General features: G+C 69.0%; 57 protein-coding genes (1 of these 57 only partly in view). 28 read left to right on the top strand and 29 right to left on the bottom strand.

All coding sequences use genetic code 11. The features are described from left to right. The 3 genes from IEZ09_RS31570 to IEZ09_RS31560 form a co-directional block, all read left to right on the top strand. Positions 1-794, top strand: partial view of a multifunctional oxoglutarate decarboxylase/oxoglutarate dehydrogenase thiamine pyrophosphate-binding subunit/dihydrolipoyllysine-residue succinyltransferase subunit gene (locus tag IEZ09_RS31570; protein WP_189257456.1) — the end only. 2893 nt of this gene lie to the left of the window's left edge; the window shows 794 of its 3687 coding nt (coding positions 2894-3687); its start codon lies beyond the left edge, outside the window; the stop codon is at positions 792-794. 197 nt (positions 795-991) lie between these two features. Beyond that, the gene (locus IEZ09_RS31565) at positions 992-1174 is read left to right on the top strand and encodes a DUF6104 family protein (protein WP_189257455.1); all 183 of its coding nucleotides are present in this window, start codon (positions 992-994) and stop codon (positions 1172-1174) included. 47 nt (positions 1175-1221) lie between these two features. Next, on the top strand, positions 1222-3882 hold the full coding sequence (locus IEZ09_RS31560; RefSeq protein WP_189257454.1) for an NACHT domain-containing protein: 2661 nt from the start codon (positions 1222-1224) through the stop codon (positions 3880-3882). Between the two features lie 4 nt (positions 3883-3886). Here the strand turns inward: IEZ09_RS31560 and IEZ09_RS31555 are convergent, their stop codons facing one another. Continuing rightward, entirely contained in the window at positions 3887-4879 is a 993-nt protein-coding gene (locus IEZ09_RS31555; protein WP_189257453.1) for an aldo/keto reductase, read from the bottom strand. Positions 4880-5069: 190 nt separating this feature from the next. On the opposite strand from IEZ09_RS31555, the gene IEZ09_RS31550 reads away from it, so the two are divergent. After that, positions 5070-6242 carry a S8 family peptidase gene (locus IEZ09_RS31550; RefSeq protein ID WP_189257452.1) on the top strand — a complete coding sequence of 391 codons (1173 nt, stop codon included), beginning with the start codon at positions 5070-5072 and terminating at the stop codon, positions 6240-6242. A gap of 122 nt (positions 6243-6364) precedes the next feature. Here the strand turns inward: IEZ09_RS31550 and IEZ09_RS31545 are convergent, their stop codons facing one another. The 8 genes from IEZ09_RS31545 to IEZ09_RS31510 form a co-directional block, all read right to left on the bottom strand. Beyond that, a complete protein-coding gene (locus tag IEZ09_RS31545; RefSeq protein ID WP_189257451.1) occupies positions 6365-7243 on the bottom strand; it encodes a hypothetical protein in 879 nt (292 codons plus the stop codon). Positions 7244-7310: 67 nt separating this feature from the next. After that, positions 7311-8444, bottom strand: a complete 1134-nt coding sequence (gene hutI, locus IEZ09_RS31540) for an imidazolonepropionase (RefSeq protein ID WP_189257450.1) — start codon at positions 8442-8444, stop codon at positions 7311-7313. Continuing rightward, the gene (locus tag IEZ09_RS31535) at positions 8441-9715 is read right to left on the bottom strand and encodes a formimidoylglutamate deiminase (protein WP_189257449.1); all 1275 of its coding nucleotides are present in this window, start codon (positions 9713-9715) and stop codon (positions 8441-8443) included. The genes hutI and IEZ09_RS31535 overlap by 4 nt, the downstream gene beginning before the upstream one ends. Beyond that, positions 9712-10881 carry an allantoate amidohydrolase gene (locus tag IEZ09_RS31530; RefSeq protein ID WP_189257448.1) on the bottom strand — a complete coding sequence of 390 codons (1170 nt, stop codon included), beginning with the start codon at positions 10879-10881 and terminating at the stop codon, positions 9712-9714. Before IEZ09_RS31530 ends, IEZ09_RS31535 begins: the two co-directional genes overlap by 4 nt. Positions 10882-10964: 83 nt before the next feature. Then, positions 10965-12611 carry a urocanate hydratase gene (hutU, locus tag IEZ09_RS31525; RefSeq protein WP_189257447.1) on the bottom strand — a complete coding sequence of 549 codons (1647 nt, stop codon included), beginning with the start codon at positions 12609-12611 and terminating at the stop codon, positions 10965-10967. Next, complete coding sequence (gene hutH / locus IEZ09_RS31520; protein WP_189257446.1) at positions 12608-14113, bottom strand: histidine ammonia-lyase; 1506 nt, start codon at positions 14111-14113, stop codon at positions 12608-12610. The genes hutU and hutH overlap by 4 nt, the downstream gene beginning before the upstream one ends. A 75-nt stretch (positions 14114-14188) precedes the next feature. Then, entirely contained in the window at positions 14189-15112 is a 924-nt protein-coding gene (locus tag IEZ09_RS31515) for a hypothetical protein (RefSeq protein WP_189257445.1), read from the bottom strand. Further along, positions 15109-15636: a SigE family RNA polymerase sigma factor gene (locus IEZ09_RS31510; RefSeq protein WP_189257444.1), complete on the bottom strand. Its 528-nt coding sequence runs from the start codon at positions 15634-15636 to the stop codon at positions 15109-15111. The genes IEZ09_RS31515 and IEZ09_RS31510 overlap by 4 nt, the downstream gene beginning before the upstream one ends. A 113-nt stretch (positions 15637-15749) precedes the next feature. Between IEZ09_RS31510 and IEZ09_RS31505 the strand changes: the two genes are divergently transcribed. The 4 genes from IEZ09_RS31505 to IEZ09_RS31490 all read left to right on the top strand — a co-directional run bounded on the left by IEZ09_RS31505 (position 15750) and on the right by IEZ09_RS31490 (position 18446). Further along, positions 15750-16532, top strand: coding sequence for an IclR family transcriptional regulator (locus IEZ09_RS31505; RefSeq protein ID WP_189257443.1), 783 nt, complete (start codon positions 15750-15752; stop codon positions 16530-16532). 36 nt (positions 16533-16568) lie between these two features. Further along, entirely contained in the window at positions 16569-16991 is a 423-nt protein-coding gene (locus IEZ09_RS31500) for a MarR family winged helix-turn-helix transcriptional regulator (RefSeq protein WP_189257442.1), read from the top strand. Between the two features lie 12 nt (positions 16992-17003). Then, positions 17004-17834: a haloalkane dehalogenase gene (locus tag IEZ09_RS31495; RefSeq protein ID WP_189257441.1), complete on the top strand. Its 831-nt coding sequence runs from the start codon at positions 17004-17006 to the stop codon at positions 17832-17834. A gap of 63 nt (positions 17835-17897) precedes the next feature. Continuing rightward, entirely contained in the window at positions 17898-18446 is a 549-nt protein-coding gene (locus IEZ09_RS31490; RefSeq protein ID WP_189257440.1) for a GNAT family N-acetyltransferase, read from the top strand. Between the two features lie 51 nt (positions 18447-18497). Here the strand turns inward: IEZ09_RS31490 and IEZ09_RS31485 are convergent, their stop codons facing one another. The 4 genes from IEZ09_RS31485 to IEZ09_RS31470 are packed head-to-tail and all read right to left on the bottom strand — an operon-like array spanning position 18498 to position 21778. Beyond that, positions 18498-19394 carry an ABC transporter substrate-binding protein gene (locus IEZ09_RS31485; protein ID WP_189257439.1) on the bottom strand — a complete coding sequence of 299 codons (897 nt, stop codon included), beginning with the start codon at positions 19392-19394 and terminating at the stop codon, positions 18498-18500. Next, positions 19391-20056: an ABC transporter permease gene (locus IEZ09_RS31480; RefSeq protein WP_189257438.1), complete on the bottom strand. Its 666-nt coding sequence runs from the start codon at positions 20054-20056 to the stop codon at positions 19391-19393. Before IEZ09_RS31480 ends, IEZ09_RS31485 begins: the two co-directional genes overlap by 4 nt. Positions 20057-20060: 4 nt before the next feature. Further along, positions 20061-20699: an ABC transporter permease gene (locus tag IEZ09_RS31475; RefSeq protein ID WP_189257437.1), complete on the bottom strand. Its 639-nt coding sequence runs from the start codon at positions 20697-20699 to the stop codon at positions 20061-20063. Then, a complete protein-coding gene (locus tag IEZ09_RS31470) occupies positions 20696-21778 on the bottom strand; it encodes an ABC transporter ATP-binding protein (RefSeq protein ID WP_189257436.1) in 1083 nt (360 codons plus the stop codon). The genes IEZ09_RS31475 and IEZ09_RS31470 overlap by 4 nt, the downstream gene beginning before the upstream one ends. A 133-nt stretch (positions 21779-21911) precedes the next feature. On the opposite strand from IEZ09_RS31470, the gene IEZ09_RS31465 reads away from it, so the two are divergent. Further along, positions 21912-23462 carry a bis-aminopropyl spermidine synthase family protein gene (locus IEZ09_RS31465; protein WP_229813123.1) on the top strand — a complete coding sequence of 517 codons (1551 nt, stop codon included), beginning with the start codon at positions 21912-21914 and terminating at the stop codon, positions 23460-23462. On the opposite strand, the gene IEZ09_RS31460 is transcribed toward IEZ09_RS31465, so the two are convergent. Together IEZ09_RS31460 and IEZ09_RS31455 are read right to left on the bottom strand one after the other, a co-directional pair. Continuing rightward, positions 23424-26588, bottom strand: coding sequence for a sensor domain-containing protein (locus tag IEZ09_RS31460; protein ID WP_229813122.1), 3165 nt, complete (start codon positions 26586-26588; stop codon positions 23424-23426). The genes IEZ09_RS31465 and IEZ09_RS31460 overlap by 39 nt on opposite strands. Positions 26589-26813: 225 nt before the next feature. Then, entirely contained in the window at positions 26814-27962 is a 1149-nt protein-coding gene (locus IEZ09_RS31455) for an NAD(P)-dependent malic enzyme (protein WP_229813127.1), read from the bottom strand. 380 nt (positions 27963-28342) lie between these two features. Here IEZ09_RS31455 and IEZ09_RS31450 point away from each other — a divergent pair, with 380 nt between their 5' ends. Beyond that, on the top strand, positions 28343-28942 hold the full coding sequence (locus IEZ09_RS31450) for a dTDP-4-dehydrorhamnose 3,5-epimerase family protein (protein WP_189257433.1): 600 nt from the start codon (positions 28343-28345) through the stop codon (positions 28940-28942). Here the strand turns inward: IEZ09_RS31450 and IEZ09_RS31445 are convergent. Next, the gene (locus IEZ09_RS31445) at positions 28932-29234 is read right to left on the bottom strand and encodes a S24 family peptidase (RefSeq protein ID WP_268247659.1); all 303 of its coding nucleotides are present in this window, start codon (positions 29232-29234) and stop codon (positions 28932-28934) included. The two genes, IEZ09_RS31450 and IEZ09_RS31445, sit on opposite strands and share 11 nt — an antisense overlap. A gap of 73 nt (positions 29235-29307) precedes the next feature. On the opposite strand from IEZ09_RS31445, the gene sodN reads away from it, so the two are divergent. Together sodN and fxsT are read left to right on the top strand one after the other, a co-directional pair. Beyond that, positions 29308-29715, top strand: a complete 408-nt coding sequence (sodN, locus tag IEZ09_RS31440; RefSeq protein ID WP_189257432.1) for a superoxide dismutase, Ni — start codon at positions 29308-29310, stop codon at positions 29713-29715. 122 nt (positions 29716-29837) lie between these two features. Further along, entirely contained in the window at positions 29838-32204 is a 2367-nt protein-coding gene (gene fxsT / locus IEZ09_RS31435; protein ID WP_189257431.1) for an FxSxx-COOH system tetratricopeptide repeat protein, read from the top strand. A gap of 24 nt (positions 32205-32228) precedes the next feature. On the opposite strand, the gene IEZ09_RS31430 is transcribed toward fxsT, so the two are convergent. Both IEZ09_RS31430 and IEZ09_RS31425 read right to left on the bottom strand, forming a co-directional pair. Then, the gene (locus tag IEZ09_RS31430; RefSeq protein ID WP_189257430.1) at positions 32229-34892 is read right to left on the bottom strand and encodes an alpha/beta hydrolase family protein; all 2664 of its coding nucleotides are present in this window, start codon (positions 34890-34892) and stop codon (positions 32229-32231) included. Between the two features lie 169 nt (positions 34893-35061). Continuing rightward, entirely contained in the window at positions 35062-35250 is a 189-nt protein-coding gene (locus IEZ09_RS31425; RefSeq protein ID WP_189257429.1) for a hypothetical protein, read from the bottom strand. Positions 35251-35291: 41 nt separating this feature from the next. Here IEZ09_RS31425 and IEZ09_RS31420 point away from each other — a divergent pair, with 41 nt between their 5' ends. The 5 genes from IEZ09_RS31420 (at position 35292) to IEZ09_RS31400 (ending at position 39060) form a co-directional block, all read left to right on the top strand. Next, positions 35292-35888: a histidine phosphatase family protein gene (locus tag IEZ09_RS31420; RefSeq protein ID WP_189257428.1), complete on the top strand. Its 597-nt coding sequence runs from the start codon at positions 35292-35294 to the stop codon at positions 35886-35888. Further along, positions 35888-36361, top strand: coding sequence for a GNAT family N-acetyltransferase (locus IEZ09_RS31415; RefSeq protein WP_189257427.1), 474 nt, complete (start codon positions 35888-35890; stop codon positions 36359-36361). Before IEZ09_RS31420 ends, IEZ09_RS31415 begins: the two co-directional genes overlap by 1 nt. A gap of 124 nt (positions 36362-36485) precedes the next feature. Then, on the top strand, positions 36486-36854 hold the full coding sequence (locus IEZ09_RS31410; protein ID WP_189257426.1) for a DUF5684 domain-containing protein: 369 nt from the start codon (positions 36486-36488) through the stop codon (positions 36852-36854). A gap of 147 nt (positions 36855-37001) precedes the next feature. Further along, on the top strand, positions 37002-38474 hold the full coding sequence (locus tag IEZ09_RS31405; protein WP_189257425.1) for a glycoside hydrolase family 28 protein: 1473 nt from the start codon (positions 37002-37004) through the stop codon (positions 38472-38474). A 163-nt stretch (positions 38475-38637) separates the two neighbouring features. Further along, positions 38638-39060 carry a class I SAM-dependent methyltransferase gene (locus tag IEZ09_RS31400; RefSeq protein ID WP_368856203.1) on the top strand — a complete coding sequence of 141 codons (423 nt, stop codon included), beginning with the start codon at positions 38638-38640 and terminating at the stop codon, positions 39058-39060. Positions 39061-39289: 229 nt separating this feature from the next. Here IEZ09_RS31400 and IEZ09_RS31395 read toward each other — a convergent pair whose 3' ends face one another. The 3 genes from IEZ09_RS31395 to IEZ09_RS31385 all read right to left on the bottom strand — a co-directional run bounded on the left by IEZ09_RS31395 (position 39290) and on the right by IEZ09_RS31385 (position 41477). Beyond that, complete coding sequence (locus IEZ09_RS31395) at positions 39290-40102, bottom strand: SAM-dependent methyltransferase (protein ID WP_189257423.1); 813 nt, start codon at positions 40100-40102, stop codon at positions 39290-39292. 168 nt (positions 40103-40270) lie between these two features. Then, a complete protein-coding gene (locus IEZ09_RS31390; protein ID WP_189257422.1) occupies positions 40271-40975 on the bottom strand; it encodes a S1 family peptidase in 705 nt (234 codons plus the stop codon). Positions 40976-41057: 82 nt separating this feature from the next. Next, complete coding sequence (locus IEZ09_RS31385; RefSeq protein WP_229813121.1) at positions 41058-41477, bottom strand: hypothetical protein; 420 nt, start codon at positions 41475-41477, stop codon at positions 41058-41060. 251 nt (positions 41478-41728) lie between these two features. On the opposite strand from IEZ09_RS31385, the gene IEZ09_RS31380 reads away from it, so the two are divergent. Both IEZ09_RS31380 and IEZ09_RS31375 read left to right on the top strand, forming a co-directional pair. Next, positions 41729-42670, top strand: coding sequence for a diacylglycerol/lipid kinase family protein (locus IEZ09_RS31380; RefSeq protein WP_229813120.1), 942 nt, complete (start codon positions 41729-41731; stop codon positions 42668-42670). Positions 42671-42914: 244 nt separating this feature from the next. Then, positions 42915-43169: a WhiB family transcriptional regulator gene (locus IEZ09_RS31375; protein ID WP_015104912.1), complete on the top strand. Its 255-nt coding sequence runs from the start codon at positions 42915-42917 to the stop codon at positions 43167-43169. Positions 43170-43311: 142 nt separating this feature from the next. Here the strand turns inward: IEZ09_RS31375 and IEZ09_RS31370 are convergent, their stop codons facing one another. Then, on the bottom strand, positions 43312-44823 hold the full coding sequence (locus IEZ09_RS31370; RefSeq protein WP_502255049.1) for a sensor histidine kinase: 1512 nt from the start codon (positions 44821-44823) through the stop codon (positions 43312-43314). Positions 44824-44844: 21 nt separating this feature from the next. Here IEZ09_RS31370 and IEZ09_RS48155 point away from each other — a divergent pair, with 21 nt between their 5' ends. Continuing rightward, positions 44845-44919, top strand: a complete 75-nt coding sequence (locus tag IEZ09_RS48155) for a 50S ribosomal protein bL37 (protein ID WP_096498094.1) — start codon at positions 44845-44847, stop codon at positions 44917-44919. 69 nt (positions 44920-44988) lie between these two features. Here IEZ09_RS48155 and rsrA read toward each other — a convergent pair whose 3' ends face one another. Then, entirely contained in the window at positions 44989-45246 is a 258-nt protein-coding gene (rsrA, locus tag IEZ09_RS31365) for a mycothiol system anti-sigma-R factor (RefSeq protein WP_189257419.1), read from the bottom strand. After that, entirely contained in the window at positions 45243-45908 is a 666-nt protein-coding gene (locus IEZ09_RS31360; RefSeq protein WP_229813119.1) for a sigma-70 family RNA polymerase sigma factor, read from the bottom strand. Before IEZ09_RS31360 ends, rsrA begins: the two co-directional genes overlap by 4 nt. A 50-nt stretch (positions 45909-45958) precedes the next feature. Here IEZ09_RS31360 and ybaK point away from each other — a divergent pair, with 50 nt between their 5' ends. Then, entirely contained in the window at positions 45959-46435 is a 477-nt protein-coding gene (ybaK, locus tag IEZ09_RS31355; RefSeq protein ID WP_189257418.1) for a Cys-tRNA(Pro) deacylase, read from the top strand. Here the strand turns inward: ybaK and IEZ09_RS31350 are convergent. After that, complete coding sequence (locus IEZ09_RS31350) at positions 46432-46944, bottom strand: hypothetical protein (RefSeq protein ID WP_189257417.1); 513 nt, start codon at positions 46942-46944, stop codon at positions 46432-46434. The genes ybaK and IEZ09_RS31350 overlap by 4 nt on opposite strands. A 126-nt stretch (positions 46945-47070) precedes the next feature. Next, on the bottom strand, positions 47071-47613 hold the full coding sequence (locus IEZ09_RS31345; protein WP_189257416.1) for a DinB family protein: 543 nt from the start codon (positions 47611-47613) through the stop codon (positions 47071-47073). 64 nt (positions 47614-47677) lie between these two features. Between IEZ09_RS31345 and IEZ09_RS31340 the strand changes: the two genes are divergently transcribed. Further along, a complete protein-coding gene (locus IEZ09_RS31340) occupies positions 47678-48535 on the top strand; it encodes a DUF7916 family protein (protein ID WP_189257415.1) in 858 nt (285 codons plus the stop codon). Here IEZ09_RS31340 and IEZ09_RS31335 read toward each other — a convergent pair. Together IEZ09_RS31335 and IEZ09_RS31330 are read right to left on the bottom strand one after the other, a co-directional pair. Further along, positions 48532-49143, bottom strand: coding sequence for an alpha/beta hydrolase family protein (locus tag IEZ09_RS31335; RefSeq protein ID WP_189257414.1), 612 nt, complete (start codon positions 49141-49143; stop codon positions 48532-48534). The two genes, IEZ09_RS31340 and IEZ09_RS31335, sit on opposite strands and share 4 nt — an antisense overlap. After that, positions 49140-49868 (bottom strand): SOS response-associated peptidase, encoded by a 729-nt coding sequence (locus IEZ09_RS31330; RefSeq protein ID WP_189257413.1) that lies wholly within the window; start codon positions 49866-49868, stop codon positions 49140-49142. Before IEZ09_RS31330 ends, IEZ09_RS31335 begins: the two co-directional genes overlap by 4 nt. 85 nt (positions 49869-49953) lie before the next feature. Between IEZ09_RS31330 and aroA the strand changes: the two genes are divergently transcribed. Genes aroA through IEZ09_RS31310 form a run of 4 tightly spaced genes read left to right on the top strand, consistent with a single transcriptional unit; the run spans position 49954 to position 53447 of the window. Next, on the top strand, positions 49954-51219 hold the full coding sequence (aroA, locus tag IEZ09_RS31325; protein ID WP_189257412.1) for a 3-phosphoshikimate 1-carboxyvinyltransferase: 1266 nt from the start codon (positions 49954-49956) through the stop codon (positions 51217-51219). Between the two features lies 1 nt (position 51220). Next, positions 51221-52219: a ribosome small subunit-dependent GTPase A gene (gene rsgA / locus IEZ09_RS31320; protein ID WP_189257411.1), complete on the top strand. Its 999-nt coding sequence runs from the start codon at positions 51221-51223 to the stop codon at positions 52217-52219. 18 nt (positions 52220-52237) lie between these two features. After that, on the top strand, positions 52238-52693 hold the full coding sequence (locus tag IEZ09_RS31315) for a hypothetical protein (RefSeq protein WP_189257410.1): 456 nt from the start codon (positions 52238-52240) through the stop codon (positions 52691-52693). 22 nt (positions 52694-52715) lie between these two features. Beyond that, positions 52716-53447, top strand: a complete 732-nt coding sequence (locus tag IEZ09_RS31310) for an NAD-dependent epimerase/dehydratase family protein (protein ID WP_189257409.1) — start codon at positions 52716-52718, stop codon at positions 53445-53447. On the opposite strand, the gene pruA is transcribed toward IEZ09_RS31310, so the two are convergent. Further along, positions 53444-55072, bottom strand: coding sequence for an L-glutamate gamma-semialdehyde dehydrogenase (gene pruA / locus IEZ09_RS31305; protein ID WP_189257408.1), 1629 nt, complete (start codon positions 55070-55072; stop codon positions 53444-53446). The genes IEZ09_RS31310 and pruA overlap by 4 nt on opposite strands. A 36-nt stretch (positions 55073-55108) precedes the next feature. On the opposite strand from pruA, the gene IEZ09_RS31300 reads away from it, so the two are divergent. After that, the gene (locus IEZ09_RS31300) at positions 55109-55495 is read left to right on the top strand and encodes a VOC family protein (RefSeq protein WP_189257407.1); all 387 of its coding nucleotides are present in this window, start codon (positions 55109-55111) and stop codon (positions 55493-55495) included. After that, positions 55492-56301, top strand: a complete 810-nt coding sequence (locus tag IEZ09_RS31295) for a GNAT family N-acetyltransferase (protein WP_229813118.1) — start codon at positions 55492-55494, stop codon at positions 56299-56301. The genes IEZ09_RS31300 and IEZ09_RS31295 overlap by 4 nt, the downstream gene beginning before the upstream one ends. Positions 56302-56418 lie beyond the last annotated feature (117 nt).

Genomic DNA, 56418 nt, shown 5'->3' with positions numbered 1-56418 from the left:
ACGGCTACTCGGTCGCGAACCCGCAGGCGCTGGTCCTGTGGGAGGCGCAGTTCGGTGACTTCGTCAACGGGGCGCAGCCGATCATCGACGAGTTCATCTCGTCCGGTGAGGCCAAGTGGGGTCAGCGTTCCGACGTCGTGATCCTGCTGCCGCACGGCCACGAGGGCCAGGGCCCCGACCACACGTCGGGCCGCATCGAGCGCTGGCTGCAGCTGTGCGCCGAGAGCTCCATGACCGTCGCGGTGCCGTCGACCCCGGCGAACTACTTCCACCTGCTGCGCCGCCACGCCCTCGACGGCGTCGACCGCCCGCTCGTGGTGTTCACGCCGAAGTCGATGCTGCGCCTCAAGGCCGCGGTCAGCGGGGTCGACGAGTTCATCAACGACCGCTTCCAGTCGGTCATCGACGACCCGACGGTCAAGGACGCGAACGCGGTCACCAAGGTCCTGCTGTGCAGCGGCAAGATCTCCTACGAGCTCCACGCGGAGCGGGAGAAGCGCGGTGCCGGCGACGTGGCGATCGTGCGCGTCGAGCAGCTCTACCCGGTCCCGGCGCGCAAGCTGACCGAGACCCTGGAGCGCTACCCGAACGCGAGGGACATCCGCTGGGTGCAGGAGGAGCCGGCGAACCAGGGCGCCTGGCCGTTCTACGGCCTGGCCCTGCCGGAGCTGCTGCCCGAGCACCTCGGCACCGTCCGCCGCGTGTCGCGCCGCCCGATGGCCGCCCCGTCGGCCGGTTCGAGCAAGGTGCACGAGGTCGAGCAGCGCGAGATCATCACCCGCGCGTTCGAGTGATCACCGTGTGACGCAGACGAGCCGCCGGGCCCTCGTGGTCCGGCGGCTCGTTTTCCAGTGGTGTGGCTCGGAACGTTGCCGAGCGAATTCGCGGTCAGACGGGCGCATCGTGGTGCCGCCGCGAGGCACGCTGGTGAGCGTGAATTCACCGCCAACGTTCTGAGTCGCGCCACCAGCCCTACACAGGAGTTTCTGCCATGTACTTCACCGATCGCGGCATCGAGGAGCTGGAGCAGCGGCGCGGCGACGAGGAGGTCACGCTCGCGTGGCTCGCCGACAAGCTCCGCGCGTTCGTCGACGCCAACCCCGACTTCGAGACGGCCGTCGAGCGCCTCGCCACCTACCTGGCGCGCGACGACGAGGACGACTTCGAAGACTGATCTGACCCCAACGTCACATTCCGTGCACTCTGGGCGAATACAGGTGCATGGGCAAAATCCTGGGGCTGCTCGGCGCCGCCATCGCACCGCCGGTGGCGGCGTTCGCGTTCCTGCAGACCTGGGCGAAAGCACATCCCGTCCAGGCAGGCCTGTTGCTGCTGGCCTACGAGGTCGTCGTGTGGGGCGCCGGTCTTGTCGGCAGGCTCGTCGGCGGCACCGCTGACGAGCTGCGCAACCGCTGGAAGAACCCCCTTGCCAGCCGGATCGACGAGGGCACCAGGAGAAGGCTGTCCCGATACGACCGCCGTTACCGTGCCGCAGTCCTCGGCAACCTGCGGTTCATAGACCTCAAGGGCCTCGCGACCGTGGGCTTCTACACGCCGCAGCTCGACGAGGTCTTCGTGGACGTCAGTCTCGTCTACAGCGAACCAACCGCTGTTCCGACCGGCGTGTTGGGGCAACGGCACGTGGACCCGGCACGGCGGTTCATCGGGGACCTGATCGACAAGCCGACACCAGTGGTCCTCGCCGTGATCGGCGCTCCGGGCTGCGGCAAGACGACCCTCCTACGGCACACCGCCCTGCTGCTCTGCCGCAAAGGACGTCGGCGCCGACGTGTTCCCGTGCTGCTCTACCTCCGCGATCACGTCCAGACGATCACCGAAGGCATCGCACTGCCTGACCTGATCCATCTCGTGCACAAGAACGCTCCTGCTGGTTGGTTCGCGCAGAAGCTGCACGCGGGGTCGTGCGTCGTTCTCCTCGACGGTTTGGACGAGGTCGCTGACCAGGCAAACCGCCGTGAGATCGCGGACTGGGTGGAACGGCAGGTCGCGAGCTTTCCGCTGAACGACTTCGTCATCTCGTCGCGTCCACACGGCTACCAGTCGGCACCGGTGTCGGGCGCGAACGTCGTGCAGGTTCGCGGTTTCACCGACGAGCAGGTCAGCCGGTTCGTCCGAGGCTGGTACCTCGCATTCGAACAGCGGAGCACGGGCGCCAAGTCCTCGGACGTGACCCGGCGCGCCGACGAGGAGGCGGACGACCTGCTGGAGCGGCTCCAGCACAACCCGGCGTTGTACGAGCTGACGGTGAACCCGCTGCTGCTGACCATGATCGCGAACGTGCACAAGTTCCGCGGCGCCCTGCCCGGCAGCCGTGTCGACCTCTACAGCGAGATCTGCCAGGTCCTGCTGTGGCGACGTCAGGAGGCCAAGAAGCTCGAGTCGGAACTGACCGGCGACCAGAAGATGGCCCTGTTGAGCGGACTGGCGTTCACGATGATGCGCCGGCAGGTCCGCGACATCACCAGGGACGACATGACGACGGAGTTCCGCCCCTTCCTCCGGCGCATGGCTCGTGACATGGAGGAGCAGGACTTCGTGTCGGACATGACATCGAGCGGTCTGTTGCTGGAAAGAGAGCGTGATGTCTACTCCTTCGCCCACCTGACGTTCCAGGAGTACCTCGCGGCTCACCACGTTCAGGAGAAGCAGCTCGCCCAGGTGCTGATCGACAACGTCGACGATGACTGGTGGCGGGAGACCACGTTGCTGCACGTGGCCGGAGCGAACGCCGATCCCGTCGTCAACGCGTGCCTCAAGTCGCGGACGGTCGGGGCGTTGTCCCTCGCATTCGACTGCGCAGAGCAGAGCCGCGAGCTCGCACCGGAACTGCGCAGGGATCTGGACCGCTTGCTGGAGGCCGCGTTCGAGTCCGGAGCCGATGCGGCACTCCGGCACCTGATCATGCGCGTTGTGGTCTCGCGCGAGATCCGCAGGCTCGTGCGGACGGCCGCTGGTACACGCCTGTGCGCCGCACCCGTCTCCGCAGGCGTGTACCAGCTCTTCGTGCAGAACACGCTGCACCGGAAGCCGGACGCGCCGCAGACCGAACGCGGCCAGCCGATCGTGGGAGTGCGAGCGGAGGACGTCGCGGCCTTCGCCACCTGGGTCAATGACATCACTGGCAACGAGCCCGGCTTCCGCCTGCCGCGCGTCGCCGAGCTGGAGACCTCCCAACTGTCCCGCAAGCTCGGTGACCTCAGCGCGTGGACGTCCGACGGCGACAGGCCGTGGCCGCACACGCCTGACCGCTACTCGATCACGACGCAGGTCCTCTACCGGGATCTCTTCAACGACTTCACCCACCTGTCCGAGGTCATCGAGACGTCCAAGGCGGTCAAGGCGCGCCGTGCGCTCAAGCGGCCGAGCCGAGCACTGCAGAAGGACACAGGTCTGCGTGTGCTGAGGCTGTGCCAGATCGAGACCAGCGTCTACGAGGAGGCGCTGGGCCAGGCGTTGGTCAAGACGATTGCCCCGCTCGGCGGTACGAGAACGGAAGGCTTCGCGGATCGGTTCCGGCAGAGCTTCGTGGAAGTGGTCAACAACGGACAGGCCGCGTACGTCGTGCCACCGTTCAAGGTCGTGGCAATGATCGAGTCGGTGCGAAACGCACCCATGACCGCCTGGGGCAGGAACAACCTCCACAGCTTCGTGACTGAAGGGTGGGCGGTCTTCAGCCGTCTCGTCCCACTCACCCCCGCACTGGCCGCCGAGCTGCGGGTCGCCGCGATGTGCCTCGCGATGGAGACCGACGAGCCGCACTCCGAGATCCTGCGGCGGATTGCCGCTGGCGTGTCGTTCCTGGAACGACGCGTCAGCGGAAAAATCCCCGCACACGAGACGATCGTGCTGGCCACCGACTAGACCCTCACCAGGCGTAGGCCTCCGGGGCCGGCTTGGAGCCGTTTGGAGCGGGTGCCGGGAACAGCTCGTCGAGCTTGGCGAGCACCTCGGCGTCCAGCTTCAGTTCCGCGGCGCGCAACGAGTTGTCGAGCTGCTCGGCGGTGCGCGGCCCGATGATCGGCGCCGTGACACCGTCCTGGTGCAGCAGCCACGCGAGGCCGACGTTCGCCGGGTCCTCGCCGAGCTCCGCGCACAGCTTCTCGTAGGCGTCGATCGTGTCGCGGTACTTCTCCAACGCGTCCGCGGAACGTCCGGAGGCACTGCGCGAAGCACCGCCCTCGCGCTGCTTGCGCAACACGCCACCCAGCAGGCCGCCGTGCAGCGGCGACCACGGGATGACGCCGAGGCCGTAGTGCCGAGCCGCCGGCAGGACCTCCAGCTCGACCCAGCGGGTCATCAGGTTGTAGATCGACTGCTCGGAGACGAGTCCGAGGAAGTTCCGCGCCAGAGCGGCTTCCTGCGCCTGGGCGATGTGCCAGCCCGCGAAGTTCGACGAGCCGAAGTAGATGACCTTGCCCTGCTGGCGCAGCACGGAGAAGGCTTCCCAGATCTCGTCCCACGGCGTGTCCCGGTCGACGTGGTGCATCTGGTAGAGGTCGATGTAGTCGGTCTGCAGGCGCTTCAGCGACGCGTCGGCGGCACGGCGGATGTTGAGCGCCGAGAGCTTGTTGTCGTTCGGCCAGTCACCCATGCTGCCGTAGAGCTTGGTCGCGATGACCGTCCTTTCGCGACGGTTGCCGCCCTGGGCGAACCACCGGCCGATGATCTGCTCGGTGACGCCCTCGCCCTGCTTCCAGCCGTAGACGTTGGCCGTGTCGAAGAAGTTCAGGCCGTGTTCGTGGGCGCGATCCATGATCGCGTGACTGTCGGCCTCGGTCGTCTCGGGGCCGAAGTTCATCGTGCCGAGGCACAGGCGGGAGACGGACAGGCCACTGCGGCCGAGGTTCGTGTACTCCATGCCTTCCACCCTGCCTCTCCGGGCGCCGCGATGCCACGTGGAGCTGCTCCAGCACGGCCGAAGCGACGAACGGCTTGAAGCGCCACAGTTTTGACAGTTTTGGGAACTGAAGTTTCGAACCTGTTATCCGAACCACAGATGGCGTTAGTTTTGCCGTGTTCCCCAGTTCATTCCCTGCCAGGAGGAACTCATGGCACTTCGGCGTCGTGTCGCCATTGCGGCGGCATTCGGCATCGCTTCCACGGCGATGCTGACGCCCACCGCGATGGCCGAGGAGGCCGTGCTGCCCGGTGCGGGCACGCAGGCGGTCGCGGGCAGCTACATCGTGGTGCTCAAGGACGGCGCGCGCACCCCTGCCGGCGCGTTGGCGTCCCGCTACCAGGGCTTTGTCAAGCACACGTACAGCGCCGCGCTGCACGGCTTCTCCGTCACCGGGATGTCCGAGCGCCAGGCCAGGCGGCTCGCGGCCGACCCGGACGTCGACTTCGTCGAGCGCAACACCGTCGCGACGATTCAGGACACGCAGTCCAACCCGACGTGGGGTCTCGACCGGATCGACCAGGCGAGCCTCCCGCTGGACGCGAAGTTCACCTATCCGAACACCGCGTCGAACGTGACGGCGTACGTTCTCGACACCGGGATCCGGAAAACGCACACCGAATTCGAAAACCGCGCTTCCGACGGTTACGACTTCATCGACGACGACACCGTCGCGCAGGACTGCCAGGGCCACGGCACGCACGTCGCCGGCACCGTCGCGGGCAAGACGTACGGCGTGGCGAAGAAGGCGAGCGTCGTCGGGGTGCGCGTGCTCGACTGCAACGGCAGCGGCGCGTGGGACGGCATCATCCGCGGCATCGACTGGGTGACCGCCAACGGCAAGAAGCCCGCCGTGGTCAACATGAGCCTGGGTGGTGGCGGCACGAACAGCTCGCTGGAGAACGCGGTCCGCCGTTCCATCAACGCGGGCTTCACCTACGTGCTGGCGGGTGGCAACAGCGGCCAGGACGCGTGCAACTTCACCCCGGCCCGCACGCCGGAGGCGATCACGGTGGGTGCGTCGGACCGCAACGACAGGCGTTCGATCTGGTCGGCCGGTTCGTCGAACTTCGGTCAGTGCCTGGACATCTGGGCGCCGGGCAGCGAGATCGTCTCGGCTTCGCACAGCAGCGACACCGGTACGCGGTCCATGGGCGGCACGTCGATGGCCTCACCGCACGTCGCCGGTGCGGCGGCGCTCCACCTGAGCGCGAACCCCGCCGCGACACCCGCCCAGGTCCGCGACGCGCTCGTCCGCGCGGCCACGCCGGACAAGCTGACCGACATCAGGGCGGGTTCGCCGAACCTGCTGCTGAAGATCTAGCAAGGCATGCCGGAACCGGCTCCCTGCACCGGTACCGGCCATCCCGCGCCCTGGACGCTCCGCCGAATGCGGCTCGGCGGGAAGCGTCGATCGACTGGGGGCGCTCGCGGTGGGAGTGGGAGCTAGTCCCACTCCCACCGCACTCCGTAGATCCCGGGCTTCGCGTTGCGCACGTGGATGTGCGTGGACGCGGTCGTGCCGATCCACAGGTCGTTGAGCGTGGTTTCCGGTTCCTGCAACGACGGCCTGGTGAACTCGTAACATCGCGCGGGCACGGCGTCCGGGTGGAAGTCGATCTGCAGCACGTAGTCGCCCACCGGCCGCAGGAACCGCCGGTCGCAGACCTCGCTGTCGGCGCCGGGCCTCATCCGGACCGTGTAGTCGACGAGGGCGGTCTCCCCCGCTCTGAGCATCCGGTCGAACAGGATCTCCGCGACGAGGAACCCGGTGGCGTCCTCGCTGCGCACGCGCCCCAGCCGGCACGGCGCGCCCGTTTCGATCGAGGGAACCCCGAGGTCGGTGGCGTCGGCGAGCTGGATGGCCAGGAACCTGTCGACGCCGTCGTCCAGCGCCTGCACGACTCCGGTGCAGTGCATCTCGACCTCACGCCGGTCCGGCCCGATCACCTGCCGGTCGCGCACGCTGAGGTAGGTCGACGGCGCCGGTGCCCTGTCGATGCGCGCCATGACCTCGCCGAGGTCGGTGGCCCGCGAGTCCCACATGTCCTCCAGGGACATCGCCTGCCCGACCCACCGGCCGCGCGGGCGCTTGTCGCCGAGCCGGTCGGTGAGGAACCCCTCGCCGAGGTCGAGGAGCTCCTCCAGCGCGGTGACGACCTTCAGCGACTCCGGGCGCTCCGGACGGCTGCGGCCGCGACGCCAGTAGCTGAGCGTCGAGAGGCTCACCTGCATGCCGCGGGCGGCCAGGTGGTGCTGGATGCGTTCGAGGCTGAGGCCGCTCGAGTCGACGGCTTTGGTCAGGGCCTCCGCGAAGTCCATCACGCCAGCACCGTACGGCTGCGGCACCCTCCGCCAGTAGGCCCACACGGAGGGTTATGAGACACCGGTCTCAGATGGCTCGTACGCCCTTTCGCCACACCGAGTGCGTCAGCGGGACTCCCGGCCGGTACGCCAGATGCGTGATCGAAGGCGCGTCCAGAACATGGAGATCAGCGCGCGCACCAGGCCTGATGACTCCGACGTCGTCCCTCCGCAACGCCCGCGCACCGCCGGCCGTTGCCGCCCACACGGCCTCCTCGACGCTCATCCGCATCTGCAGGACCGCTGTCGTCACGCAGAACGCCATCGACGACGTGTAGGAGGAGCCGGGATTGCAGTTGCTGGCCAGCGCGACGGTGGCTCCCGCGTCGAGGAGAGCACGCGCCGGCGGCAGCGACTGGCGGGTCGAGAGGTCGCACGCCGGGAGCAGCGTGGCGACCGTGTCCGACGACGCCAGCGCGTCGACGTCCTGCTGCGACAGGTACGTGCAGTGGTCGACGGACGCGGCGCCGAGCTCCACGGCCAGCCGCACGCCGGGGCCCTCGCCGAGCTGGTTGCCGTGCACCCGCAGGCCGAGGCCCTTGTCCTTGGCCGCCACGAGCACCGCCTTCGACTGGTCGTAGTCGAAGGCGCCCTTCTCGCAGAAGACGTCCGCCCAGCGCACGAGCGGTGCGACGGCGTCGAGCATCTCGCCGCGGACCAGGTCGACGTACGTGTCGGCGTCCTCGCCGGGCGGAACGAGGTGGGCGCCGAGGAACGTGACCTCCTCGACGTGCTCGGCGGCGATGCGGGCCGAGCGCACCTCGTCCGGGACGTTCAGGCCGTAGCCGGTCTTGGTCTCGACGAACGTCGTGCCCTGCCTCAACGCCTCGGCGACGTGCTTGCGGACGACCTCCGCCAGTTCGGCGTCGGTGGCCTGCCGGGTCGCGTTGACGGTGACGGCGATACCGCCTGCGGTGTAAGGCTTTCCGGCCATGCGCGCACCGAACTCGGCGGTCCGGTCGCCCGCGAAGACCAGGTGCGTGTGGCTGTCGACCCAGCCGGGCAGCACCGCGCGGCCTTCGACGTCGACGCGCTCATCGGCGGCCGGGGCGCTCGCGGACGACCCCACCCAGGCGATCCGCTCGCCGTCGACGATCAGCGCGTCACCGGTGGCCTCGCTGTTCGTGGTCAGCTCACCGATGCCGGTGATCAGCACGCTCATGCCCACAGCTCCTCGATCGCGTCCGCCAGCAGCCTGCCGACGTCTCCCAGGGTCTCGTGCACGCCGCCGGAGGCGACCACCCGGCCGCCGACCACCACGGTGTCCACATCGGACGCCGTCGCCGACAGGAGCACCTGCTGCGGCAGCGAACCCGCGGTCCGCGGCGTCGTGCAGCTGATCGCCACGAGGTCGCAGGGAGCACCGGGTTCGATGCGTCCCGCGTCCCAGCCGAGAGCGGAGTGCCGGGTGGCGGCGGCGAGCAGTTCGGCCGGCGCGAAACGGCCGCGCTGACCCGTGCGGAGGCGTTCGTTGTGCTCCAGCGCGCGGGTTTCCAGCAGCGGGTCGATCACCGCGTGCTGGTCGCTGCCCAGCGAGATGGGGCTTCCCGCGTCGGCGAGCTCGCGGGCCGGGCCGATGCCGTCAGCCAGGTCCGCCTCGGTCGTCGGGCAGAAGCAAGCACCCGTGCCGGACTCGCCCAGCAGCGCGATGTCCTCCGGCGTCAGGTGAGTCGCGTGCACCGCCGTGGTGCGCGGTGACAACGCGCCCGCTTCGTTCAGCAACCCGGTCGGGGTGAGGCCGTAAGCGGCGAGGCACGCCTCGTTCTCGGCGGGCTGCTCGGAGAGGTGGACGTGCAGAGGCGCGTCCGGGAAGGCCTGCGCGACAACGGGAAGTTCGTCGCGCGGGACAGCACGGACGGAGTGGATCGCGGCACCGACCCGCATCACGTCGTCGGACTTGAGGTCGGCGACCCGGCTCGCCCACGCCTCGGCGGTGCCGTCGGAGAAGCGCTGCTGCACCACGTTCAGCGGCTGGTCGATGCCGCCAGCGAGGTAGCAGGTGTCGAGCAGGGTCAGGCGGATGCCCGCGTCCTTCGCCGCCTCGCGCAGCGCGTGGCCGAACTCGTTCGACCTGTCGTGCACGTAGTGGAACTCGCCGACGGTCGACACACCGGCGAGCGCCATCTCCCCGTACACCGCGCGGGCCAGGCGGTAGTACGACTGCGGGGTCAGCTTCGACGCGAGCGCGTACATGCCTTCGCGCCACGTCCAGAACGTGCCGCCTCCGTCGTGCGTACGGCCTCTGAGCGCACGGTGGAACGCGTGCGAGTGCGCGTTGGCGAACCCCGGCACGACGACGCCGTAGAGCCGCCGCACACCCAGCGGAATCGTGTCCACTGTAGACACGCTCGCGACGACCCCGTCCTCGACCCTGACCAGCACGCGCTCGGCGAGCCCGCCGGGCAACCAGGCCCGCTCGCACCAGAAGTTCATGAGCCGAGGTGTTCGAGCGTCGCGGCCAGCGCCCGGACACCCGCGTCGACGTCGGACTGCTCGGCGAACTCCTCCGGCGCGTGGCTCACGCCGGTGGGGTTGCGCACGAACAGCATCGCGGTCGGCACGTGCGCGGCGAGGATGCCCGCGTCGTGGCCAGCACCGGTCGGCAACGCCGGAACGCCGCCGAGGGCCGCCGCGATGTCGTCGCGCAGTGCGGCGTCGAAGTACACCGTGTCGCCGTACGACTCCTCGGTGATGACCACTCCACACCCCTCCTCCTCCGCGGCCCGGTGCGCCGCCTCGGAGATCTCCGCGACCATGGCACGGGTGCGCGCGTCGTCGGTGTCGCGCGCATCGAGCCACACGTCCACAGTGGACGCTATGACGTTGGTGCCGCCGGGGTTGGGGACGAGCCTCCCCACGGTGGCACGCCCGCCGTCCCTGGCCGCCTTTCGCGCTGCCAGTACGAGTTGTGACGCCGGGAGCATCGGGTCCCTGCGGTCGGAGATGAGGGTGGCACCGGCGTGGTTGCCCTCGCCGCTGAACGTGAAGCGCCACCGGCCGTGCGCGAGGATGCTGGACGCGACACCGACCGGGACCGTCAGGCCGCGGCCCTGTTCGACGTGGAGCTCGACGAACTGGCCGATGCGGCCCAGGGTGCGGTCGTCCTTGCCGACCAGGTCCGGGTTGTAGCCCGCTGCCTTCATCGCCTCGGCCAGCGTGACGCCGTCCGGGTCCTTGAGCGCGAGCGCCTTGCCGGCGTCGATCGCACCCGTGAGAAGCCGGCTGCCCAGGCACGCGACGCCGAACCGGCCGCCCTCCTCCTCGGCGAAGACCGCGATGGCGAACGGCCTGCGGGGCGTGAACCCCTTGGCCTGCAGCAGGTCGACGGCCTCCAGGGCGCTCGTGACGCCGAGCGGGCCGTCGAAGGCACCGCCGCCGGGAACGGAATCCAGGTGGCTGCCGGTGACGAGCGCGTTGTCGCCGCGCTCGCCCCACCAGGCCCAGAGGTTGCCGTTCTGGTCGGTCTCGACGTTCAGGCCGCGTTTGACGGCCTGCTCGACGAACCAGTGCCGGAGCTCGAGCTCCGGCTTGGCGTAGCCGTGGCGGGAGTAGCCACCACGCTTGAGGTCCCTGCCGACGTCCGCGATCTGGTCGAGCATCACGCCACCACCGGCAGGCTCACGCAGGGGTCCCCTCCAGGGGGTCCCCCAATTTCAATTCTCCCAGCGAGGTCTGACAATTTTCAGCCCTCCATCGGAATGCGCACGCCCTTGGCCGCAGCCACCGTCTTGGCCTCGTCGTACCCGGCGTCCACGTGCCGGATGACGCCCATGCCGGGGTCGTTCGTCAGCACGCGCTCGATCTTCTGCGCGGCCAGCTCGGTCCCGTCGGCCACCGTCACCTGACCGGCGTGGATCGACCGTCCGATGCCCACACCGCCACCGTGGTGGATCGACACCCACGTCGCACCCGACGCCGTGTTGACCAGCGCGTTGAGCAGCGGCCAGTCGGCGATCGCGTCGGAACCGTCGGCCATCGCCTCGGTCTCGCGGTACGGCGAGGCCACCGAGCCGCAGTCGAGGTGGTCACGGCCGATCACGATCGGCGCGGACAGCTCGCCGGAGGCCACCATCTCGTTGAACTTGAGGCCTGCCAGGTGCCGCTCGCCGTAGCCGAGCCAGCAGATGCGGGCGGGCAGGCCCTGGAACTCGACGCGCTCGCCCGCCATCTTGATCCACCGGGCGAGCTGCTCGTTCTCCGGGAAGAGCTCGAGAATCGCGCGGTCCGTAGCAGCGATGTCGGCCGGGTCGCCGGACAGCGCGGCCCAGCGGAACGGGCCCTTGCCCTCGCAGAACAGCGGCCGGATGTACGCGGGCACGAAGCCGGGGAACGCGAAGGCGCGGTCGTAGCCGCCGAGCTGCGCCTCGCCGCGGATGGAGTTGCCGTAGTCGAACACCTCGGCGCCGCGGTCCATGAACCCGACCATCGCCTCGACGTGCGCGGCCATCGACTTGCGCGCCCGGTCGGTGAACTCCTCCGGCTTCGAGGCGGCGTACGACGCCCAGTCCTCCAAAGAAACCCCGATCGGCAGGTACGCCAACGGGTCGTGCGCGGAGGTCTGGTCCGTCACGATGTCGACCGCGACCTCGCGGCGCAGCAGCTCGGGCAGGATCTCGGCCGCGTTGCCCACGACACCGACGGAAACGGCCTCACCGGCGGCCTTCGCGGCCAGCACGCGCTCGACAGCGGAGTCCAGGTCAGGAGCGATCTCGTCCAGGTAGCGGGTCTCCAGCCGACGCTGCGCGCGGTGCGGGTCGACCTCGATGCACAGCGCGACGCCCTCGTTCATCGTCACGGCGAGCGGCTGCGCGCCACCCATGCCGCCGAGGCCCGCGGTGACCGTCAGAGTCCCGCGCAACGAACCACCGAACCGCTTGTTGGCGACCGCGGCGAACGTCTCGTACGTGCCCTGGAGGATGCCCTGCGTGCCGATGTAGATCCACGAACCCGCGGTCATCTGCCCGTACATCGTGAGGCCCTCGGCCTCCAGGCGGCGGAACTCGGGCCAGTTCGCCCAGTCCGGCACCAGGTTGGAGTTCGCGATCAACACGCGCGGCGCCCACTCGTGCGTGCGCATGACGCCAACCGGACGGCCGGACTGCACGAGCAGCGTCTCGTCGGCTTCGAGGTTCTTGAGCTCACGGGAAATCGCCTCGAACGACGGCCAGTCGCGCGCGGCCTTGCCCGTGCCGCCGTAGACGACGAGGTCCTCGGGGCGCTCGGCGACGTCGGGATCGAGGTTGTTGTGGAACATCCGCAGCGCGGCCTCCGTCGACCACTGCTTGGCGGTCAGCGACGTACCTCGGTCAGCACGAACTGTGGTCATCACAGAGCTCCACTTCGAATCAGGGCCTCGGCGGCAGCGATCTCGGGTGCGAGGTGGCGGTCGGGACCGGGGCCGGCGACCGTCTCGCGCAACTTCGCCACGGCGGCGGCCGTCGCGGGGGCGGGCTTGAGGGGCGCGCGCAGATCCAAAGCGCGCGCTGCGGTCAAAAGCTCAATCGCCAGAACAGTGGTGAGCCCGTCCACGGCCTTGCGCAGCTTGCGGGCGGCGGACCAGCCCATCGACACGTGGTCCTCCTGCATCGCGGAGGACGGGATCGAGTCGACGGACGCCGGCACGGCCAGGCGCTTGAGTTCGGACACGATCGCCGCCTGGGTGTACTGGGCGATCATGTGGCCGGAGTCGACGCCGGGGTCGTCGGCGAGGAACGGCGGCAGGCCGTGCGAGCGCGAGACGTCGAGCATGCGGTCGGTGCGGCGTTCGGCGATCGAGGCCACGTCCGCGAGCGGGATCGCGAGGAAGTCCAACGCGTAGGCGACGGGAGCGCCGTGGAAGTTGCCGTTCGACTCGACCCTGCCGTCCGCAAGCACCACCGGGTTGTCGATCACGGACGACAGCTCGCGCTCGGCCACCGTCGCCGCGTACGCCACCGTGTCGCGGGCCGCGCCGTGCACCTGCGGGGAGCAGCGCAGCGAGTACGCGTCCTGCACGCGGGTGCAGTCGGGGCCGCGGTGCGAGGCGACGATCTCGGAGTCCTTGAGGAACGCGAGCATCCGCGCGGCCGACACACCCTGGCCGGGATGCGGGCGCAGTGCGTGCAGTTCGGGGGAGAAGACGCGGTCGGTGCCGAGCAGCGCCTCGACGCTCATGGCGGCGGTGAGGTCGGCGATGTCGAGCAGTCTGGTGAGGTCGGCGATCGCGAGCGACAGCATGCCGAGCATGCCGTCGGTGCCGTTGATCAGCGCGAGGCCTTCCTTCTCGGCCAGCTGCACCGGTTCGATGCCGGCTTCCTCCAGCGCCTCCGCGGCGGGGACGAGCTCGTTGCGGGCGTTGCGGACCATGCCCTCGCCCATCAGCGCCAGCGCGCACGCCGACAGCGGCGCCAGGTCGCCGGAGCAGCCCAGGGAGCCGAACTCGTGCACCACCGGGGTGATGCCGGCGTTCAGCACGCCCGCCATCGCGTCCACAGTGGACAAGCGGACGCCGGTGTGGCCGGTCGAGAGGGTGCGCAGCCGCAGCAGCATGAGCGCGCGCACGACCTCGCGCTCGACCTCGGGACCGGAACCGGCGGCGTGCGAGCGGATCAGCGACCGCTGCAGCTGGGCACGGCGGTCCGGCGGGATGTGCCGGACGGCGAGCGCGCCGAAGCCGGTCGAGACGCCGTAGGTGGGGCGTTCGGCCGTGGCGAGCTGTTCGATGTGGCCGCGGGCGGTGGTGACCGCCTCACGGGCAGCCGCGGTGATCTCCACCGGGGCACCGTCGCGAGCGACGGCGTGCACGTCCTCGAGGGTCAGAGGCTTCGGACCCAGCTCCACCGGTTGTCTCATGCAGACATCACAGCGCTCCGGGGCCGACTCAGCGACCCCGGAGCACGGATGCGTGTCTGGGATGCCAGACGAGGGCTACAGCCCCTTGCCGATCCAGCTCGTGTCAGGAGAGGGCACGAGCTCGACCTTGTTCACCGCCTCGACCACCAGGTCGGTGTTGGACTCCGCGGTCGCCCAGATCCACACCGAGCCGTCGAACACCGCCACGCCCTTCTCGGTGCGGAGGCCTTCCCTGCCGCGCACCACGACCGGCTTCGTGTCGCCGACGAGCTGTGGCGGCAACGTCCCCACGTGCACGCTGACCTGGTTCTTCCAGATCGACATCGCCTCCCAGTCGGCGGGCTTGGAGCCCCACGTGTGGTCGGCGTACCTGCCGTCGAGCTTGAACGCCGCCCGGTGCACGACCTTCGAGTCGGCCCGCACCGACTCGGCGACCTGCAGCGCGACCTGCCGCGCGTCGGGGAAGCCGCGCACGCTGACCTTCAGCAGGTCCTGGGCGTGCCACACGAGCTCGGCGGTCTGATCCCGCAGCGCGATCTTCGCCTTCAGCCCGCGGACCGTCGTGTCCTGCCAGTCCACGCCCTCCGGCTGGTCGCCGCCCGCAATCAGCGCGATCTGCGGCCCGCCGTCGGTGAACGGGAACCCCTTGGCGCCCTCGGGCACCCAGACGCGGTGGACCTCCCGATCCACCAGGCGGAAGTTCTCGACGTAGCCGGTCGGCAGCCAGTGCGGCGCGTACTTCAGCGCGACGCTCTGGCCGTTGCCGGGGATGAGCGCCGCCGCCGCGTCGTTGCCGCTCGGCGGCGTGTACCTGTCGCTCGCGATGACGCCCGCGAAGATCAGGACGGCGACGGCGGCCATCCCGGCGACGGAGATGAGGAAGACGTTGCGGGGCCTCTTGCGCTTGCGCCGCAGGGCGTTCAGCGTCGGCCCCGGATGCGGCGTCCGCTCGGCCAGCTTTCCGAGCGCGTCCTTGACGAGCTGTTCGGTGTCGTTCACGACAGGCCCTCCCCGAGCCGCAACCCGACACCAGCGGGCTCCGGCGTGTGGTCCATCCGGAGTGTGGCCAGCGCACGTGAGATGTGGCTGCGCACGGTTCCCTCGGCACAACCGAGCATCTGTGCGATCTCCGAGTCCTCGTAGTTCTCGTAGTAGCGGAGCACGATCGCCGCCCGCTGTTTGCGGGGCAGCTTGGCGATCCGCTGCAACATGGCTTCCCGCTCGTCGTAGTGGTGTGTCGTGTCTCCGACGGGCGGGGTGACGGACTCCAGCGTCGTCATGCAGAGGGCGACGTCCTTGGCGGCCCTGCGCCGGCGCCACGAGAGGTACTCGTTGGTCACCATGCGCTTGACGTAGGCGTGGGGGAGGTCGACTGCACCGATGCGATCCCATTTCTGCTGCGCGCGCAGCAGCACTTCCTGGACCACGTCCTGGGCCAGGTGCGGGTCACACGTGAGCACGGTGGCGTAACGCAGCAACGGGGTCACCTGTTCTGCCACGAAGTCATCGAAACTCGGTGTCAATCCCGACCCCCTTCAAAACCGTCACGCCATTCCAACGCGCCTGCGGCCTGTTCTGTTGAGTGTGCACTGATGGAGGAACGGCGTGGGCTGCATCACATGGGAAAATCAGTGTTGTGGGCAGCAGCAGTGACGTACCCGCGCTGCGGCGAGGGCTCGCGGTCCTACGGCTGCTGGCAGGCAGACCCGGTCCGGTCTCCGCGGCGTCGGTGGCGCGCGAGCTGAATCTGCCCAGGTCAACGACCTATCACCTGCTGTCGGAGCTGACCGAGGCCGGTTTCGCGACGCACTTCCCCGAGGAGAAGCGGTACGGCCTGGGCGTCGCGTCGTTCGAACTCGGGTCGGCGTATCTGCGGCACGACCCGCTGGAACGGCTGGCCCGCCCGCTGCTGCGCAAGCTCGCCGACCGGATGGAGAAGGTCGCCCATCTGGGTGTCCTGCACGGTGCCGAGGCGTTGTACCTGGTGCGCGAACAGCCGCGGCAGCCGCAGACGATCGTGTCCGACGTCGGCGTGCGTCTTCCCGCACACCTGACCGCCTCCGGCCGCGCGATGCTGGCGCACCTGCCTCCGGCCCAGGTCAGGGCGCTGTTCCCGTCCGTCGCGTCGTTCGTCGACCGCACCGGGCGGGGTCCGCACAACCTGCCGGCGCTGCGCAGGATGCTGACCGCGGAACGCCGCCAGGGCTGGGCGGTCGAGGACGGGTTCGTGACGGTGGGCTTCGCCTCCGTGGCGGCGCCGGTGTTCGACCACGGCGAGCGGCCGATCGCGGCCATCACGCTGACGTTCCGGCACGTGTGCGACACACCGTGCGGCCAGACGTGGCCGGAGCTGGCCAAGGAGGTCCGCAAAGCCGCCGAGGAGCTGACCACCCGCATCGGCGGTCACGTCGTCACTTAGTAGCCATGTACATAGTAGCCATGTACTGTATCCGCCATGAGCAGTGCGGAGTTTTCGGTCGGCCACCTCGTGTGGCGTCTGGCGATGAAGTGGCGGACAGCCGTTGACCGCGCGTTGGATCCCCTCGGGCTGACGCACGCGCAGTACGTCGTGCTGGCGTCGTTGCTCGCCTTGGACCGTCCGTCGCAACGCGAACTGGCCGATCACACCGGCCTCGAAGCGCTGTACGTCTCCAAGCTGGCGCGCGCGCTCGAAGCTTCGGGGCTGATCTCGCGCACGCGGGACGTCGTCGACACCCGGACCGTCCGGCTGGAGCTGACCGCGCGCGGACGCTCGACGGTCGAGCCCGCGGTAGCCCTCGTCAGCTCGTTGCTGGACCGCCTGCTGGAGCCCCTCGGCGAGCGCACCGACGCCTTCTCCCGCGAGCTGACCGCACTGCTCGCCGTCCCCCTCGGCTAAGGACTTCCCGTCATGCCCGTTGTTCCCGTCCTCGACTCGACCATGCACCACCTGGAATCCGGTTCCGCGCCGTTCGTGTTTTTGCACGGCAATCCCGGCTCTTCTTTCGCGTGGCGCCACGTGCTGCCGGAGTTGGGTGGCCTGGCGCCGGACCTGATCGGCATGGGCCGCTCGGGCAAGCCGGACATCTCCTACTCGTTCGCCGACCACGCCCGCTACCTCGACGCCTGGTTCGACGCCCTCGGCCTGGACCGCGTGGTGCTGGTGGGCCACGACTGGGGCGGCGCGCTGGCGTTCGACTGGGCGGCCCGTCATCCCTCGCGCGTCGCGGGCATCGCGTTCTTCGAGACGATCGTGAAGCCGATGAACGGTTCCGAACTGCCGTTGCCCGCCCAGGAACGGGTCCGCAGGTTCCGCACCACCGAAACGCTGGAGGACAACCGGTTCGTGCGGCAGGCGTACACGGGCGGCGTGCTCACGCCGGTGTCGGAGTCGGACATGGCGGTCCACCTGGCGCCGTTCCCGGACGCCGAGAGCAGGCGGCCGGTGCTCGCGTGGGCCAAGCAGATGCCGTTCGACGGCGAGCCTGCCGAGCTGATTCCGCGCATCGAGGCCTACGACGCGTGGCTCGGCGCGTCCGAGGTGCCGAAGCTGCTGCTGACCTTCGAGAACTCCCCGACGTTGCTCATCGGGGAGGAGCTGCAGGCGTGGTGCGCGCAGAACATCGCCGCGCTGGAAGTCGTTGCCGTTGGTGAGGCCGGGCATCACGCACAGGAGGACCGGCCGAAGGAGATCGCGGCGGAGATCGCTGCTTGGGCGGAGCGCCACGACCTAGTTGCATAGCGTGCATGGGGGAAATCCACATCGCGGAACTCGACGTCGACGCTGCCGCAGTTCAGCGGGTGGGTGCGCTGGCAGCAGACACCGGAGGGCGGCTGGGGCCGTCCGCGGTTCGTGGTCGCGCGAGACGGCGGAAGCGTCGTCGGATATGCGCACGGATACCTGCCCGAGACCGACAACGCGCATCTCGTCGTCGGCACCATCGTGGTGGACGAGAGGTGGCGTGGCCGGGGCATCGGTACCGCACTGCTCCGGCACTCCCTGCGCTCGGCGAACCGCGACACCGCTGAGGCCTCGTGGATTCCCGTGGACGGTGAAGGCGTGCGATGTCTGCACGGCGACGAGGCCGCCGCGGTGACGGTGTTGCACCGGACCCTCTCGCGGCCTTCCGTTGGCCACCAACGGCACACCGGCGTGCTCGCCGCGCACCGCGGCAAAGGCCTCGGCCGGCTGGTCAAGGCGCACATGCTCCGCCAGCTGACCGGCATCAAGATCGTCGAAACCGCGACGAGCAGCACCAACGAACACATGCGGCGCATCAACCACTCACTCGGCTACACCGACCGGCTCACCACCGTCGACCTCAGCGCCCGCGTGGCCGATCTGAAGCTGTGAAACGAGAACGGGGCGGACACCCGAAGGTGCCCGCCCCGTTCGTTCGTCAGGTCAGATGCCCGCGGAGGCGAGCCACTCCTTGGCGACCTTCTCCGGCTCCGGCTTGTCCGGCGACGCGAGCTTCTGGTTCAGGTCCAGCAGGACCTTCGTGTCGAGCTTCTTCGAGATGGCGTTGAGGACGTCGCGAACCTGCTGCGTCGCCTTCTTCTCGTTGATGAGCGGCAACACGTTCTGCGCGGCGAAGACGTTCTTCGGGTCTTCGAGCACCACGAACTCGTTGGCCTTGATGGCCGAGTCCGTCGTGAAGAGGTCGGCCGCCTGGACGGTGTTGTCCTTCAGGCCCGCTACGGTCAGCGGGCCGCCGACGTCGAGCGCCTTGAACTGCTTGAACTCGCAGTTGTACTTGGCCTTCAGGCCGGGCAGGCCGTCGGGGCGGTTCTGGAACTCCGGCGGGCCCCCGAACACGAACTCCTTGCAGTACGGCACGAGGTCGTCGATCGACTTCAGGCTGTACTGGGCGGCGGTCTGCTTGGTGATGACGACCGCGTCCTTGTCCTCGGCTGCGGACTTGTCGAGCACCGTGAGGCCCTGCGGCAGCGACTTCTTCAGCGCCGCGTACACCTCGTCGGGGGCGACCTCGGTCGCCTCCTTGTTGACGTGCTTGAGCAGCACGCCGGAGTATTCGGGGATCAGGTCGATCGAGCCGTCCTGCACGCCCTTGAAGTACAGCTCGCGGTTGCCGATGTTCAGCTTCTTGGAGACCTTGACCCCCTTGGCCGCCAACGCCTGCGCGTAGATCTCGGCGAGCACGGTCGACTCGGGGAAGTTCGCGGAGCCCACGACGATCGTGTCGGTCGGGGCCGGGTTGTTGTTGCCGCCCGTCAGCGGATCACCGCCGCACGCCGACAGAACCATGATCGCGGCTAGAGCCGTGGCGATGCGCTTCATGTCTTTCCTCCGGTTCCCACTGGACGCAGCCCTGGCGAGACCGTCAGCCGTTGCAGGCCGGCGAACCCCAGGTCGACGAGAACGGCGAGCAGTGCCACGAGCACCGCGCCGGCGAGCATCTGACCGAACTCCTGCAGGGCGAGGCCGTCGAAGACGAGCCTGCCGAGACCACCGGCGCCGGTGTAGGCGGCGATGGTGGCGGTCGCGACGACCTGCAGCGCGGCGCCGCGGAAACCGCCGTAGATCAACGGAAGCGCGTTCGGGATCTCGACCTTCAGCAGCACTCCCGACTCGCGCATGCCGACGCCCCGTGCCGCGTCGACCGTCACCGGGTCGACCGCGCGGATGCCGGCGTAGGCACCCGCCATGATCGGCGGGATCGCCAGCAGCACTAGTGCGACGTACACCGGGAAGTCGCCGAGGCCCGCCCACAGCACGACGAGGATCAGCACGGCCGTCGTCGGCAACGCCCGCAGCGCGTTGGAGAGTCCGACGACCACGAACCCGCCCTTGCCGGTGTGGCCGACGAACGCGCCGAGCGGGATCGCGATCACCGCGGCGATCAGCAGCGTCATCAGCGTGTAGCCGAGATGTTCCAGCAACCGCACCGGAATTCCGGTGGGCCCCGACCAGTGCGCCGGATCGAAGAGCCAGCCGCCCATCAGCTCACCTCCCCGCCCGCGCCCACGGCGTGAGCACCCGTCCGAGCACCAGCAGCAGACCGTCGGCGAGCACCGCCAGCACGACCGTCCCGATGAGACCCGCGAAGACCTTCGCTGGGTTGTCGGTCTGGTAGCCCTCGGTGAAGAGCTGGCCGTAACCGCCGAGTCCGACGAGCGCGCCGACGCTCACCATGCTGATGTTCGACACGGTCGCGACCCGCAGGCCCGCGATCGTGACGGGCAGGGCGAGCGGGAAGTCGACGGTGAGGAACCGGCGCAGCGGCCGGAACCCCATCGCGTTCGCGGCGGCGGTCACGTGACCGGGCACGGCCGACAGCGCGTCGGCGACCGAGCGGACCATCAGCGCGATCGTGTAGATCGTCAGCGGCACGATCACGTTGATCTCGTCGAGGATCTTCACGCCGATCAGCACCGGGGTGATCACGATCAGCGCGATGGACGGGATCGTGAACAGGATGTTGGCCAGCGGGAAGAGGATCGCGCGCGCCGTGGCCGACCGGCTCGCGAGCCACCCCAGCGGGATGGACAGCAAGAACCCGATCAGCACCGGTACGACGGAGAGCCGGAGGTGCACCTCGGTGACTTCCCAGAACCTGTCCCAGTTCTCGAAAATCCAGGTCACTTCGGGACCTCACCCGCCGCGCGGGCCTTCGCGAGCGCCTTGATCACGTCATCGGCCTTCACCACGCCGACCACGGCACCGTTGTCGTCGACCATCACGCCGAGCGCCGACGGCGAGCTGAGCGCGGCGTCGAGCGCACCGCGCAACGTGCTGCCGTCGTACAAAGACCCACCGGCGATCAGGTCCCGCTCGCTGACCTCGATCTCACCGTCCACACCGGACAGCCAGCCCCTGGGCCGGTCCTGGTCGTCGACGACCAGCGTCCAGTCGGTGACGGTGACGCGCTGACCGAGCTTGGCCGTGGTGACGGGGTGCACGGGCACGTCGGCGTGCAGGAACGTCAGCGTGCGGTAGCCGCGGTCCCTGCCGACGAACGAGGCCACGAAGTCGTTGGCGGGCGCGCTGAGCAGCTCCGCGGGCTTCGCGTACTGCGCCAGGTGGCCACCCGTCTGGAACACCGCGACGCGCTCGCCGAGTTTCAAGGCCTCGTCGATGTCGTGCGTGACGAACACGATCGTCTTGTCGAGTTCCGCTTGCAGGCGCAGGAGTTCGTCCTGCAGGCCTTCCCGCACGACCGGGTCCACCGCGCTGAACGGCTCGTCCATCAGCAACACGGGCGGATCCGCCGCGAGCGCACGGGCGACCCCCACGCGTTGCTGCTGACCACCCGAGAGCTGGGCGGGGTAGCGCTTGCCGAAGGCCGGGTCGAGCCCGACGATCTCCAGCAGCTCCGCCGCGCGGGCGCGGGCCTTTCGTCTGTCCCAACCGGACAGCAGCGGCACGGTCGCGACGTTGTCCAGCACCGTGCGGTGCGGGAACAGCCCGGCCTGCTGGATCACGTACCCGATGCCGCGCCGCAGCGTGGGCGGGTCGACGCTCAGGACGTCCTTGCCGTCCACCAGGATCGTGCCCGACGTGGGGTCGATCATGCGGTTGACCATGCGCAGCGACGTCGTCTTGCCGCAGCCGGAAGGACCGACGAACACCGTGATGGTGCCCGCCTCGACCGTGAGGTCGAGCTCGTCGACAGCGATGGTCCCGTCCTCGAACCGCTTGGTGACGGCCCGGAACTCGATCACCCTTCGGATCCCTCCGGTCGTGACGGCCTCCCCGATTCGGACCGCCCTGGATGCAGATCCCTGTGACCTTAACTCGTTCGGCGTACCCCGGCACAGCGTTCCAGGATGTGGCAGGCCGTATGGTTTACCGCTTGTGACGATCGACCAGGTTCGCCAGTTGGTGGCGGAGCGCGGCATCCACGCCCGCAAGCTCCGCGAGGTGTTGTCCCTGCTCAGCGAGGACTGGCACCCGCTGGCCGAACTCGTGCGCCTGCCCGCCGTTCCCCGCCGCACGGTCCAGGACCTGCTCAAGGCGCTCGGCGACGACATGGAATCTTCAGACGATCGTTACCGCATCGCGCCCGGTGTCGTCGCCGCCTATCGTGCCGAGTTCGGCATTTCCGGCGTGCGCGACCACACGGACGTGCTGCGCCAGATCCTGGTCGACATCGCCGACGTGCCGCCGCCGCTGTCCTCGTTGGACCACGTGCAGGCCACCGCCGAGACCGCCCTGAACCGCGCGGTGTGGCTGGACTCCACCTACGACCTGGCAGGCAAGCGTTTGCTCTGCCTCGGCGACCACGACCTGACGTCGCTGGCGGTCGCGGCGGTCAACCCGCACGTGTCGATCACGGTCGTGGACCTCGACGAGCGGCTGCTGGAGTTCATCGACTCGCGTGCCGCGGCGCGCAAGCTCGACGTGCGAACGTTGCACTGCGACATGCGTTTCGGGCTGCCGTCGTCGGTGCTGGAGTCGTTCGACGTCGTCTTCAGCGACCCGCCCTACACGCCAGAGGGCATGGGCCTGTTCGCCGGCCGCGCGATCGAGGCGTTGGCGGACGTCTCGTCCGGCCGCGTGCTGCTGGCCTACGGGTTCTCGGACCGGACGCCCGCGCTGGGGTTGAAGGTGCAGCAGGAACTGCAGAAGCTCGGGCTCGTGTTCGAGGCGATCCTGCCCGCGTTCCACCGGTTCGACGGCGCGCAGGCGATCGGATCGGCCGCCGATCTGTACGTGTGCAGGCCGACCGGCCGCCGCGCGGTCTCCGGCGGAACGCGGATCTACACGCACGGCGCGCAGTCCGTGGAGTCCTCCGGCCCGTCCAAGGAAGCGCTTGCCGCGTTGTCCGAACTCGCGCCGCGGCCGGAGTCCTCGCCACCGCCGAAGCCGCGCCAGGCGGGGTGGGCGGAGCCCGTCGGCAAGGGAGCGGCGTCGTTGGCCGTCGACCTGTCGGCGGACCCCGGTCCGTGGCTGCTGCGGACGCTGCTGGCGTCGTCGCCCGCCCGGCTGGCCTGCCTGGTGCCGAACAACCACCCGGCCGTGTCGTCGGCTGCGGGGCAGCAGGAGCTGCAATCGCTTGTGCGGACCCGGTTCTCGCTCAAGTTCCTGCGCAACAACCCGGACAGCAAGACGACGATCGTCGTCGCGGACCAGGTGCTCACCGGAACGCTGTCGCTGGGTGACCGCGCGGTCCGCGAGGTGCTCATGAAGGCGCATGGCAAACTGCGCAACGTCTGGCGTGAGGCCTTGATCACGGCGTCTCAGGGCGTGCTGACCAAGCGGCAGGCGGCGGAGATCGTCGACAACGCCCCGGTGCCGTCGGACGACCTCGACCTGCGGTTGATCGACCTGCCCAAGCACCGGATCGCGGCGCTGCTGCCGGAGATCTCAGCCAGCGCGCGGTATGTGGAGCGGCCCGAGAGCTAGCACCGCGCGGAACTCCTTGGGCGGCACCGGACGCGAGAACAGCCAGCCCTGGTACGCGTCCACCCCGACACCGCGCAGCACGTGGAACTGCGTGGCCGTCTCCACACCCTCGGCCACGCACCTGCGCCCCATCGCCCGCGCCATGTCCACGACCGCGCGGGCCACGGCGAAGTCCGACGAGTCGTTGCCCACACCGGACACGAACCGCCGGTCCACCTTGATGATCTGCGCCGGCAGGTCCTTCAGGCGGGCGAGCGACGAGTAGCCGGTGCCGAAGTCGTCGACGGCGAACTGCACGCCGCGCTGCACCAGCTCGTCCATCGACTGGCGGACGCGCGAGGGCAGGTCGACCAGCGCGGTCTCGACCAGCTCCAGCACCACGCGGTCCCAGGGCACGCCGGATTCCATGATCGCGTTCGACACGATGTCGACGAACTCGGGATCGCCCGGCACCAGACCCGCCAGGTTCACCGCCACGGACACCGGGCGGCCGTCGGGCGCGGGCCAGGTCGCGGCCTCCTTCAACGCCGTGCGCAGCACCCAGCGGTCCAGTTCGCGCATCAGGTCGCCCTGCTCGGCGACCGGCAGAAACACGTCAGGGGGCAGCAGGCCGCGGTCGGGGTGCGGCCAGCGCACCAGGGCCTCGGCGGTCAGCACGGCGCCGTCCACGCCGACGACCGGCTGGAAGTGCAACGCCAGGCCGTCGTGCTGTAACGCGTCGCGCAGCTGGCCTTCGAGGTGCACCTGGCGGTCCGCGGACGCGATCAGCGCCGCCGAAGCCAGCGACACGCGTCCGGCACCGTTGCGCTTCGCCTCGAACATCGCGGCGTCGGCGAAACGAAGCAAGTCGGCGCCGTTGGCCCGCGACCCGTTCGGCACGGCGGCGCCGATCGAGGCCGAGACGCGGACGAGCTGGCCGTGCACCGGAACCGCGGTCCGCAGCAACGAGGCGACCCTGGTGGCCAACGCATCCACGCCACCGACGGAGTCGATGTCCTCGCAGATGATCACGTACTCGTCGCCGGACAGGCGCGCGGCCGTGCAGCCGTCGGGCAGGCCGCCCTCCAGCCGGCGGGCCAGGGCGACCAGCAGCTCGTCGCCCGCGTCGTGGCCGAGGGAGTCGTTGACGCGCTTGAAGTTGTCGATGTCGCAGAAGAACACAGCGACCTTGGAGCGGCCGGGGCCGTCCAGCAGCTTGCCGAGCATCTCCTTCACCAGCGCGCGGTTCGGGAGGCCCGTCAGCTCGTCGTGCGTGGCCTGGTGGCGCAGGGCTTCCGCGGTACGACGGCGCTCGGTGATGTCGAGGAACACGATCAGCCAGAAGCGGCGGCCGTCGTCCTGAACGGACAGCGCGATGTGCAGCTCGCAGTAGACCTTCTCGCCATCGGGGCGGACGAGAATGCGCTGCGGGATCTTCTGCGTGCGCTCGGCCGCCCACTGCAGCGCCGGTGAGGTGTCCTCGGGGTGGGTGAGCTGCTCGGCGGTCATACCGCGCAGCTGCTCCAGCTCCATGCCGAGCAGGTCGCACAACGCGTCGTTGGCGTCGACCAGGCGCTCGGCCTCGTCGAACAGGCCGATGCCGACGGGCGTGACCGACACCAGGTCGGTGAACCGCTGCGAGGAGCGCTTCATGCGGGCCTCGGCCGCACGCTGTTCGGTGACGTCCTGGGCGGTGCCGACGGCGAGCTGCTTGCCCTGCGGGTCGTGGACGATCATGCCGTGGCAGCGGAAGATCCGCGTCGAACCGTCGCTGCGGATCACGCGGTGCTCGCACTGCACCGCGACCTCGTCGACGGCGAGCTGGCGCCACAGGTCGTCGACCCAGGCGCGGTCCTCCGGGTGCACGAGGTCGAGGTAGTACTGGTAGGTGCCGGCGACGTCCGCGGGGATGAGGTAGAGCTCGCGGAGCATGTCGGACCAGACGACCTCGCCGGTGGCGGGGTTCCACTCCCACATGCCGAGGCGGGCCGCCTGCTGCGCGTCCGCCAGTCTTCGGCGGTCGTCGCGCATCTGGCGTTCCAGCGCGCGGGCTTCGGTGACGTCCTGGATGGTGCCGTGGTAGCGCTCCACCCTGCCGGAGGGCGAGATCTCGGCGCGGGCGCGGCAGATGTAGACGCGGTCGCCGATCTCGCTGCGGACCTCGACCTCGACCGGGGCGTCGTCACGGGCGTGCAGCAGCTGGTGCCGGATCTCCTTGACGGCTTCCCTGTCGTCCGGGTGCACGCCGCTCAGCAGGTCGTCGTCCGGCGTCATGCCCAGCTCGCCGTACATCTCCATCAGCACTTCGCTGCGGTGCACGGCGCGCGTGCCGGTCTCGTAGGCCCAGCTGCCGATGCGGGCGATGCGCTGGGCTTCGAGCAGCCGCGCGCGTTCCTGGGCGAGCTCGGTGGCGGCGCGCTTGGACTCGGTGATGTCGCGGATGTAGCCGGTGATCTTGTCGAGGCGGCCGTCGTCGGTCAGTCTCGCCTCGGCGACACCGCGGATCCACCGCAGCTGCCCGTCCGGGCGCACGATCCGGTACTCGATGTCGATCGGATCGCCGGTGATCTCGCGGCCCTGCCAGTACGACTCGACCATGTCGTAGTCGTCGGGGTGCACGACGTCCAGAACGGCCTGGGCGCCCGGCACGACGGCGCCGCGTTCGACGCCGAGAAGTTCGTAGTGCGTGTCCGACCAGACGGTCAGACCGGTTTCCGGGTCGTACTCCCACGAGCCCAGCTCGGCGACCCGCTGGACCTTGCGCAGGCGGCGCTGTTCGTCGCGCAACGCGTCCGCGGCCGCCGCGAGGTCGGAGACGTCGATCAGCAGAACGGCCTGCAGTCCCGTTCCCGGGACGGCGTGCCTGGCCACGCGCACCGGCAGCTCGGTGCCGTCGCAGCGCAACAACCGCAGGTCGGACTGGGCACCGAGGAGCAGCTCACCCAGCGGGTGCCCGACGAGGTCGTCGGCTCCCTGCGCGCCGGCGAGCTCCACGGCGGCGGGGTTCGCCTGCATGACGACGCCCTTGACGTCGACGAGCAACGACGGCGCGTCGGGCAGGGTCAGCCCGTCGAGCGTCACCGGAGGCTTGGCAGCCGTCCGTGCACGGCCGTTCACCACCGTCGCGCGTCCTACCCACTTGGGCACCGGCCCACCCTCTCCCGCATCCGCCGCCCGCGGCAATTCGGGTGGGCACGACAACGGCACCCGAACGGCGGCAAACACGAACCCTCTCCTCGGGTGAACACCCGAGGAGAGGGACGGTAGCGCTTCGGAGCGTCATCGCCCACCCCTTGACGGGTTAACGAAAAGCCACGTTCGTGGTTCCGGTACTCGTCAACTTGCACAAAGGTGGCGAATGTTCGGGTTGGATCAGGCGACTCCGTCGGCCTTCGCGGCCACGGCGACAGCCGCCGCGACCTCGGGTCCGACGCGCGGGTCCAGTGCGGACGGAACAATTCGGTCTGGACCCAAATCATCTTTCGCGACGGCAAGAATGGCATCGGCGGCCGCGAGCTTCATGCCCTCGGTGATCCTGCGCGCACCCGCGTCGAGCGCCCCGCGGAAAATGCCGGGGAACGCGAGCACGTTGTTGATCTGGTTCGGGAAGTCGCTGCGGCCGGTCGCCACGATGGCGGCGTGCCGGGCGGCGACGTCCGGGTGCACCTCGGGGTCCGGGTTGGACAGTGCGAACACGATCGAGTCGTCCGCCATGCTCGCGATCAGGTCCTCGGACACCTTCGACGACGACACGCCGATGAAGACGTCCGCGCCGCGCAGAGCCACGTCGATGCCGCCGTCGAGGTTGCTCTGATTGGTGACCGCCGCGATCTCTTCCTTGATCGGGTTGAGGCCGGCGCGCCCGGTGCGGACGATGCCGCGCGAGTCGAGCAGCGTGATCTCGCCGACGCCGGCGGCGAGCAGGATCTTGGCGATCGCGATGCCAGCGGCACCCGCACCGGAGATGACCACCCGCTGGTCACCGATGTTCTTGCCGAGCACCGTGTTCGCGCCGTTGAGCGCGGCGAGCGACACGACGGCCGTGCCGTGCTGGTCGTCGTGCATGACGGGGCAGTCGAGCGCCTCGATCAGCTTCTGCTCCAGCTCGAAGCAGCGCGGCGCCGACACGTCCTCGAGGTTGACCGCGCCGAACGACGGGCGCAGCCGGACCAGGGTCTCGACGATCTCGTCCACGTCCGTCGTGTTGAGCACGAGCGGGATGGAATCGAGACCACCGAACGTCTTGAACAGCGCGGACTTGCCCTCCATGACGGGCAGGGACGCGCTGGGGCCGATGTCACCGAGGCCGAGCACGGCGGTGCCGTCGCTCACGACGACGACCAGGCGGTGCGCCCAGGTGTACTTCGCGGCGAGGCTCGCGTCCTGGGCGATGGCCTTGCTCACCCGTGCGACACCGGGGGTGTAGGCGATGGACAGCGCTTTCGGGTCAGCGAGCGAGGCGGTCGCGCCGACCTCGAGCTTCCCGCCCACGTGCGCGTTGAAGATCTCCTCGTCCGTCAGCTTCGTCGGATCGGAGTTCTCGATACGGGCTTCGTTCACTGCTGTCACGGCGTCCCTCCTGCGGTGCGGGCGGCGTAGTAGCCCCATCTGGGCTCATCACCAAACGGCGCACCGGCCCAGCGTTGTCACGCCGGGTACACGGGGCCTGGAAACTCGGTCGAGGCGCTCCGGCGAGTTGCGCCGGAAAGCCACCCGAGTGCTGCGGGTGACGGAAGTGTGGCAGGGACCCGCTCCGCTGTCTGCGGCGGGGATCACACTTTTTCCGCAGGTCAGAGGGCATGTAGCAAGACGTCCGTCCGGTTTTCTGCACCGACCGGTCGGTTTATGCAGGCAGGAAGCACCCGATCGGTCAAGAAACATTGACGCCTTAGAGTGACGGCATGCAGGCGAGTTCGCTGAAAATTGACGGCGCGTTCGAGTTCACCCCGAGGACATTCCCCGACGACCGCGGCGTGTTCGTCTCGCCGTACCAGGAGGCCGCCTTCGTCGAGGCGGTGGGGCACCCGCTGAAGGTCGCCCAGACGAACCACAGCGTCTCGCGCGCCGGGACCATCCGCGGCATCCACTACGCGGACGTCCCGCCGTCCCAGGCCAAGTACGTCTTCTGCCCGCGCGGCTCGCTCATCGACGTGGTCATCGACATCCGCGTCGGCTCCCCCACGTTCGGCCAGTGGGACGCCGTCCTGCTGTCCGAGGCGAAGTGCAACGCCGTGTACCTCCCCGAGGGCCTGGGCCACGCCATGATCGCGCTGGAAGACGACACGACCCTGAACTACCTCTGCTCCACCGCCTACAACCCGTCCGGCGAGCACGGCCTGACCCCGCTCGACCCCGCACTGGACCTGCCGTGGCCACGCGAGCTCGAATTCCTGCTCTCGGAAAAGGACAAGGCCGCGCCGACCCTGGCCGAGGCCTACGAGGCAGGCATGCTGCCGCGCTACGAGGACTGCCTGGCGCTGTACGCGTCCCTCAAAGCCTGAGCCGAGGCCGCGGCCACAGCCGGGCTTTGACGACTCCGAGCACCTCGGCGGGCCCGAGTTGCTCGGAGTCGGTGCTCGCGAAGGGGTTGTCTCCCACGACGTGCCACCCGCCGTCCACAGGGTGGGAGGCACGCTTGATCGACAACTGACCGGGTCTGCTGGCCCACCGGACGAGCACGACGTCGTTGATTTTGGGCGCGGCACCCCATCTGACCAGCACGATGTCCTCGTGGCGCAGGGCAGGCACCATCGACGGCCCCGTGACGAGCACGGTGGAGAGGCGCGGTCTCAACGATCACCCTTCGGTCAGCCGGAGTAGGGTCCTTCTTGTCGGAGCATCCACTGTTTTCATTCTGGGAGGAACGATGCGACTCGTGTCGCGCATTCTCCGCCCGCGCGTCGAGGCAACCGCGCACTGCGACCTGCCCTGCGGCGTCTACGACCCGGCGCAGGCCCGCATCGAGGCCGAGTCGATCAAGGCGGTCCAGGAGAAGTACCAGGCCAACGAGGACCCGGAGTTCCGGGAGCGCGCCGTCCTGATCAAGGAGCAGCGCAGCGAGCTCGTCAAGCACCACCTGTGGGTGCTGTGGACGGACTACTTCAAGCCGCCGCACTTCGAGAAGTACCCCGAGCTGCACGACCTCTTCAACCGCGCCACCAAGGCCGCGGGCGCGTCGGGCACGAAGGGCTCGATGGACCCGGCCACCGGCCAGGCTCTCCTCGACCTGATCGCCCAGATCGACAAGATCTTCTGGGAGACCAAGCAGGGCTGAGTTTCCCCTGGAACGGCGCCGCATCCCTCGGGACGCGGCGCCGTTCTGTCGTTTGGGTGTAACCCTCGTTTCGCGGCGTGCGATGTGACCAGATGCACACGCTGTGAGGGGCGGATTTCCGGGTGGACGACGCATGGGACTTCTTCGTGTCCTACACCGGGGTCGATCGCGCCTGGGCCGAGTGGATCGCCTGGCAGCTTGAGGAGCAGGGTCACCGGGTGCTCCTGCAGGCGTGGGACATGGTGCCCGGCACCAACTGGGTCGACGTGATGCATCGCGGGGTCCAGCACTCCGAACGCACGATCGCCGTGCTGTCCGCCGCCTATCTGAAGTCCGTCTACGGCACGTCCGAGTGGCAGGCCGCGTGGCGTGACGATGCAAACGGCGGGAGTCGGAAGCTGATCCCGCTGCGGGTGGAGGACTGCGAGCAGCCGGGCTTGCTGGGATCGATCGTCTCAGCGGATCTGTTCGGACTGGATGAGAGCGCTGCACGAAGCCAGCTGCTGCGGACGGTCCAGGGAGCGGCGACCGGACGGCTGAAGCCTGGAGAACGCCCCGATTTCCCCGGCCTTCGGGTGAAGCCGGGTTTTCCCGGTGCCCTGCCCGATGTGTGGAACGTGCCGCCGCCCAACCCCAACTTCACCGGCAGGGTCGAGTCGCTCGACCGGTTGGCCGAGGCGCTGCGCTCGGGCTCGACGGTCTCGGTGCATTCGTTGCACGGCATGGGCGGTGTGGGGAAGACGCAGATCGCCGTCGAGTACGCCCACCGCTTCGCGAGCCGGTTCGACGTGGTCTGGTGGATCCCGGCCGAGCAGCCGACGCTGATCCCGGACCACCTGGCGGAACTCGGCGTCGCGCTCGGCCTCGACGCCGACCCACCACCGACCGTCGCGCAGGTCCTCGCTGCGTTGCGGAGCAGGCAGCGATGGCTGCTGGTGTTCGACAACGCGGACGACCCGGCGGCGCTGCACCCCTACCGGCCGTCCGGAGCGGGCAGCGTTCTGATCACCACCCGCTGCGCCGGGTTCACCGCGCTGGGAAAGGTTCTGGACGTCGACGTCCTCAGCCGCGCGGAAAGCGTCGCGTTGCTGCGGCTTCGCGTGCCGTCGGCCACCGAACAGCAGGCGAACGACCTCGCCGACGTCATGGGCGACCTGCCGCTGGCCATCGAGCAGGCGTCGGCGTACCTGGAGACCACCGGACTCCCGCCCGACGAGTACCTGGCTCTCTTCGCGGCCAGATCGGTGGACCTCATCAGCCGGGGGCAGGTCCTCGGCCGGACGGAAACCCTGTCGACGCTGTGGGACATGTCCCTGGCCAAGGTGGCGGAGGAAAGTCCCGCCGCCGTCGAACTTCTCGATCTGCTCGCCTGGATGGCACCCGAACCGGTCCCGCTGGACCTGTTCGTCGGCCATCCCGACCACCTGCCTCCCGCTCTGGCCGACGCGGCACGTGATCCGCTCAGCTGGACGGACACCGTCGGCCCACTGGTCAAGTGGTTCTTCGTGCAACGGACTGATACCGAGGTGACGATCGTCCATCGCCTGCTGCAGGAGTCGCTGCGGGCCCGCCACCTCGCCGTCTCCGCCGCGGAGCCGAAGGTCTCGACGATCCGGCGGCTGCTCAGGAACGACCTGCCCCAGGACATCATCGGCGAGCCCGCAGCCTGGCCCCGATGGCGTTCTCTGCTCCCACACGTGCTCGCGGTGACGGAGCCCCAGGCGGGGCCCGCCGACGAGCACAGCGGATGGCTGCTCGACCGCGCCGCCACCTATCTGCACTTCATTTCCCGCACCGGCGACGCCATCCCGCTGTTCGAGCGAGCCGTCGCGATCCGGACGGAGATCCACGGCTCCGGCAGCCGCTGGGTCGCGGCCAGCCTCAACAACCTCGGACGCGCGCTGATCGACCAAGGACGAGTCGCCGAGGCCGTCTCGCTGCTCGAGCGCGTCGTTTCCCGGTATGAAGCCGTCTATCCCCCAGGACTCTGCTACGCCCTCGAGAACCTGGGCATGGCTTACCACTTCCTCGGCCGGTCCGCGGAAGCACTTCCTCTGCTGGAACGCGCTGTCGCGATTCGCATGGTCAGGGCCGGCTCCAGCCATCCCACGGTCGCCACCGGTCTGGGGAATCTCGGCGCGGTCCTCAGCTGGTTGGGCCGGTCCCAGGAGGCGATGCACCGCTTACAAGGCGCTTTGGCCATCTTCAACGCCACCCACGGACCCGATCACATCGAGAGCGCGTCGATCTACTGCCACATCGGTGAGCTCCTCTCCGAATCAGGCCGGGGAGAAGAAGGCAAAGACGCGATCTTGCGGGGACTCGCCATCGCGGAGTCCGCTCTCGGACCCGACCACGAATTCGTCGCCACCTGCTTGACAATCCTCGCTGAGACTCTCGAGCGGATGGGCCATGTCGATGACGCCCAGAAAGCCTGGGAAAGAGCGCGCAAGGTCCTCGAAAAGAACGGGAAAGGTGCCGCCTCCTGAGCTGGAAGCGGCACCTTGCCGAAGCTACGCGGCGTTCGCCACCTTGCCGACCACCTCGAAGCCGGTGCCGGTGGGCGAAAGCCCCTCGAACTTCAACCGAACCTGCTCCTCCCCCTCAGCCTCAGCATCGGCCACGGTAGGCACGTCGACGTCCAACGACGTCTGCCCTGCCGGAATGAAGGCCCACACCTGAAGCCCAGTGGAGGACAACGCCCGAGAGGGCAACGGTTCCTCACCGGAGTTCTCGAGGAACCACCGCGCATCAACGTCCGTTGTGGACAGTTCCGCTACGCCAGGCGCCACCGGCAGCCCCACGAGCACGAAGCTCGAATCCGCGGCCTCCGACAGGGTCAGCTTCCAGCGCAACGTCCCACCCTCAACAACACTCTCCGAGACCGGCGTGACCGACAGCGTCGGGACCGGGTCGTCGTTGCGCACCAGCAGGCCGCCGAACGCCGCGCCCACCACGGCGTTGTCGATCGCCGTGACGCCGATGGGATAGCGGGTGTCGGCGCTCCACCTCGTGTTGGCGGTGTAGGTGATCGGCACTTCCACGCGGTGCTCGCCCGGCTTCAGCGTCACGAGTTTGGTGATCGGGGTGTTGGTCTTCGTGTCGTTGTAGAAGAGCCGGACCACGCGGGTGCCGTTGCCGGTGGCGGTGACGGCCACGTTGTGGGTCACGGTGCCCGAGTCGCCCTCGTCCACCGAGATCACGGTGGCGTCGACGCGGCCGAGGCGGGCCGGCACGACGGGGACCAGGCCCTTGTCCCAGCCGTGGGCGTCGATGAGCAGCGCCTCGCCGGCGGCGGATTCGGGGACCAGTTCCAGCGACGTCGCGCGGGTCACGCCTGCGGGCAGCGGGACGCGGACTTCCTGCGCCCACAGCGCGCTCGTGCGGTCGGTGCCGGGGAGGCCCGTGACCGAGACGGCGCCCAGGGAGTGCTTCTGTCCATTTTGGTCGGTCAGAGCAACACCGAAGCGGGTGGCCTGGGTGTTCGGCGGGACGGCGAGGCGCAGCGCGAGTTGCTTCGAACCGTGCAGTGAGACGGGCTTGGCCGGGGTGATCACGCCCGGCTGGCCCGCGGCAGTCCACTTGAGAGCGACGGACTGGCGTTCCGGCTGGGTCGTGGCGAAGCGGAAGCGGACCAGGTGCGGGGAGCGAGAGCCGCACGAAGCAGCGGCATCGGCCGTGACCTGGGCGCAAACCCTTGCGCTGCCGGTAGCCCGGGTGTCAGGCGAAGGCACGACGAACGGCTTGCGGTCGCCACCGACGGCGTGCGAGAGGACGCGGGCCGGGTCGGCGGACGGGGCGCGGACGCCGGAGCCGTCGAGCAGCGGGAGCACCGACTCGTCGCGGGAGAGGAACAGGTGGGCCGACGCCGCGATGTAGGTGGCGCCTGCTGTCTGCTGCTGGTCCGCGGTGAGGCGGGTGGCGGTGCCCGGCGCGCACACCGGGTCCGGCTGCTGGCCCGGGCCGAAGTCGTCGAACGCCGGGGCCTCGGCCTGGCCGGGAGTCCACTCGCTGTTGAAGTAGTTGTGGTTCGCGCCGATCACGTACAGCGCGCTGTGCAACGCCGCGCCGCGGCTGACGCCGCGGGTCTGGTCCACGAACATCTGGCCCTGCAGGTCGGACACGTCGCCGTCGCAGCCGGGCAGGAAGGTCACGGACGGCACGTCGGGCTGCGGGTTGTGGCCGAAGATCGTCGGGCCGATCAGCACGGTGCCGCGGATGTTCCAGCGCACCGGGCCGGTGAAGCCCGTGTCGCCCGGCGGCGGGTTCAGGCTGTCGGTCGCGGCGCGGTTGACGCCCTCACCGCCGCGGGAGTGGCCCACCAGCAACACCTTCGACAGGTCGGCGGGCGGTGCGTCCTGCACGGCGGCGGGTGCGGACGTGCGGCCGTGACCAGCCCAGTCCGCCCACTTCGCCAGGTGGTGACGCACCAGCGACGAACGTCCCTGCGCGCCCGCGTCGACGGTGTTCGCGTCCTGCGCGTTGATGCCGTTGGCCGAAATCGACACCGTCACGTAGCCCTGTGACGCCAGCAGTTCCTGCGCCTTGAGGTAACCGCGGTGGCTCGGTACGACCTTCAGGCCTTCCGGGCACGGCCAGTGGCCGGTGATCTGGCTGGGGTTCGCCGGGTTGTAGCAGGTGAAGTGCCGCCCGTGCAGGAAAAGCGCGAGCGGCCGCTTGCCGGGGGCACCCTTCGGCGCCACGACAACGGCCTGCATTTCGATCGGCTGCGGATAGTCGGGCAGCTTGATCGAGTCGAGCGCGTACTCGCCCTTGGTCGTCGCGAACGGTCCCGGTTTGCCGGGGTCCACGGCGGCCTCTGGAGACAGTGCCGGAAGCTCCGGCACGGCCAGGCTCGCCGGCGGCGTGGCGGACGGCGTCACGTCCAGCCGCTTCCCCGCCGAACGCACCTGCAGTGCGCCGGGGTTCTTCAGCGGAGCCGTGAGGGTGAACGTGCGCAGGTCCGACGACTCCCTGGCCGTGCCGAGCAGCCGGTCCCCCTCCCAGAACTCGACGCCCGCGTCCGACAACGGCATCGCCGCGGGAGCGGTCCACCGGATCACGTCACCGGCCACCGCCCAGCCCGGTGACGGTGGCTCCGGCGCGGCCGCGGCCGGCAGCGCGGGTAGGACCGCGACCAGCACAGCGGGTATCAGAAGTGCGACTGTTCGGCGCATGAGTGGCCCCCTCGAAAAAGGAATACCACTCAGTTCTAGCGACGCCGCACAGCACGTGGCACGCCGTTGTGCCGCGAATCCGCCAAATAAAACGACGACCAGACCTCGGTATTACGCCGTTCAGCCCACAGGCGGGTGATTCCCCTCAGCAATCCGAAAAGGCGAAATGTCAGCGGCCACCGGGGTCGGCGTCTCGCTCGTTCTGACGCAGCTTGTTCCACGTCGAGGTGAGCTCGGCTCTGATGCGGGCGACGCGGACTCCGAAGGCCTCGCGGATCTCCTGGGCATCTACCTCGTCGGGGGCGCCGTGGTCGGGGTGCTCGGCGGTCATGGCGAGCGGGGTACCTCGCAGGGGCACTGACCCAAACGTGTCGCCCGTCACTCCCTAGGATCGAACAGGTGAGCACCCACCTCTACCTGCTGCGCCACGGCCAGACCGAGTGGTCCGAGAGCGGCAGGCACACGGGCCGCACCGACATCGAGCTGACGCCGGAAGGCGAGCAGCAGGCACGCCGCGCGGGCGCCACGCTCGCCCGGCTGCGCGGCACGGACCAGGCCCCCGCACTCGTGCTGACGAGCCCGCGCCGGCGTGCGACGAGAACCGCCGAGCTCGCCGGGCTCGAGATCACCGCGATGACCGAGGACCTCGCCGAGTGGGACTACGGCGACTACGAGGGCATCACCACGCCGCAGATCCGCGAGCGCGTGCCGGGGTGGACGGTGTGGACACACCCGATGCCGAACGGCGAGACGCACGCCGAGGTGCAGGAACGGGCCCGCAAGGTGCTCGGCGAGGTGCGCAAGATCCTTCCCGGCGGCGACGTGGTGCTCGTCGGGCACGGACACTTCAGCCGCGTGCTGATCGCCGCGTGGCTGGGACTGGCACCCGACCAGGGTGTCCACTTCGGACTGGACCCGGCCGGCACCTGCCAGCTGGGTGACGAGCGGGGCGACCCGCAGGTGCGCAGGCTCAACGTGCCTGCCTGGGAGGTGTGATGATCCGCCGGGTGGAACCGCGCGACGTCGACGCGGTCGTCGAGCTCGTGCACGAACTGGCGCTGTACGAACGGGCGCCGGAGCAGTGCCACCTCACCGCGGAACAGTTGCACACCGCGCTGTTCGGCGACAACCCCGCGCTGTTCGGACATGTGGCCGAAGTGGACGGTCAGGTCGTCGGAATGGCGTTGTGGTTCCTCAACTTCTCGACGTGGGACGGCGTGCACGGCATCTACCTCGAGGACCTCTACGTCACGCCGGAGCAACGAGGCAAGGGACTGGGCAAGAAACTCCTGGAAACACTTGCCCAGGAGTGCGTCGCCAAGGGCTACACGCGTCTGCAGTGGTCGGTGCTCAACTGGAACGAGCCGAGCATCAGGTTCTACGAGTCGCTGGGTGCCATCCCAATGGACGAGTGGACAGTGATGCGAGTGGCCGAAGAAGCGCTGCAGAAGCTCGGTTCTTCACTCTGAAGATTGACAGAAGGTCTCGAAAGGCTCACGAAACAGGCATTCCACACAGGACGGGTGCACGGTCCTGGCAGCGTCCCCGCACGCCGATCCCCCGGCACAAGTAAGCGTGGAAAGAAGGAAGACCGTGTACGAAGACTCCGGCAGCAGCACCGGATCCCTGATCTTCAGCCTTGTTTTCGCCGTCATCGTCATCGCCGGCATGTGGGCGACGTTCGCCAAGGCGGGCAAGCCGGGCTGGGCGGCGATCATCCCGATCTACAACCTCTACGTGCTGCTGAAGGTCGCGGGACGCCCCGGCTGGTGGCTGATCCTCTTCATCATCCCGCTCGTCAACTTCATCATGTCGATCATCGTGGCGATCGACGTCGCCAAGTCGTTCGGCAAGGGCGGCGCGTTCGGGTTCTTCCTGCTGGCGCTGCTCCCGTTCATCGGCTACCCGGTGCTCGGCTTCGGCAGCGCGCAGTACCGCGGTCCGGCCGCCGGTCAGGCCTAATAGGGCTGAGCCCGCACATCACTGAGAGGCCGGGTCTGTACTTCGGGCCCGGCCTTCACTATGGTCAGTAATGAAATCGTTTTCAGAACGTTTCAGACGCCGAGCAGCCGCCGCCCTCGACGCAGGACGAGGAAGGACCTCTCAACGATGAGGCGTCGACTGACCGGCGCGTTCGTCGCGCTAGCGGTGGTCGTGGCACCGGTGGGCGTGGCGAAGGCGGCCAGCTTCAACGTCAAGGACTACGGCGCGAAGGGCGACGGCAAGGCGATCGACTCGGTCGCCATCGACAAGGCCATCGCCGCGGCGTCGGCGGCGGGCAACGGCGTCGTCGAAATCCCGCCGGGCACCTACCTGTCGCGTTCGATCCACCTGAAGAGCAACGTCACGATCAACATCCAGCAGGGCGCGCGAATCGTGGCGTCCGGCAGCGGAATCGACGCACCGGAGTCCAACCCGAACTCGCGCTACCAGGACTTCGGGCACAGCCACTTCCGCAACGCGCTGCTGTGGGGCGAGAACGTCGAGAACATCAACTTCGCCGGCAAGGGCGTGATCGACGGCGCCAACAAACTCGAAACCGGCGAGAACATCCCCGCCGGCAAGGGCGACAAGATGCTGTCGCTCAAGTTCTGCAAGAACGTCAACATCACCGACGTGACGTTCCGCGAGGCCGGCCACTTCGCCATCATCACCAACGGCTGCAACGGGATGAAGCTCGACCGCATCACCGTCGACACCCCCGACGACCGCGACGGCATCAACTTCATCAACAGCTCCAACATCGAGCTGTCGAACTCCACGGTCGTCTCGAGCGACGACGCGGTGGCGTTCAAGAGCGACTACGCCACCGGCAAGACGTTCCTGTCGGAGAACAACATCGTCCGCGACTCGACCATCCAGTCGACGGAGAACAACGCCATCCAGTTCGGCTCGGAGACCTGCGGCAGCTTCAAGAACATCCAGTTCCGCAACCTCAAGGTCACCGGCGCCTCGAAGGCGGGCCTGGGCATGGTGTCGATGGACGGCGCGGTCATCGAGGACGTCCTCTACGACAACATCCAGCTCACGAAGACGGCCTCACCGATCTTCATCCACATCGGCAAGCGCGGCCGCTGCCCGGGCAACCCACCCACCGGCAAGATCCGCAACATCACCTACCGCAACATCACCGGCACGAACCTGACCGCACCGCGCGACATCCCCGGCGACCCCGAGTACGCGTCGACCATCTCAGGCCGCGCCGACTCGAAGATCACCGGCCTGACGTTCGACAACGTCCGCCTGACCGTTCCCGGTGGCCACAAGGAGTCGGACGCCTCGCGCGTGCCACCGGAGGTCTCCGGCGAGTACCCGCCGCGCATCTTCGGCGTGCGGCCCGCGTTCGGCTTCTGGATCCGCAACGCCTCCGACGTGAAGTTCCTCAACAGCACCATCGAGTTCGAGAAGGGCGACGGGCGGCCGGCGTTCACGACGGACAGCGTGTCCGGGATCTCGCTGACCGGCGTGAAGGTGGAGCGCAGCACCGGGGCGAGCGATCTGCTGTGGCGCAAGAGCAGCGGGACGTCGGTCACGGACAGCACTTCGACGTCGGGGCAGGCGCTGCGGGCGAGGACCAGCTAGACAGGAGGGCGTGACGACCTTCTGGGACGAGCAGGCGCCCGCGTGAAAACGCTGGGGAGCGCAGGGCCCCGCCCTCCTCGGGGGCCAGACCGGCCAATAAGCACTCTAGCCGCGAAAACCGCCTGTCAACCCGCCGTTCGGCGATCTGTGGACAGCTCGGGCCGTGGCGGCGAGTTGTCCACAGATCGGCCAGCGGCGCATTGACAACGCCGTCTCGCCGCTAAATTTGGTGCTCACTGAGTGGCGGTTAGTCCCCCGAGGAGGGTGGGGCCCGATTTCGGGCGCGAACTCGACCGATCCGCCTCACGTGATGGCGTCTGCGGACGTCGTGTTGGCGCGGCACGTGTTGTGGGCGTTGCCCGAGCCGGCGGCAGCGCTCAAGGCTTGGGTGCGGCTTCTTCGGCCTGCGGGGCGCCTTGTCCTCGTGGAAGGTCACTGGTCGACGGGGGCAGGTATGACGGCGGACGAGTGCCAGGCCCTTGTGCGCGGCGTTCGCGCAGAGGCAACGGTGACGTGGCTGAACGACCCCGCCCTGTGGGGACGCGAAATCGACGACGAGCGCTACCTGCTCGTCAGCCTCAAATAACGGGCATCGCCCGAGCCGGCGGCAGCGCTCGACGCTTGGGTGCGGCTTCTTCGGCCAGCGGGGCGCCTTGTCCTCGTGGAAGGTCACTGGTCCACGGGGGCAGGTCTGACGGCGGACGAGTGCCAGGCCCTTGTGCGCGGCGTTCGCGCAGAGGCAACGGTGACGCGGCTGAACGACCCCGCCCTGTGGGGACGCGAAATCGACGACGAGCGCTACCTGCTCGTCAGCCTCAAATAACGCCAACCGCGCCGTAAGTCGAGGCGTCCGCAGCGGCCGAGGTCCCCGGCAGCTCGCCGTCCGCCCTCCAGTGGGCGGCGAGCACCAGCCCCGGCTCCAGCAGCTTGAGTCCGCAGACGAACTCCTCCACGTCCTGCTTGGACCGCGGAATCAGCGTGCTGCCCAGGTCGCCGGACAACACGAGCAGGCGGTCCACGAGGTCCGGCTCGACGTCCTTGGTCAGGTGTGTCAGGGCCAGCACGCTGCCCTCGCACAGGGCGGCTCGGTAGCGGGCCACCACGCCGGCGGGCTCGTCGACGATGTACGGGAGGATGCCGACCATCAGCACGGCGGTGGGCTTGGTGAAGTCGATGAGGCGGCGCGTTTCCGGGTGGCGGAGCACGGCGCCCACGTCGCGCACGTCGGCTTGGACGATGGCGGCGCTCAGGTTGTCGCGCAGCATCGTGCGGGCGTGGGCCACGGTGACCGGGTCGTGGTCCACGTAGACGACGCTGCAGGACGGGTCGACGGACTGGGCCACCTCGTGGACGTTGCCCGCGGTCGGGATGCCGCTGCCCAGGTCGAGGAACTGGCGGATGCCCATCTCCTCCACGCACAGGCGCACCACGCGGCGGGAGAACGAGCGGATCGTGCGGGCCATTTCGGCTACCGGGAAGCGCTTGATGCTCTCCTCGGCCAGGACGCGGTCGACCGCGAAGTTGTGCGCGCCGCCGAGGTAGTAGTCGAAGAGGCGGGCCACATTTGGGCGTTCGGAATCGCCGTTTGTCGTCACCCGCTTCGGGCCGTCCTGCACTGCGCACCTCACCCTGCTGCTCCCGAGCGGCGCGAACGCTGGCAGCACGGTAACTGGCTACTCCGTTCGTGTCCATCCACCATTCGTGAACACGCAGGGTGATGACAGCCGTGTTTTCACAGGAACGCGGGGGCCTTCCGTTCCCCAGAGGGAAACGAAAGGCCCCCGCGTTCCCTCAGATCAGACGCCCGCGGTGCGACGGATCCAGTCGCGGTACGGGCCGTGGTTGATGCTGGTGTAGTTCGAGACGCTCCGGCGGTCCGAAGTGGACGCGACGCCGACCTGACGGCCGTTCGCGAACATCGGGCCGCCGGAGTCGCCGCCGGCCGCGATGCCGTCGATCTTGACCACCGAGATGGCGACGCCACCGCGGTAGTCCTGGCCGTTGGTGGTCGTGACCCGCGTGTTCGCGACCTTCAGGTAGCGGGACTGGCAGTTGATCTCCTGGCCGACGCAGGTGGCGCCCCAGCCGTAGAGCTGCACGGTGTCGCCCGCCTTGACGCTCGCGACGAGCGGGGAGAACGGCGCCGACATCGACGTGGTCACGTGCACCAGGGCCAGGTCGGCCGACGCGTGCTTGACGATGCGGTCGCCGGTGACGAGCTGGCCGCCGGACGTCTGGTCCAGGCTGCCCGCGCGGAACGTGTACCTGCCGGACGAGGCCACGCAGTGCTCAGCGGTCAGGATCCACTGAGGAGCGATCTTCGTCGCGGAGCAGTTCTCGCGGCCGTTCACGAAGAGACGGGCCGCGTAGGGGAAGTTCTGGGCGTAGCTGCCGCCGATGATCATCGGCGACATGTTCGGGTCCTCAGGCGCGGCCGAGGCCACGGGTGCGAGGGAGAGCGCCGCCAGGAAGGCGCCCGCGATCGCGGTCAAAACACGCATGGTTGGTCACCTCTTGTGTGCAGGGAGTGGTTAAGCAACCACGCACAGCTTCACTCCATCGTGTGACCGTGACCACCCTCCGTTAGTCGGCTTTGTCACCTTCGTTCACATCGGCCAGACCCATCGCCCACTGGCGGCCATCGCGGGTGAACAGCATTACGAGCACGACCACGCAGTAGATGCCGCCCAACGAACCGAGCAGCTGTTGCTCCGACGGCCCGTACGCGTACCAGGCACACCCGAGCAGCAGCAGCTGCGTGACGATGACGGGCGTGCGCGCGCCGTGATGGCCGCGGAACAACATGACCGACGCGAAGATCACGCCACCGAACCACAGCACGAGCACGCCGGCGGCGCCGAGGATCGGGCCGCCGGAAGGTGCGCCCTGAATCACCCTGACGACGAGCGCGACGGCCAGCGCGATGCCGCCGAGGCCCTCCAGCGAGGTGAGCGCGGCGGCGATGCGCACCGCGCGCGGCGGGGCCGGCGTCCCAGTGGTCACGACAGACCTTTCCTCACGTTCTGTACTGGTCACGGATCGTAGGCCACCCGGTTGGAGGGCTCACTCAGCACGTCCGGCGGGGGAAGATCAAGGGGCCTTCAGCGAGCCGGCGGTCGTCCGGGGTGCACTCGTCTGCGAGGCGCACGCGGTGCTAGCGGAAGGGAGATTTGGGCCACTTTCGTGAAGCTGGAGCCACCCTGAGGGAGGACATGCGCGCCGCTGACGGTCACGCACTGTCTTACTCTGCAGTAGTGCGCGCTCTTCTCGTGGTGAATCCGCAGGCGACTACAACGACGCCGGCGGGCCGTGACGTGTTGGCGCACGCGCTCGCCAGCGACGTGAAGCTGGAGATCATCGAGACCTGCTACCGCGGCCACGCGGCGGACGCCGCGAGCCATGCCGCGGAAGGCGGGTTCGACCTGGTCATCGCCCACGGCGGCGACGGCACGGTCAACGAGGTGGTCAACGGCATCCTGCGGGGCGGCCCACGCCCCGACAAGCCGATGCTCGGCGTCGTGCCGGGCGGATCGGCGAACGTCTTCGCGGGCGCGCTCGGCATCCCTCGCGATCCCGTCGAGGCCACGCACGTCCTGCTTCAGTCGATCGAGCACGGCACCCGGCGCCGGATCGGGCTCGGCCAGGTCTTCTCGGACGTCGTCGAAGGCGGCAAGGGCCGCTGGTTCACCTTCAACGCCGGCATGGGCCTGGACGCCGACGTCGTCGCCGGGGTGGAGAAGAAGCGGGCCAAGGGCCGCAACGCGAGCCCCGCTCTCTACCTGAGCGTCGCCATCAAGGCTTATGCGCAGAACGTCCGCAAACCGCAGCACTTCACGGTCGAGGTTCCGGGAGAGCCGCCGTTCAACGACGTCGGCATGGTGTTCGTGTCGAACACCGACCCGTGGACGTACTTCGGCGACAAGGCGATCCAGCTCAACCCGAGCACGTCGTTCGACGGCGGCCTGGGCCTGAGCGCGCTGAAGACCCTGCGCGTGCCCACCGTCGGCCGCTACGTCGCCCAGGTCCTCGCGACCGGCAATCCCAAGGGCGGGAATCTCGTTCGGCGCGACGACGTGGGTTATGTCAGAGTGAAGTGCGAGGAGCCCGCCAACCTCCAGGTCGACGGTGATTTCCTCGGCAGGACCACGGCGGTGGAGTTCCGGGCAGTCCCCCACGCGTTGACTGTTGCCGTATAAGCGACTTGACAGTCCGTGATCGGTTCGTGACCGTCTCGGTACTCACCCGGGATGTACTGCAGTCGAGTGACAGCAGAGCGTGAAACCGCAGGTGAACACTGTCGATCTTTTGGGTGAGTTCACTCACCGGGTCAGTGCTAACCCCTTGACATCCCAGCCGTTCGTGAAAGCATTCACAAGCACCCCAAAACGACCGCTGACAACCGGCGTGCCCTTGTGCGCGCCTAGCTGAGGAGTAGTTCCAATGGACTGGCGCCACCGCGCGATCTGCCGCGACGAGGACCCCGAGCTGTTCTTCCCCGTTGGGAACAGTGGTCCCGCGCTGCTTCAGATCGCCGAGGCGAAGACCGTCTGCCGCCGTTGCCCCGTCGTCTCCGACTGCCTCGCGTGGGCGCTGGAGAGCGGCCAGGACGCCGGCGTCTGGGGCGGGATGAGCGAAGACGAGCGCCGCGCTCTCAAGCGCCGCAACGCCCGCACGCGGGCCCGCAGCAACGCCTGACCAGGCAGTTGGCCGCGTAGACAGACACATAAAGAAGAGCCCGACACCGTGCCAGGTGTCGGGCTCTTCTTTTGTTTGCACACCCTCCCGCATGACCACGTGAGACCGCTGAGGCTGGCCGTCACGTGTGCACGGCGTTAGTTTAGCGCCGCCCTCTGAGCGGTACGCGCAGGACCGCCTCTGTACCGCCTCGGGGCCTCCGCCGCAAGCTCAACGAGCCTCTCAATTCGGAATCGACAAGGGTCCGAACGATCTGCAGACCGAGACGATCGGTGCGCTCCAGGGAGAAACCGGGCGGAAGCCCCTTGCCGTCGTCGGAGACCGTCACGTCCAGCCACTTGGCGGACCGCTCGGAGTGCACGACGACCTCTCCGCGCTGGCCAGGGGCGTAGGCGTGCTCGAAGGCGTTCTGCACGAGCTCGGTCAGCACCATCACCAGCGGAGTCGCGATCTCGGCGGGAACCACCCCGAAACCACCCTCGCGGCGCACCTTCACCTGGGTCTCGGTGACCGCCACGTCGCTCATCATCGGGATCACCTTGTCGACCACGTCGTCGAGGTCGACCCGCTCGTCCACGGACATCGACAACGTCTCGTGAACCAGTGCGATGGAAGTCACACGACGCACCGACTCGGCCAGCGCCTCCTTGGCCTCCGGGTTCGTCAACCTGCGGCTTTGCAGCCTGAGCAACGCGGCCACGGTCTGCAGGTTGTTCTTCACCCGGTGGTGGATCTCGCGGATCGTGGCGTCCTTCGACATCAACGCGCGGTCGCGCCGGCGCACCTCGGTGACGTCGCGGCACAGCACGATGGCGCCCGCGGCCTGCCCACGTGGCCGAAGGGGCAAAGACCGGAACAGCACGGCCGCGCCGCGCCGTGACTCGGCCTCCATGCGCATGGACGGCTGTCCGTCCAACGCCTGCCGTATGCGCTGAGCGACCTCCGTGGCGTCGAACGGGTCGCCGATGAGGCTGCGGGTCAACGGCGCGAGGTGCACGCCGACGAGGTCGGAGGCGTGGCCCATGCGGTGATACGCCGACAGCGCGTTCGGCGAGGCGAACACCACGGCACCGGACGGGTCGAGCCTGATCAGGCCGTCTCCGACGCGCGGGCTGGTGTGCACGTCCGGCGACGGTTCGGGCGCGGGGAACGTGCCGTCGGCGATCATCTGGCACAGGTCGGCCGCGCTGCCGAGGTAGGAGATCTCCAACGGCGACGGCACGCGCGGGACCGCCAGGTTCGTGCTGCGGCTCAGCACCGCGATGACCTGGGTGCCCAGCCGCACCGGGATGGTTTCGCGCCGCACGGGCACGCCCAGGTGCCAGCGCGGGTCCTCCTCGCGGCAGATCCGCTGCTCGTCGATGGCCCGGCGCAGCTGCGGGTGTTCCTCGGCGTCCACCTCGCTGCCGACCACGTCCTCCGGGTGCGCGGTGGGGGCCGTCGTGGGACGGGCCTGGGCGACGCAGAGGAACTTGTGGTCGTCCAGCGGCACGTACATGAGGAAGTCCGCGAACGACAGGTCGGAGAGGAGCTGCCACTCGGCGACGACCAGCTGGAGGTGGTCGACGGCGGCGCCGGAGAGCTTCGTGTGCTCGGCCAGCAGGTCCGTGAGCGTGCTCAGAACTCCTCCATGCGAAACTGGACGTTGAAGCAGTTCTGATCCTAGGAGACACCGATGTCGAAGCGTGCCCGCAAGCGCCGCGACCGCAAGAAGGGTGGCGCGAACCACGGGAAGCGCCCCAACGCCTGAGTGCTGTTAGAACGATGAAGGGCTCCTTCATCCACGTGAGGTGGATGAAGGAGCCCTTCATCGTGTGAATCAGCTCTCGCGGATCTCCACGATCGTGGCCCGGATGCGCGCCTTCAGCTCGGACGGGGCGAGGTCCCCGCCGCACTTGCGGGCGAGCAGCGCCTTGAGGTGCTCCTCCAGCCCGAACTGCTCCAGGCACGGATGGCACTCGTCGAGGTGCGTCTGGAGCGCCTCGCGCCGCTTCTGGTCGCACTCCTGGTCGAGGAACAGCCAGACCTCGGACAGGACCTCAGAGCAATCGGTGTCATGGGGTTCGCCGCAGTTCATGACGCGTCTCCGTTGTTGCCTCGGAGGAATCCACGCTCACGTGCGACGTCGGCCAGCATGTCGCGGAGCTGGCGACGGCCCCGGTGCAACCGGGACATCACCGTGCCGATCGGGGTGCCCATGATGTCTGCGATCTCCTTGTACGCGAAGCCTTCGACATCGGCGAGGTAGACCGCGATCCGGAACTCCTCCGGCAACCGCTGCAATGCTTCCTTGACGTCGCTGTCGGGCAGGTTGTCGAGTGCCTCGACCTCTGCGCTGCGCAGCCCGGTCGAGGTGTGGCTCTCCGCCTGCGCCAGCTGCCAGTCAGTGATCTCGTCCGTCGGCTGCTGAACGGGCTGGCGCTGCTTCTTGCGGTAGCCGTTGATGTAGGTGTTCGTCAGGATCCGGTACAACCAGGCCTTGAGGTTCGTGCCCTCCGAGAAGGACTCGAACGCCGAGTAGGCCTTGAGGAACGTCTCCTGCACCAGGTCCTCGGCATCGGCCGGGTTGCGCGTCATGCGCAGGGCCGCCGAGTACAGCTGGTCGAGCATCGGCATGGCGTCGCGCTCGAAACGCGCGGCACGCTCCGCCGTCGTCTCCGTTGTGCCGGTGGCGGGCACCGCGCTCCCTTCCCACAGGTCCTGGGTCGGGTCTGACTCTACGCGGGGCCGCTCGAGCATGTTCGTCACCACGTCCTCACCAACAACGGACATGCTGGTAGTAATTCCGCATGGCCGGACGTGGGACGCCCGCCACAGCGCTGCTGGACAAGCAGCGGGTGGCGCACACCTTGCACTCGTACGAGCACGACCCCCGCCACGAGTCCTACGGGCTGGAGGCGGCGGAGGCCCTCGGGCTGGAGCCCGGCCGCGTCTTCAAGACGCTCGTGGCCGAGGTGGACGGCAAGCTCGCGGTGGGTGTCGTGCCGGTGACGTCCCAGCTCGACCTCAAGGGGCTAGCCGCAGCGTTGAAGGGCAAGAAGGCCAAGATGGCCGTCGTCGCCGACGCCGAACGCGCGACCGGTTATGTCGCCGGTGGAATTTCTCCGCTCGGGCAGAAGAAGCGACTGCCCGTTGTGCTCGACGAGTCGGCGTCGAATTTCGAAACCATTTTCTGCAGCGCGGGCAGGCGTGGCCTCGAAGTCGAGATCACGCCTGCCGATCTGGTGCGACTCACCAATGCGGTGGTCGCGCGAATCAGCGCTTAGCTGACCGGCGCCGTGATGCCACCCATCCGGACGTTCGTGCCGATACCCGACTTCGGCCACGCGATGGTGACCAGGTCACCCGTCGTGCCCTGGCCGGGCAGGTTGAAGCGGACGAACGCCGGGTAGATCTGAGGACTCTTGAGGTCCGACGCCACGTAGGTGGCGGCGTAGAGGCCGTCGCCGACCGACGTCTCGGTGTACGGAGGCTGGCCTCCGTTCTGGGAGGCGTTCATGTTGTTGCCCTGGGCGTCGAGGAAGCGCACGTTGCTCACGGTGCCGCCGATCCGGCAGGAGGCACCCTCCGCGGCGACGAACTTGATCATGTGCGCCTTGCTGGTCGAAGGCGACGGCGAGTGCATGTCGTGGACGCTGATCGCCAGATCGTCGCCGGTGCACCACGGGGTCGCAGCCTCAGTGCCGGAAGCCTGAGCGACCGAAGTCGCCACGACGGCCAACGCGGCAGAACCGACCAGTGCGGCGACGGTTGCGATCGTGCGGTAGTTACGCATGTGTTGGTCCCCGAATTCGTAAAGATCTGCGATTTCCCCTACGCCCGGAGATGACGTCGCCGATCCCCATTCGGTTGCTCGAACAAGGAAATTCGTGCTTTTGGCCGATTCCCGTCTCGATTGGCGCTATTCGCCGGTTTGGCCGTCGATCGACTCCCTGAGCAGGTCGGCGTGGCCGTTGTGCCGCGAGTACTCCTCGATCATGTGGGTGAGAATCCACCGCAGCGTCGGCGTGCGGCCGTCCTTCCACGGCGGCCTGCGGGCGAACTGGCCGAGATCACCGGTCTCAAGCGCCTCGGCCAGGTCCCGCCTGGACTGCTCGACGCTGGCCTGCCAGAGTGCGCGCAACTGGTCGGGCGAGTCGTGCCGGGCGGAGTGCCAGTCCCAGTCGATGTCGCTCAGCCAGTCGACGCTCGCCCACGGTTCGCGGCGGTCGCGCCCGAGCAGGACGTAGTGGAACCACTCCTGCTCCACGTAGGAGATGTGTTTGAGCATGCCGCCGAGGGTCATGGACGACCTCGCGGTGGTCTGGTTCAGCTGCTCCGCGGTGAGGCCCTCGGTCTTCCACGCGAGGGTGGCGCGGTGGAACTCCAGGAAGCCCGTCAGGGTGGCGAGCTCGTCGCCGTCCATCGGAGGCTCGGGACGACCCTGCTCGTCGAAGTCGCTCATGGGCGAGATCCCAGCCGAAGTCGTAGAGTGCCACCACTTGGTCTAGACCACATGGGAGGCAGTCGTGCGCATCCTCGACCTCGACCGCACCGGGCTGGCCGCGCTCGAGGGAGGTGAGCTCACGCGGGCCGTGGCCGCCTCGGAAGGCCGCACGATGGTCGCCGAGGTGTTCGCCGACCGCGCCGCGCTGTCGTTCGACGGCGTTTCCGGCGTGCACAACGCGGAACTGATGGCCGCGTTCGGTGCCGACGTCGTCGTGCTGAACATGATCAACCGGGTCTGGGACGGCTCGACGTTCCGCTTCCCCGGTCTCGGCGAACTCCCGAGCCTGCGCGCGCTGGCCGAGAAGATCGGCCGGCCGATCGGCGTCAACCTGGAGCCCGGCACGGTCCCGGAACTGCGCAAGGCCACCCGCGACAACGCACAGCGGCTGGCGGACGCCGGTGCGGCGCTGATCGTGCTGACCGCCAACCCCAGCACCGACGGTTCGCTGGACGGCATGGCGCGCGCGACCGAAGAGATCCAGACCGAGGCGGCGCTGTGGGTCGGCAAGATGCACCACGCCGGTCACCCGGAGTCGATCACCGCGCAGAAGCTCGCGAATCTCGTCGACGCGGGCGCGGACGGCGTCATCCTCCCGATTCCCGGCACACTTCCCGGTGTCACGAGGGAAGCCGCCGCGGAAGCGGTCGCAGCCGTCCACGAGAAGAACGCGATCGTCATGGGCGCGATCGGCACGTCACAGGAAGGCGCGCACACCAACCTCGTGCCGCAACTGGCGCTCACGGCCAAGGAGATCGGCGTCGACGCGCACCACATCGGCGACTGCTTCCTGCCGGGCATGGGCGACCCCGAGCTGCTCTACGCCTACTCGGTGGCCGTCAGGGGCCGGAGGCACACGTGGACCCGGATGGCGCGCTAGTCCAACGGCCTGAGCACGCGGTCCAGCCATTCGCCGACGCACCGGCCCACGTCCGCCACCGACGCCTTCAGCGAGTGGTCGCCCTTCAGCAGCACCACTTCGCGGTGATGGCCGGACGGCGGCTGACCGAACGGGTCGTTCTCGCCCTGCACCACGAGGGTCGCGACCTCGACGCCGTCCAGCTCCGCCAGGCGCGACTTCTCCGGCTTGCCCGGCGGGTGCACCGGGAACGCGAGGCACAGCACCGCGACCGCCTGTCCCTCGACCGACGTGCGGCAGGCCACGCGCGCGCCCGACGACCGGCCCCCGAACACCAGGGGCAGACCGTCGAACCAGCGTTCGCCGAGATCGTCGACGACGGAGAGCCACGCGGTGTCGAGCTGCGTGGCCGGTGCGGGGGCACGGCGGCCCGCGACGCGGTAGGGCTGCTCGATCAGGGCCACGTGCACGCCGACGGCGTTCGCGGCGTGGCACGCGGCGACCAGATCCGGGGCTTCGACGCCGCCGCCGGCGCCGTGGCCGAGCAGCAAAGCCGCGCGCGGCTCGTGGGCACAGTGCAGCGAGGCCCGCGCCGGGCCGTGCGGCGTGTCCACCAACAGCGTCGTCACGACAGCTCGAACAACGTGGGTGCGGGCTTCTCTTCTTCGTTGAGAGAGACGCGTTCCATCAGGGACGGGTTGTTGTTCTTCACGCTGTTCACCGCCATCGACACAGGACGCAGCTCCAACGCGTCGACGATCGAGGGATCCGGGGCCAGCAGCTCGGACGGATCCAGCGACGTCGGGTCCAGCCACGCCGACCAACGGTCCCGAGGCAGCAACAACGGCATGCGGTGGTGCACCTCGGTCATCGCGCCGATGGCGTCCGTGGTGAGCACCGCGCACGTGACCGTGGGGACGTCGTCCTTCCACCACACCGACCAGATGCCGGCCATCGCCAGAGACGCGCCATCGCCGAGGGTGATGAAGTACGGCTGTTTGCGCCCCTCGCCCGGCTGCCATTCGTACCAGCCGTCGGCGGGCAGGATGCAGCGGCGTTTCATCGCGGACTGCTTGTAGGCGGGCTTGGTCAGCACGCTCTCCGCGCGCGCGTTGATCATCTTCGCCGCGCCGGAGAGGTCCTTCGCCCAGTGCGGGACCAGCCCCCAGCGCATGACGCGGATGCTGCGCTCCAGCTCCTCGTCCTCGGGTTTGCGCTCGACCACCGCCATGACGTGCTTGGTGGGAGCGATGTTGTAGTCCGCCCCCGGCGCCTCGTCGCCGGTTGCGTCCACCGCGTCGAACTCGGCAGCCAGCAGCGCCGGGTCCTTGGTGGAGGCGTACCTACCACACAAAACCGATCACCTCCGAAGTCGTCATCGTCGCACGTCGGGAACACCTGTGCGAGCCGCCCCACTGGGCATGCGGGATCATTTGCCCATGACTCAGCACTGGTCAGCCCCCAGCGCACCTGGTCCAGTCCACGCGACCGTGCCGGTGCCCGGCTCGAAGTCGATCACGAACCGCGTCCTGGTGCTCGCGGCACTGGCCGACGGGCCCTCCACGGTGCACGCACCGTTGCGCAGCCGGGACACCGTGTTGATGGCGGCTGCCCTCTCTTCGCTGGGCGTCACGTTCACCGACCGGGAGGACGGCGGCTGGGACGTGACGCCGGGCCTGCTGCGCGGTCCTGCCGACGTCGACTGCGGTCTGGCCGGCACCGTCATGCGGTTCCTGCCGCCCGCCGCCGCGATCGCCGAGGGCGAGATCCGGTTCGACGGCGACCCGCACGCGCGCAAGCGGCCGATGAGCACCGTGCTGGGTGCGTTGCGGTCGCTGGGCGCGGACGTCGAGGGTGACGCGCTGCCGTTCACGTTGCGCGGCACGGGATCGCTGCCCGGTGGTGAGGTGACGATCGACGCGTCGGGCTCGTCGCAGTTCGTGTCCGGGCTGCTGCTGTCCGGTGCGCGGTACGACAAGGGCGTCACGGTCCGGCACGACGGCAAGCCCGTGCCTTCGTTGCCGCACATCGACATGACGGTCGAGACGCTGCGATCCGCCGGTGTCCGGGTGGAGACCGGCGCGAACCTCTGGCACGTCGAGCCGGGCCCGATCGCCGCCCGCACGTGGCACGTGGAGCCGGACCTGTCGAACGCGACGGTGTTCCTGGCGGCGGCCGCGGTGACCGGTGGCGAGGTGACGGTTCCGCACTGGCCTTCTGTCACGACTCAGGCCGGTGACGCCGTGCGCGACATCCTGCGGCGCATGGGCTGCTCCGTCGAGCTGTCGGAGCAGGGTCTGACGGTGCGCGGGCCGGAGAAGCTGTCCGGTTTGGACATCGACCTGCACGACGAGAGCGAGCTGACGCCGACGGTCGCGGCCCTGGCGGCGCTGGCAGAGGGACGGACGATCATCCGCGGTGTCGCGCACATCCGCGGTCACGAGACCGACCGGATCGCGGCGCTGGTCAACGAGATCAACGCGCTGGGCGGCACCGCGACGGAGACCGAGGACGGCCTGATCATCGATCCCGCTCCGCTGCACGGCGGCGTGTGGAAGGCCTACGCCGACCACCGGATGGCCACTGCGGGCGCGATCATCGGGCTGGTGGTGCCGGGCGTGTCCGTCGACGACATCGGGTCGACCACCAAGACGATCCCCGACTTCCCAGGAATGTGGGACGCCATGCTCACGGAGGCGCGTTGACGTGAGCAAGCGGGACTGGCGCAAGCTCGACGAGTCCGACGTGCGCGTGCGCCCCGGCAAGGGCAGCAGGCCGCGCAGCAAGAGGCGGCCCGACCACGCCGACGCCGAGAGCGCGATGGTGATCGGCGTGGACAGGGGCCGCTGGACGTGCGCGCTGGAGACCGGTGTCGTGGTGACCGCGATGAGGGCGCGGGAGCTCGGCCGCACCCCGGTCGTCGTCGGCGACCAGGTCGGCATCGTCGGTGACACGTCGGGCCAGCCGGACACGCTGGCCCGCATCGTGCGCGTCGAGGAACGCACCTCGGTGCTGCGCAGGACCGCGGACGACACCGACCCGTTCGAACGCGTCGTCGTCGCGAACGCCTCCCAGCTCGTCATCGTGTGCGCGCTGGCCGATCCCCCGCCGCGCACGGGTTTCATCGACCGGTGCCTGGTCGCCGCCTACGCGGGCGGCCTGGAACCGGTGCTGTGCCTGACGAAGTCTGACCTCGCCTCCGCGGACTCGCTGCTCGCGCTGTACACCGAGCTCGACGTGCCGGTGATCGTGACGCGGTTCGACGAGGAGCCCGCCGAGCTGCGGGCCCGGCTGACGGACACGGTGTCGTGCCTGATCGGCCACTCCGGCGTCGGCAAGTCCACTTTGGTCAACAAGCTCGTGCCGGACGCGAACCGCGCGGTGGGCGTGGTGTCCGGCGTCGGCAAGGGCCGGCACACCTCGACCCAGGCCGTGGCGCTGCGGTTGCCGGAGGGCGGCTGGGTCGTGGACACGCCGGGCATCCGCTCGTTCGGCCTGGCGCACATCACGCCGGACGACATCGTGAAGGCGTTCCCGGACTTCGCCGAGGCCGCAGAGGAGTGCCCGCCCGGCTGCGGCCACCTCGGCGCGCCCGAGGACCCCGGCTGCATGTTGGACGAGCTGGTGCCGGACGCGCCCGGCCGGCTGGCGTCGTTGCGGCGGCTGCTCGCGTCCCGCGCGGGGCTGGACGACCACGCGGACTGACCTGCGAGAGTGGGTGTCGTGATCAGGTATCTGGGACTCGTCGCGCTCGTGGCGCTGACGGCGTGCACCGCACAACAGCCCGCTCCCCCGAAGTTCGCGGACATCGACCCGTGCACGTTGCTGGCCTCCGGCGACGCGGGCACCCTCACCGGTACGTCCAAGGGCGAGCGGGCGTGCGACTTCGCGTTCGACTCGCTGAAGGTTCGGCTGACGCTGCGGACCGAGAAGTTCGCGGACGCATCGCAGCGCCTGCAGTCCGACGGCGGCTACGGCGCGGTGGTGAACGACCACCCGATGACCCGCCGTTGCACCGATGCGTCCGGGACGGTGACGTGTGAGGGCGTCGTCGAAGCGCGGGACGGTCAGCTCATCGGGCTGACGGTGGTGCAGCGCAGCAACGACCCCAACGTGGTCGGGCAGACCACCCAAGGACTCGCCGCGAAGGCACTGGAACGGCTGCCTGTCACGTCCTGACGCGCTGTCTCGTCCCCCTGTCATGAAGGTTTTCGTGATCGGTGCGACGGGTGTGCTCGGACGGGAAGCGCTGCCGCGGCTGCGGGCGGCCGGACACGAGGTCGGGGTGCTGGACCGGCGCACCACCTCGATGTTCGACGCTGATCAGCTCGCCGAAGCGCTGACGGGCTACGACGCCGTCATCAACCTCGCCACCCGCATCCCGCTCAGCGCGAAGGCCGTCATGGCGAGCGCTTGGGCGGAGAACGACCGCATCCGCACCGAGGGCAGCGCCGCGGTGGTCGCGGCGGCCCGGCGCGCGGGGGTCGAGCGGATCGTGCAGGAGGGCATCTCCTTCGTCTATGAGGACGGTGGTGATCGCGAGCTCGACGAGACCGCGCCCATCAGACCGGTCGGGCACATCGCCAGTTCGGTGCGGGCTCAGCACAACGTGCTCGCGCACCCCGGCGGTGTGTTCCTGCGCATCGGGTTGCTGACCGGCGGCGAGGCCATGTCGCCGCCGGTGCTCGTGGGCGACGGGTGGATGTCGGTCGTGCACCCCGGAGACGCGGCGGCCGCGGCCATCGCGGTCTTGACCGCGCCACCGGGGATCTACAACGTCGGGTCGCCGGTGTTGAAGCGGGACGTGGGCATCACCCGGCTGCCGAGGTTCCTGGGCAGGTTCGCGGCCGCGTTCGAGGTGTTCGGGCGGTCGCAGCGGGTGGTGAGCACGAAGCTCACCGACGCCACCGGCTGGAAACCCACAATCCACTAGCCCATGTGCGGATAGGTGTGATCGGTCGGCGGCACCAGGGTTTCCTTGATGGCCCGCGGGCTCGTCCAGCGCTGCAGGTTGTAGATCGAGCCCGCCTTGTCGTTGGTGCCGGAGCCGCGCGAGCCACCGAACGGCTGCTGCCCGACGACCGCGCCGGTCGGCTTGTCGTTGACGTAGAAGTTGCCCGCCGCGAACCGCAAAGCCTTGTGCGCCTGCGTGATGGCGGCGCGGTCGCGGGCGAAGACAGCGCCGGTCAACGCGTACGGCGTGGAGTTCTCGATGGTCTCCATGATGTTCGCGTACTCCGCGTCCTCGTAGACGTGCACGGCGAGGATCGGGCCGAAGTACTCGGTCGTGAAGATGTCGTGGTGCGGGTCGGTGCCCAGCAGCACCGTCGGGTCGACGAAGTAGCCCACCGAGTCGTCGCACGTGCCGCCCGCCAGCACCTCGACCGACGTGGACGCGGACGCCATCAGCAGCGCGTCCTTGTGCTTGGCGAACGCGCGGTGGTCGATCACCGCCCCGCCGAACGCCGACAGGTCCGTGACATCGCCGTACGACAAGGACTTCGTGACGTCGAGCAGGCGTTCGCGGACCTCGCTCTCCCACAACGAACGGGCGACGTACGCGCGGGAGGCCGCCGAGCACTTCTGGCCCTGGTACTCGAAAGCGCCGCGGACGAGCCCCGTGACGAGTGCCTTGGGGTCCGCCGACGCGTGGGCCAGCACGAAGTCCTTGCCGCCGGTCTCGCCGACGACGCGCGGGTAGGAGCGGTAGTGGTCGAGATTGCTCGCCATGGTCTGCCACAGCGCCTTGAACGTCCGGGTGGAACCGGTGAAGTGCAGGCCGGCGAAGAACCTGTCGCGCAACGCCACCTCGCTCACGGCCTGGCCGTCGCCGGTGACGAGGTTGATCACGCCCGGCGGCAGGCCCGCCTCCTCCAGCAGGCGCATGGTGAAGTGCGCGGCGAGCTGCTGCGTCGGCGACGGCTTCCACACCACCGTGTTGCCCATCAGCGCGGGCGCGAGCGGCAGGTTGCCGGCGATGGCGGTGAAGTTGAACGGCGTGATCGCCACGACGAACCCGTCGAGCGGCCGGTGGTCCATCCGGTTCCACACGCCGGGGCTCGACACCGGCTGCTCTTGCAGGATCCGGCGGCCGAAGTGGACGTTGAAGCGCAGGAAGTCGATCAGCTCGCACGCCGAGTCGATCTCGGCCTGCTGCACGGACTTCGACTGCCCGAGGATCGTGGCGGCGTTGAGGGTGTCGCGCCACGGCCCGCTCAGCAGGTCGGCTGCTCTGAGCAGCACCGCGGCCCGTTCGTCGAACGGCAGCTCCTGCCAGCCAGGTGCGGCGTGCTGGGCGGCTCTCATGGCGTCCGCGACGTCGGCTTTCGTCGCCTGCGCCGTCACACCGAGCACGTGCCGGTGGTCGTGCGGCTGGACCACGTCGATGCGGTCACCACCGGCCATGCGCTGCTGACCGCCGATGGTCATGGTCAGCTCGTGGGTGGTGCCTTCGAGTTCCGCGATGCGTGCCTGCAGGCTGGCACGTTCGGCGCTACCAGGAGCGTAGGTGTGCACCGGCTCGTTGACCGGTTCGGGTGCAGACGTTACGGCGTCCATTCCCCCATCGTGGCACGCGGTAGTAGGGTCCGTCGGGTGGCGCGGGTGACTGGTATCGGTGGGGTTTTCCTGCGTTCCAGAGATCCTGTGCGCCTGGCCGCCTGGTACCGCGACAACCTCGGCGTGCCGATGAGCGAAAAGGGCACCGTCACCTTCCACTGGCTCGACACCGCGACGTCCGAACGTCCTGGCACGACGACGATGGCGTTGTTCGCCCAGGACACCGACTACATCGGCGAACCGCACCAGCGCACGATGCTGAACCTGCGCGTCGACGACCTGCCGTCGTTGATGGCGAAGCTGAAGGCGCGCGGCGTCGAGGTGCTGCCGGACACCGAGGACTCGGAGTTCGGGCGGTTCGGGTGGTGCGTCGACCCGGAGGGCAACCGGATCGAGCTGTGGGAGCCTGCGGAGGGCATGTGAAGCCGCACGAGGCGGTGCGCGCGCTGCGGGAGTGGCAGCACGACGACGCGCCCTTTCAGCTTCATCCGGGTGATCTGGGCTGGTACTGGCGGTTCGGCGAGGAGGCGACGGCCGCCGCTGTCCGGACCTGGAGCCGCGACGGGCGGATTCTCGCCGTCGGGCTGCTCGACGGACCAGAGCTGTTGCGGCTCACGATCGCGCCGGACGCGCGGCAGGACGAGGACCTGGCGAGGCAGCTGGCCGAGGACGTGCTGTCGTCGGAGGCGGTGTACCTCGAATCCCCTGTGGGCACGCGGTTCAAGGAGCTGATGTTCGAGAACGGGTGGCAGCTCGACGAACCGTGGACGCCGCTGCGCCGCGACCTCACCGAGCCGGTGCCGGATCCCGGCGTGCGGGTCGAGGTGATCGGGCCGGAGCAGGCACACCTGCACGCGGCGGTGATCAGGGCGTCGTTCGAGAAGTCGACGTTCACCGACGAGCGCTGGCACGCGATGGCGGGCGGCCCCGCGTACGCCGACGCCCGTTGCCTCGTCGCGTACGACGGGGACGACGCGGCCGCGGCGGTGACCGTGTGGTCAGCGGGGCCTGGCAGGCCTGGGCTGCTCGAACCGATGGGCGTGCACCGTGATCACCGGGGCCGCGGCCACGGCAGGGCGATCACCCTCGCCGCGGCAGCAGCGCTGCGGGACCTCGGGTCGTCGAGCGCGCTCGTCTGCACGCCCAGCTCGAACGCCGGCGCCGTCGCCACCTACCGGTCGGCCGGGTTCGAGCAGCTGCCCGAGGTCTACGACCAGCGTCGCGGCTAGTGGTGTGGCGCGCCCACGGACAACTCGCCGTCGATGAAGGGACCCTTCCTTCACCTGACGTGTGAACCGCTCCCCGGAAGTTGGACTGGTAATCCAGTTCCGGCTCTCGGGGAGTGG

The sequence above is a fragment of the Lentzea flava genome (assembly GCF_014648475.1).
Classification (GTDB): domain Bacteria; phylum Actinomycetota; class Actinomycetes; order Mycobacteriales; family Pseudonocardiaceae; genus Lentzea; species Lentzea flava.
The sequence above is the reverse complement of the archived record's forward strand: the minus strand, read 5'-3'. Positions and strand labels throughout refer to the sequence as shown.

Excerpts from the sequence above, each read along its gene's own strand:
- IEZ09_RS31565 (WP_189257455.1), top strand. The coding sequence starts at position 992 with ATGTACTTCACCGATCGCGGCATCGAGGAGCTGGAGCAGCGGCGCGGC.
- IEZ09_RS31560 (WP_189257454.1), top strand. The coding sequence starts at position 1,222 with ATGGGCAAAATCCTGGGGCTGCTCGGCGCCGCCATCGCACCGCCGGTG.
- IEZ09_RS31555 (WP_189257453.1), bottom strand. The coding sequence starts at position 4,879 with ATGGAGTACACGAACCTCGGCCGCAGTGGCCTGTCCGTCTCCCGCCTG.
- IEZ09_RS31550 (WP_189257452.1), top strand. The coding sequence starts at position 5,070 with ATGGCACTTCGGCGTCGTGTCGCCATTGCGGCGGCATTCGGCATCGCT.
- hutI (WP_189257450.1), bottom strand. The coding sequence starts at position 8,444 with ATGAGCGTGCTGATCACCGGCATCGGTGAGCTGACCACGAACAGCGAG.
- IEZ09_RS31535 (WP_189257449.1), bottom strand. The coding sequence starts at position 9,715 with ATGAACTTCTGGTGCGAGCGGGCCTGGTTGCCCGGCGGGCTCGCCGAG.
- IEZ09_RS31530 (WP_189257448.1), bottom strand. The coding sequence starts at position 10,881 with ATGCTCGACCAGATCGCGGACGTCGGCAGGGACCTCAAGCGTGGTGGC.
- hutH (WP_189257446.1), bottom strand. The coding sequence starts at position 14,113 with ATGAGACAACCGGTGGAGCTGGGTCCGAAGCCTCTGACCCTCGAGGAC.
- IEZ09_RS31500 (WP_189257442.1), top strand. The coding sequence starts at position 16,569 with ATGAGCAGTGCGGAGTTTTCGGTCGGCCACCTCGTGTGGCGTCTGGCG.
- IEZ09_RS31495 (WP_189257441.1), top strand. The coding sequence starts at position 17,004 with ATGCCCGTTGTTCCCGTCCTCGACTCGACCATGCACCACCTGGAATCC.
- IEZ09_RS31485 (WP_189257439.1), bottom strand. The coding sequence starts at position 19,394 with ATGAAGCGCATCGCCACGGCTCTAGCCGCGATCATGGTTCTGTCGGCG.
- IEZ09_RS31480 (WP_189257438.1), bottom strand. The coding sequence starts at position 20,056 with ATGGGCGGCTGGCTCTTCGATCCGGCGCACTGGTCGGGGCCCACCGGA.
- IEZ09_RS31450 (WP_189257433.1), top strand. The coding sequence starts at position 28,343 with ATGCAGGCGAGTTCGCTGAAAATTGACGGCGCGTTCGAGTTCACCCCG.
- sodN (WP_189257432.1), top strand. The coding sequence starts at position 29,308 with ATGCGACTCGTGTCGCGCATTCTCCGCCCGCGCGTCGAGGCAACCGCG.
- IEZ09_RS31430 (WP_189257430.1), bottom strand. The coding sequence starts at position 34,892 with ATGCGCCGAACAGTCGCACTTCTGATACCCGCTGTGCTGGTCGCGGTC.
- IEZ09_RS31415 (WP_189257427.1), top strand. The coding sequence starts at position 35,888 with ATGATCCGCCGGGTGGAACCGCGCGACGTCGACGCGGTCGTCGAGCTC.
- IEZ09_RS31405 (WP_189257425.1), top strand. The coding sequence starts at position 37,002 with ATGAGGCGTCGACTGACCGGCGCGTTCGTCGCGCTAGCGGTGGTCGTG.
- IEZ09_RS31390 (WP_189257422.1), bottom strand. The coding sequence starts at position 40,975 with ATGCGTGTTTTGACCGCGATCGCGGGCGCCTTCCTGGCGGCGCTCTCC.
- IEZ09_RS31375 (WP_015104912.1), top strand. The coding sequence starts at position 42,915 with ATGGACTGGCGCCACCGCGCGATCTGCCGCGACGAGGACCCCGAGCTG.
- rsrA (WP_189257419.1), bottom strand. The coding sequence starts at position 45,246 with ATGAACTGCGGCGAACCCCATGACACCGATTGCTCTGAGGTCCTGTCC.
- IEZ09_RS31360 (WP_229813119.1), bottom strand. The coding sequence starts at position 45,908 with ATGCTCGAGCGGCCCCGCGTAGAGTCAGACCCGACCCAGGACCTGTGG.
- ybaK (WP_189257418.1), top strand. The coding sequence starts at position 45,959 with ATGGCCGGACGTGGGACGCCCGCCACAGCGCTGCTGGACAAGCAGCGG.
- IEZ09_RS31350 (WP_189257417.1), bottom strand. The coding sequence starts at position 46,944 with ATGCGTAACTACCGCACGATCGCAACCGTCGCCGCACTGGTCGGTTCT.
- IEZ09_RS31345 (WP_189257416.1), bottom strand. The coding sequence starts at position 47,613 with ATGAGCGACTTCGACGAGCAGGGTCGTCCCGAGCCTCCGATGGACGGC.
- aroA (WP_189257412.1), top strand. The coding sequence starts at position 49,954 with ATGACTCAGCACTGGTCAGCCCCCAGCGCACCTGGTCCAGTCCACGCG.
- IEZ09_RS31310 (WP_189257409.1), top strand. The coding sequence starts at position 52,716 with ATGAAGGTTTTCGTGATCGGTGCGACGGGTGTGCTCGGACGGGAAGCG.
- pruA (WP_189257408.1), bottom strand. The coding sequence starts at position 55,072 with ATGGACGCCGTAACGTCTGCACCCGAACCGGTCAACGAGCCGGTGCAC.